This is a genomic window from Lacticaseibacillus sharpeae JCM 1186 = DSM 20505 (assembly GCF_001436225.1).
In the GTDB taxonomy this organism is placed as follows: Bacteria; Bacillota; Bacilli; order Lactobacillales; family Lactobacillaceae; genus Lacticaseibacillus; species Lacticaseibacillus sharpeae.
In genome coordinates this window covers 1-47,654 of sequence record NZ_AYYO01000001.1, presented here as the reverse complement: position 1 = coordinate 47,654, position 47,654 = coordinate 1, and the positions used below count along the sequence as shown (strand labels likewise).

Genomic DNA, 47,654 nt, shown 5'->3' with positions numbered 1-47,654 from the left:
TGATTGATTGAATTGCCGTCCTTTAAAATGATCAGTCATCTGAAAACCTCCAGTTTAAATTCATGATACATGATGCACTCTCCCTAAGTAAACTTTGCACCAGAACCACAAATTAGTTTCCCGAGTAGTCACGGATTCTATAAACCTGCGACCTACTCAAGCCAGCGGTTCTGGCTATCTGGGCGATGGGAGTCTCCTCCTCCAGCAGCTTAAGGACTTGCTGGTAAATGAACCTCTTCTTACGATCAGGTGAATCAGGTGCATACAAACGCGGCTTGCCTTTATAGGCACCGCGTTTTTTTGCGAGTTCAATACCCGCCCGTTGCCGTGCCTTAATCTCCTTGCGCTCATTTTGCGCGATATACGACAGGATGGTGACGAATAAATCCGACATCATCTTATCGAGATCCTCGTTACCCGTTTTTGAGGACAGAAACGGGGCGTCGAGCACGTCGAGCTTTACACCTTCGCTACGTAATTGGCGGATCAAGTTACCCGCATCGTCGTAATCACGACTTAGCCGATCAAGCGAATCCACTACCAGGACGTCGCCCTGGCGAACATAATCTAGGGCCTTCAGTAGTTCTGGGCGATGTTCGACGTCTTTCCCCGAAACCTTCTCTTGAAATATCTTCTCAGCCCCTGCCTTCTGTAGATGCTCCAGCTGCCGAGCAAGGTTCTGATCAATGCTGCTGACACGTGCGTAACCGACTCTCATCATAAATCCTCCATTTCAAAACGTGTTTCTTCTATAGAAAGGCGCTTCTCCGTGTGCCCCGGAGAAAGATATTCGGTCACTTCATCATCTCCGTGATCGAACTGCGCCTCATAATGCTCAATGGGACACTTAAACGGTACACTTGTTTTGCCTATCATACCACGCTTTTCGATGTGTATAAATAGGGTACACCCAAATTGAACACTTAGCACTGAATCAACCCAACTCTCAGTGCTATACCCCGAGGGAGTTCCTCATCGCTATGTGAATAGCAAGGCCGTTACCTGTTTAAGTCGGAAAATCGTTTTTTGATAACCTTTTTGCTATCGACTTTTGATAACATTTGTGTTATCATCTATTTAAAGTTAGGTATTCAGAAAGCGAGCAAGGGCATGTACAGGATTGATTTATACGAGGACAAGGATGGCTACAGCGACGTCGATGAGTACATTCAAGAACTCACCCACAGCACCAATAAGCAAGACATTGCTATTCTAAAAAAGATCCGTTATCAACTAACTATGCTTGAAAGCCTTGGACCTGCTCTACGTGAGCCTCCCGTTAAAGAGCTTAAAGGCTACAAGTACAAGTTGTTTGAGTTACGCCCTCAACCTGAACGAATATTCTTTGCATTTTGGGATACTGACAGATACGTTCTTCTGTCGCACTACACAAAGAAGCAGAACAAAACTGATTCCAAACAAATTGATCGCGCGCTAAAGCGCCTTGAAGATTGGCTTAAACGAAAGGGGAAACTATAATGCGTAGCTGGACCGATTTAAAAAAAGAAATGGATGCCGTTTTACCCGCAGACGAACTGGAAGCAGTCGATGCGCTTGCTGCATTACACGTTGAACGTATTCGTCAAGGACTGTCTCAGAGAGAACTAGCTGAGCGAATTGGTATGAAGCAGCCTCAACTAGCTAAATTAGAACGCCTAGACTCCACCCCCTCGTTAAACACCCTTAATCGTTATGCTGCAGGTCTTGGCCTAAAGTTAAAGCTGCTGGTAACTGCATAAATTCAGCAATTTCATTAAAAAGTAAAATGCAAGAGCAACCCGCTGGGTTGCTCTTTTTTGCATGTCTTGCATTTTATGTTGCATGCTTGGCGCCGGGCGTTGTATACTTTGCCTGCAGAGGAAAGGACTGATCAGATTGAACGATTTTGACAAGGCAAAAGCGTTGATTGATACCGAACAGCCAGCAGATATTGCTAAGTACACCGGAATTGCAATTCGCACCGTATATAACTTGCGCGACGAAAAAACCGCCTACGATAAACGAGCTTACAGCGTAATCGCCTCTCTGGCACACATGTACGACGACCTACACCGTGAGGAGCAGATCCAGGAGCGCATGGATCTATTGCAGCGCGTGACTCCAGACATGCCAGACCAAGTCGCAACCAAGTTTGCTACGGGTGCCTGGGAGGAGGATCACGTGGAGTATATTTCCGCACACGTCGCCGAGCAATTTCTCAGTGACGATCAGAGCACCGATCAGCTGGTTATGCTACGAGGAAAAAGTCGCCTGCAGTACCACAAGCGCGAAACTGCAACGCTTGATGGACAGACCTACAACCGCATTGGAGACGCCCCTGTTGGTACGGACGCCATCTGGGCGCAACGCGACGATGAAGAGACACTCGAATTCGTTCGCTTCACCGACTTTAACGGTGTACCTGGCCCCTTATCGACGTCGATTGCCGCTGGCCAAGAACGTGATCAGCAAACCTTCTATCACCTCCGCAGCCTCGCTAACCAGGCACTGGTCGCTAATGGCGAACCCGAATGCCAGTATCCGTGGGAGCACATCGATGACGTGCAACGTCGACTCCACGATGCCCCCACCCCTACGGAGATCACACAACTAACCAATGCGGTCAATATCCTACGAGAGTGGACCGCAGCTCTAATCATCCTGGGCAACACTCCCACTGCAGAGTCGGAGCAATTTCAGCATGACTGGTTTACGGACAACTGAGGAGGATTAGCATGGCATTAACGGTTGATGATCTAATTGGACTCTTGGAACGCTACAAAGCCACACATGCTGGGGGAGCAGATGACCAGGTATTCTTGCAGGATCCAAACCCTTTTGCAGTGACGAACCGCACTTCTTTTAGTTCCGATGTGAGATGGAGCACCTCACTTGAAACTGGAGCCCGCAGCCTAATTCTCTCAACCGACACGCCCGAACCATCAGTTCCGTCAGCAAACAACGTGGGTGAGGTCGACGGGCTGCATGAGGACGGCTGGCCAACAAATAAAGACTGCTACTCCTTACATGAAGTAACGGTCCCCCTGCTTGTTGGCAAAACCCTCGACAACACAACATTCATTGAACGCGAATTGCCCGCTGGTACCCACTTCCTAGTCAGGACGTTCCTGGATGCGCAGCAAAACGATCATGTTGCAGCCGACGATGAGTCATACCTCGTCATAAGGGTTCAGCACGAATTGGAAGAATATCAAGTTGGGGTCACTGATTTTCGCAATCACGTGATATTAATACAAGAATCAAAATAGTTTTACTCCGGAGCACACCAGGGATCCCTGATGTGCTTTTTTGCTGCAGCAGATCTGGTTTTACGTTGGCCTGCAGGGCGTGGGCTGTCGTGCAAAAACCACGCCCGATAGCCCACTTCGCGCTGGGGCGGCGGGCCCTCGGCCGACCCGCTCGCCCGGTTATGGCGCTGCACTCAATCTAATTTGTAGATACGGATAGTCCTCAGACAAAGTTCTTGTGCCCCTGCAGGGCACGTGCTTGCAGCACATTGCGTCCGTTCCGGCCGCGCGCCGCAAGCGGTGCAAGTACCCCCTACCGCCCAGGATTAGCCCTCTCGATTCCAGCATTAGACCAGCAACAAGGGCACTAAGGGCTAAAGCCCCAAGTGCCCCTAACCCAGATAGCAAGGACCGCAAAAAACTTTTGAAACCCCGCGCTGATCGCGCGCAAAACTTTTTTGGCTAGCTGCGCTTCCTTGCTATCTGGGCCTGCTGCTGGTGCTAAGCCTCCGTCGAAAGGGCAAAACCAAGCCTGGGCGGTAGGGGGCCGACCTCGACAACTTATCACAAAAAAGGAGCAGAAGATATGACAACGACACAACCAGCAACTATCAAGGCCGTTGACCCAGCGCTGTTCAACGCGTTTGGCGTCTACGTTTACAACCACCAGAGGAACATTCTCGGCAACCGCCGACCAGACACGCTACAAAACTTCATGCACTACCTAATTTCATTAAACCGCGACGCGGTGCGCAACATGTACCCGAACGACCCGACCAAGTGGCTCATGCTCGACGGGTTCGACTTTAGTATCACCCGCGCCTTTGCACTGGAGGTAACACGTCACGCCCCACATTTCAACCGTTTCAACGCCGTGGCAACGCTTGATTTTATCCGGCGCCACAGCGGCCCCGTGGGCAAACGCGACAACGTTATCCTAGACGACATCGGCGAGAACCTACTCGGCAATAACTACATCAACGACTACGTACTTACCAGTATCAGCAAGGTAGCCTAGGAGGATAGAAAATGAAAATAGACGAACTTGTAGACGCAGTATCACTCTACCCAATTTTCACGATTTCTAGTGAGATTGGTGACCCTTCTTGGTCATTAAGCACCGTTGACGAAGCATTTTCCGGCGGTGGCTTAGCAATCATGAGCGGAGCCTCCACACGCAACGAGGCCGTGAACACCGACAACGTAGACGGCGAAATTGACGACAACGCCGTGTATGCCTTTGATTGGGAAGAGAAGACAGTTTACGCAAAGCTTGGGTGTAACATGGAGGATTGCCTTCAAATGCTGGAAGACATTTTCATTGACTGCGCCTACGTGAACGACCCCGATTGGGAACACCGCTTAGTTCCTGCTGAACTGCTCCCAGCATACCAAGTGCTAGCCAAAAAAGGCACAGAATACACTAGAAGATTTTCAATCAGTCGGGGGTGACCACATTGGCAAAAGATACCTTTGAAACTCAAGTTGAGAGCTATCGCGAGCGCATCGCAACAATGCAACGGGAAAACTACCGCGCCTTTGTTTTCGCACTGGTTGCCTGCGAAGACGGGTCAATCAGCGAAGAAGATTACGATTGCTGGTACAACAGCGACTTCCCACTGCTAGATGAAGGGCTACTAAACCCAGAGGAGAACTAACCATGAAGACTATGTACGATGAAGTATCACACCAGTCCTGCGACACGCTTGCCCAGACCATGAGCGATTTCACGTATCGCTTCAATGAGACCAAAGTGCCAAAGAAGCACTACAAGGCATTGCTTGGCAGGCAGATTGAGGAAGTTGTTTCTGACAGCGTGGCCTTGTCTATGGTCAATGCGTACTACAAGACGTTGGCAGAGTTCAACAAGGGCAACCGCCAGTGGTTTGTGAGCGCAATGCTCTACGTCGAACTTGGAGTAAAGCCCGACAAGGCAAGCCAGCAAACCATTGATGCCGTCAGTAAACTCACCAATGCGGTCATCAACGGGACAGCCATGCTGAACCCCGCATTGCTGGACGCATACACCGACCTACTCAAAGACTAACCCGTGAAGCGCCACAGTCCTACACCATGGACTGTGGCGCTTTTTGTGTGGAGTGATTTTGGCGCGCGAGAGTAGTCGGCTTACCGGCGAGCCGGACACCGAGGCACGGCGGGGGGCCTGGCCCCCCCTTGCCGTGCCGGGCAGCTGTGGATCACGAAGCAAGTATCCATCAGGTGGCAGCCTTGGTGGCAATGGGTCGGGAAAAATCACCCTCCCTCATCGCCAGCTCGCATCGACGCACAGTAGTCTGTGGCCGGCCCGACCACGCGCTAAGAACCACAGCGCAAGTGCTTGTGGCATGTCGCCACAGCCCGTAACGGGCTAAGTGCCTCCTACCGCCCTGGCTTAGCCCTCTCGATTCCAGCATTAGACCATCACCAGGGGCACTAAGGGCTAAAGCCCCAAGTGCCCCTAGTCCCAGATAGCAAGGACCGCAAAAAACTTTTGAAACCCCGCGCGGATCGCGCGCAAAACTTTTTTGGCTAGCTTCGCTTCCTTGCCATCTGGGACTGCTGCTGGTGCTAAGCCTCCGTCGAAAGGGCAAAACCAAGCCCGGGCGGTAGGAGGTTCCCTCGGGGGCCACAGGATAATTACACAATCAGGAGGACACAAATTATGTTCACAGAAGCCACCACAAACGTCACCGTTGCTACTACAGATGGAAAACTCATCACGCTACATCAGGGCGATCAATTCGCCTACGTCGGACTGGAACGCTTCTCCAATTCTGACCCTGTTCACCAGGAGCTTTACCTACCTCAGGCCGGAAACTTCTACGAAAACCGCATCGACGTCCTGAAGAACATCGACACCGGCGACATCATCAAGTTAGCAACACCGGTCGTAGATGCATTCATGGTAGCGGCGGCTGAAACGCCCGAATACCGAAATTACCAGAATGAGGTTGCTGCTCTAGCACTCGCAAACAATTAGGAGGAAACCATCATGACTCAATCAATTCACCCATTCTTCATCAGCAAAGCCGCTGCAATTCTGGCAGCTGCTAAAGCGCCTAACCCTAACCCCGATCCCTTAGCGGCCTGGGCCCAGAACGCCGAACGAAAGGCGGTTGCTATCGTCGCCGCTTCCGGCGAAGTCGTGGGCACCGGCAGCTACAACAACGGCACGGTTGTCACCTACGCGTACGTAGACGAAGAGACCCGCAGCCGCTACGGACTAACCTACGGTGTCCTGGACATGGCCGTAGCGGAGCTAAGTAACAAGTTAGGTATGCCGCTGATTACTGTTAAGCGTTCCCAATTTGGAGGTGCACGATGATGCAACGAGATTACCACTTCACGCTACTACACAAGACGGAGGAAACTCCAGAAGCGTTTCAGGGTAAGGTTGAACGCAACCTTGAACGCCGCGGCTTCCACTTCACCGCAAACGAGGTGTACACCATGCTGGCCGCAACTCGGGCCCGACACGACCACACTTACCAATCTCCAGCAAATGACCTCGGCTATACAGTCGCCATTTACCGCGCACCAAGCGTGACCGAAACCGTCGCATACGAATTCTACGCCAGCCGCTTCGACGTGCGGCACATTTAGGAGGCAACATCATGAAACTCAGCAGTCTAATCTACAACCACTACAATGAACTGAAAATCAGCAGCTACTTCGATGGCAACACCGCACTAATCCTGCGAGATCCAGAAGGAGACGAAGAGGTAATCAGCGTAAATATACCGAGTGCAATGCACTACCCTAGCGATCAGACAACCTTCTGGGCCGACGTCAACAACTGCGACCAAGCCATCGACGCACTGACCGCACTAGGAGTCATCCGGCTCGGCATGGCTTCGGCAACCAGTGGTTTTGTCACCTAACCTGAATATGAAATTGTGGAGGACTAAAAACATGACTCAAGTAACCATCAATGACGAGACACAACAGATTTTCACCGTGAAGCTCGTACGGGTGCAACCGGGCATCTACGGAGGTGGCATCGAACTTCAGGACACACAAGACGCCGCAGAACTGCTGAGCGGCTACATCCACGACGACGCCAGCGAAACGCTGGTGGCCCTATTCATGGATACACAGAACCGAGTAATCGCATATCGCCGTATGTTTTCCGGAACCATAAACGCCGTGGAATTCTCCCCTCGCGAAATTATGCAAACCGCACTGCTCTGCAATGCGGCCCGGATTCTGGTTGGCCACAATCACCCCGGTGGAACTACTAAACCGTCACCGGAGGATTTGCACTCAACAGACGTACTCATCGAGGCGGGCCAGGTGCTCGGCATCGAAGTAGTAGACCACATCATCATCAGTTCTACAGGCAAGTTCGCCAGCATACTAGACCAGCGGCTCATTGAAGCGGGCTACACGGGGGTAGCATCATGAAGATAATTACTGCACTGTCTATGCTGGTAACAGGTTGCCTGCTCATGGTGGGCGTCGTCTTTGCACCGCGGTTCACCGGCATGATTCTACTCAGCATCATCACGTTTCTTGGAGTCAAGGGCACTTACCAGCTTTGGTTTGAGTGCCACCCATCCGGGCACGTGGCCCGCAAACATTGAACTCAAAAAGGGGGAGTACGCCGCAACGGACGTACTCCCCCTTACGCATCAGCTGCGACCTAGCCCCATCGACATGGAGCGGTGCGCTCGGGCCACCTTAACCGCTGGCTTAGGTGCAGCGGCTTGTGCCTGCTGTTCTGTCGCTTGCGGTCGGGCAACACTAAGATCCAGCGAGTTAGCTTCTCCCAGTTTTACCGTCATGCTTGCCGACTCATCGCCTGCCGGCATCGCACTCAGTAGCTTGTTGAAGTCGCCTTGTTGAGTCACCAAGTCATTCTTTTCAATCGAGATATGCGTCCAAGGCTGGCCATCTGGATTGTATTGAGTTAGCTGTACCAGGTTCGCTTTGCGTGCCGATTTTGTCAGTGTCGCTACGGTGCGCTCCTTCCCAGTCTTCTCACTAACTGCCAACACTTCAAACTCTTTCCCGGTCTTCAGTACACTATTCCAAAATGCCTTCGCTGTCTTCAACTCCGCCCTACCTTCGTCGGATCCAAACGGCGCGGTCAATCGCGGCACTGCAACTTCCTGCGTAGCTGCCTGCTGCCGGTCCTGCACGTCGATTGCCTTCACGCCGTAGTGGCGCATCATGTAAACCAACTGCTGCGGGTCGTTCGACTCAAAGAATAGCTCGCCGTTTGGTTCATTGACGGGCCGAAGTGCAAAGCTCCGCTTCTCGGCCCCGGGCACCTGTGCAAGCTCCAGTTCCTTGTCATTGTAGCGATACTTGTAAGACTGCAACTGCTTCAGTAGTGGCATACTCGTTTCCGTCTTCAGGCGTTCGTTCCAGTCTTTGACGAAGAACCGCACGGGACGATACTCACGCATCTGGTACTGCTTGTCGTAATACTCCAGTTTGTGCGCCACATCCTGCAGCGTATCGAGTGACGCGCCGTCGGTCACCGTCCGCACGTACTCTACCCAGTCGGTCTTAACTCCGGTCGTGGCCCGCGCGATTGCGTCGGCCGACTGCCACAGTCCCTGCTCGTAATCGAACGGTTCATCTAGCACAGCGGTCAACTTAGCCGCAAATCCTAGGCCATTACCGTGCCGGTGCTGCGCGTCAAAGTTCGTCTCCACCTTCTCGGCTGCCGCAAGTTTGGTCCACGTAATTCCCGCTTCTTCAGCAACCGCAGCGAGCTTCTTTTGCACGCCCTGACTAATAGCATTGTCATCAGGGACGTTAGCTTTAAAGTGCACCGCTTGACCATCAGCACTTACATAACTCGCCAGCTCCATTTTATCCACCAGCGAGCGGCCGGCGTGATCATTATCAACGCCCAGATAAACTGCATCCGGGGAGACTCCCTTGGACTGCAGCATGTAGTCAGTCATCTCATAGACCGACTTCTCCTTGAGTCCATCAACCGCCGCAAACATCGCATTCTCCATATCAGGGTGCGTTGACCAGTAGCTCAGTGCGTCGATTGGCGCTTCAAAAATGTAAAGTCGGTTCGGTTGCCCAATCGAAAAGTTAAAGCCAAAGTTCTGCTCTGAATCCTTTGCAATGTGCTTAAAAGTACCGCGCTTGCCATAACGCTTATAGTCAATCGTAGTGCCCTGAATTGAAGCACCCACAGTTTTGCCCGACTTGGCCCACTGAAAAACAACGTCCCCATACTGGTTCTGTTGGATGTAACCTTTCTTGTGCAGCGCATCGATCAGGGTGCCGTTCAGTCCCCGGGCCCCGACCAGGTACTGGCGAGCTTGGGAAAAATCGTCAGCAACCTTAATTCGATTTTCGTAAGGAAGACGTTCCTTTTCTTCGTAGACTGCTTGCGATACATTTTCGTCCAGGATAAAGCGAACTGCCTTTGTAAAACTGTCCGCGTCACTGAAGTTTTTCACTAATTCAATCGGCCCGCCACCCAGACCGCGACCATTCCAAATCCACAGATTAACTTTTGGGTTGACCACGAGGGCGTCATGTTCGGCCCACCGATACATTCCACCGTCCTCTACCATCTGCATACCTAGCTTGTCAGCAAGCTCAAGTAGTGACGCGTTGCGCGCCGTGAAGATTTCATCATCCGTCAACCGGCGGTGTCCTTGCTGCTTCTTGTGCTCACGGTTAGCTGCGACTTGCCGGGTAAGGTCTTCATCAATCGAGAGATTTTTTGGATCATAAACAGCGACCTCAATCGCCTTATCCGTTACGGTGCCGGACCAAATACGCCCGGCGCGGTTCAATGCGTGTGTCACGTATTCCGCAGACTTGGAATCACCTCCCGCGGATTGCTGCAACTCCTTGACGATTTCGGTATCCGACGTTGCACCCTTCATCAGGTTCTTAGCAATCGTGTTAGCGTCAGTGCCCAGGTCATCACCATGTAATTCGTTGGCCTCAAGTAACGCTGTGGACCCATCCGCACGTTCTTGGATGAGCACACTTTGCACGATGTTGGTCAGTTCCTGCTCAGTGAAATTCACCTGATTGCCGTAAAGTGCGCCCGTCAATTTCGATGTATCGACCTGATAGACGTGCCCCCCTTTACGCATGGCCTTCATTGCCGCGTCCCGACTAGTTGTCAGGTAAACTGCAGCACCTAACTTGGCATCCTCACTACTGCCCTCGCGTGCCGAAAATTTACCGTCCGCTTTTGCTGTATAGTACAGCGGCCGATCACTCGGCCATTGATTATCTGCCATTATTCTCACCTCAGTTTGGCATCAAAAAAGGAGCCGAGATTAACCGCGCTCCAGTCCTTGTTGCTGATTTTGTTTTGTCTCAGTATTCGCTTCGAGTGCCTCTTGTTCCTGCTCAGCCTCTCGTTCCATTCGCTTATGCTGCTGTTTTGCGAGCCGCATGTTCTTCATGTCGGTTGCGAGCAAGCGTTTAAGCCCGCCCATGCGTCCCAGTGTTTGGTGCAGCGGGGACCCGCCTTCAGCAAGTCGCTCGTCAAATTTGCCCGGCGTTTTGTCGTGATACTTCGCCTTTAGTTCCGCATCAAAGTTCCGCATGTCACCCAGAACGCTGTTCCCCATGCGTGCCTGCAACTCGTGGAATTTGTTATCGGCATAGTCTTCGTAACGCCCTAACTCCTTCCCCTCTTGCCCAGTACCGTAAACATCGCGACGTACTTCTACTTCTTCAGCGACTGCCTTGCGAAATTCGGCAAGCTCAACTGGCTTGTATTTCTCCATATATATAGAAGTAAGCCGGTCAATCTCAGGGCGAAATTCCTTCATTGCATTGTCGTTATATCGCCAAAGCTGTTTGTTGCGGGGGAGCTTTTTGTAAATCTCTTGGTACAGCAAATTCATTTGTACGGTCGGAGCAGCGCGCCAAAGTTTTGTGTCGGGCGGCATCCGATCACGAATCAACGTACTAATTTTTGCGAGTTCCTGGTCACGCTCCAGAATTTGATTTGCAAATTTTGACTTGAATGCGGAGAACGTCGAGGGCTTAAAGCTCCCCCGGCGGGCCCAATACTTTTCGTGTGTGTCGGGATCATTGAACGGCTGGAGCGGGCGACTCGGTACCGGTTCAACCGTTGCAATGTGCACATGAATGTTATCAGTATTGCGATGGATGGCTGCGGTCCACAGCGCGGAGCTACTCATACCCTCCCGCTTGAGCATCTCCTCCATCGCTATCCGGGTCGCCGCGCGAATTTTTTCTTCGTCCAAAACGTCCGTCTTTGAGTTGTACAGACCGTACTTTTCGAGGAACGGGTTGTCGAAACTAACCACCGTCTGCCACATATTGCTGCCGGCTTTTTGCGCTTTTCCAAATTCGAGCGCAACCTTGTGCCGCTCATCCTTACCCAAGTGGTCAGAGAACGAAGCGAAAAGGCCGGTCGATTTTTCCGGATTACCCATGTACTCGTTGTACCCATCGCGTTCAACGAAGTTCCATTTGTTGAAGTATTTGACCCGAGTCGCGTCGTCCCGATCAATGTACTTTACGTAGTCGCCAAACTTTTTGTTCGACGCTTGCTTAAAATGAGTGACCGAAACGATACCCGGGGAACCCGCTGCGTGTTCCATTAATCATCACTAACCTTCCGATGACGGCGCATTTCGTTCGTTGCCTTTACAACTTGCGCCGTGTGGATTTGAGCATCCACAATCTTACGTGACTCAGTCAGTGACGGATTTTCGAAGTTCTGGCTGAGCGGCAAAGCATCCAATCCATAATTTGTGAGTAACCCATTGGCGAGCTGAACGAGCACCTGCACGTTCTTATCGACCTGGCCCAGGCGCACATTCATCTTTCTTGCTGACGCCAATTCCCCACTGTTGTTGTGTTCACCAATCAAGTAATCGACTACTTCAGTCGCGTTACCAAGACCAAGTTCAGCACCGATGTCATCCAGTGCGGCCCACTTTTCTTCCGACAAATAAATTCGCTTGCGTAGTTTTTCCATTCTATTTTCCTCCTAGAACTTGATTAAGCTCGTCGATGACGGCTGTGTTCTGTTCGATTACTTCCACATTTTTCTGTGCCAACTCCGCGAAATTCTGAAGTTCAGGACTCACGTACAGGTTCACACAGTGCTGGTGAATGAGCTCAGTAATATATGCTGAACGTGTCTTGCTTTTCGCGGCCGCACGCTCATCAATGATGGCGATGTCCGCACTTGGCACTGTCTTGAGTTCTACACGCTGCGTCTTTTGCATCTAATCACTCTCCTTACTATTTCAAAGCGGCGTTATTTAGATCACTTTTGGTGCCGCCATTTTTTGCCGATGTGATACGGCATTTTTTTACATGAGCGAAAATCCAAAAAAACACTCAAATAATGGAAAGGGCATAAGGGAAACCTGCCGTCCAAATGGACGGAAACCGCAGTGCGGTTGGGTTTCTGTAGCCGCCTCTTCGAGGCGGTTTGGGACACTTTTGGGACACTATTTTTTCGTCGTGTCCCACAGTGGGACGTGCAAAAACCTTGATGTAGCAATTCGGTGTCCCATCGCGGGACACTTTTGGATTTTTGGTGTCCCACGGTGGGGCCACTTTGTCCCGACATGGGACACCCCTTTTCTGACCTCACTGGTCACCGAATTTTCGCTTGATAATCGCTTTGGATTTTTTGGGCGTTCTTTAATGATCTTTTGGCGTCCGCAATTTGCTCGTTTAGATCATCAATCGTGGACTTAGTTGTGTCCGCATTCTCTTTCGCATCGTCACGCTGTGACCCCGCCAAGAGCTTCGTAGTTTTCTTTTGGCGACGGTAGGTCGCCTCAGTTTGGTCGAGCTTAGCCTCCAGTTTTGCCAACTTAGACTTCCGCTTAGCAACTTTTTTGGACTGCACTAGGACAAGTGACCGGTAATATTCGTTGATGTACTCGGCGTCATTCAGCCGAGTATTCGAGGTCTTCTTAGTGACCATCAGCGATCTCGACGAGAACGAACTGTACTGACCAAATACCTCATTGTGATACCCCATCTTCAGCCAAACGGTTTCCCCAGTCATCAGTTTGGGGATCCGGATAACAAAAAAGTCATCCGTAACTTGAATGACTTGTGACTTAATCTTCGACTTTGTTGTACCCTTCAAGGACACTGCAGCTTCAATTTGCTTGTCCGGTTCAGATGACTGGACGTCATCCTTGGTCATGTATACGTAGAGCACGGTGGACTTTTGATTAGGGTAATTGACGCTGCTTACGTACTCGAAAGTGCGGTTGCCCTGTTCAAAAGTGCCACCGCTTGTGAGCTGCTTTTGCGCATTCGATTGCGGCCAAATAAAAAAGAGCAGTAGCAACACTACCGCTCCTAGTCCACAAACCAGTGCACTAATTTTGTATTTCCGCGACACCTTGTTTCTTCGATCAAGGTGCAGGTCGTTACCAACTAGCGCCATAGTTCATCTCACCTCTTCTTATTGATCCGCTGTTTTACCAGGTACGTACTTCTCTTCTTCACCGGTGTACTGTCGGAAGGTGTTTACCTTCGTCCCCTTCATTTCGCAAAGGTAAGCGACATCGTGGACTTCATGTTCCGTATCCATAGCCAGCGTGAACGTGAACCGCACCATCACTTTACGATTAGTTCCGGTACCTGGAAGGACATAGCCCTCCATCAATCGCCACTGGGTGGTGTATGGACTGAAGGTGTTGTTCTCTTTTTCCTCATCCGACATGTTTGTCGGAATGATTCGCTCGGTCTGACCAAGCGTGGCCACCTTCAAATAATCAGACCGCTTTTTGTCCAAATCCTTGTAGTAGGTGTAGGACAACTTAGCGAACTGTTTGGCGTTCTTCAGCATGATTGCGTCGTGCTGCTTCTGCTGAAGCGCAACAAGCGCGTCCCCACTCACTGTGCTGGTCTTGCTCGTAGTGGACGTTGAGTTGCTCTCGTCCTTGAGCTTGATCACTCGCGTCTTGGTGACTGGTTCGCTTGCGCTACTCTCCTGCAGGTACATGTAGCCAAGTCCTCCAGCCGCGATAGTAGCTGCTGCAGCCCACGCAATCGCGACCTTTGTTCCAACTTCTACTCTCAATTTTGTTCAACCTCCGCTCCATCTTCGTGCTTAACCCAGGGCACACTTTTAGCGACAGCGGGTAACGCCGTCTCCAAATTGTTTTGTCCCAAGGCGTCAAGTTCATACATCGCCATGCGCGACTTCGGGTACATGACGTTGATATTGTTCATCATTTGACTCACTTCCGCCTGCAGTTCTTCCGGCCCAATATCGTCCGACCACTGCAAGACAATCGTGTGATGTTCCATCATACAAGTCTCCTTTACCGTGGGCTACCATAGCCCAAAATTTCCCGCGAGCTACGTGTGCGTACTTTCCGTGCGACCATGTTGCTCGTGTTTCCTTCTATTGTGTATACCTTGCTTGTGTCGGCAGATTCAACAATCCCGACGTGCATTGCCCCGCTTCTGGTTCCGGTCCAGTCGTAGTAGATGATGTCACCCGACTTCGGAGTGTATCCATCGGGAGCGTGCCATTCGTTGTGCTTCTTGAACCAGGCTACCCCGACAACTGTACTTGCGGTGTGGGGAATCTGATTGTCCATACCCGCTTGGTGCGCTACCCAAGACACAAAACAGGCGCACCACTCGACGTGCGAACTAAAACCCATGTATGACCAGAACTTGTCGCCCCCGGTGTTACCGAGCTGCGTGGCGGCAATGCTTGGCATCTTACCACTACCGCCGCCCCCGCCGCCGGCACTAACCGTGTTCAGAAAACCAAACGTAGTCAGGAACCCACGGACGGTAGGAATCCACCCAGCATTCATGTTGTTGGGATCATTGCTGGCGCCAACAGGTGCATACGCACTCCCGAGACGATCGAGTGTTGTCAGTCCGTTCTTGTAGATAAGATTGTGCAACGTCTTGCCCGTGGCATCGATGCCGGCCGACAGAGACGAGAACGGGAGGATTGTTGACCCGCGCATTTGTCCGGATGGGTTGTTCTTTTCCCGGATAGCGCGGCTCGTCCCCCAACCGGACTCGTTACCCATAATCGCTGCAATCAGTGCGGGACTAACCTGGTACTTCTTCGCCGTCGAAATCGTGTCACCGATCGAATCAGCTAACACGCCGCGACTGAAATACTTCTTCCAAGCCGCCTCAAACTTTGCTTGGTCGTAACCCTGACTGGTCATGTTCCACTCGCCAGCAACGACGATGAAGTTATCTGACGAACCACCATCGTCATTGCTGAGAACCGCGCCAAAGAACACGGCCATGAGTGAAATCAGAATTAACCCGCAAGTTAAACCAACACCAAGCCATGAAACTAGTAGTGATAGGATCCACCGCAGCAAGCGAGCAACGGCCTTGCCACCAGCCGCCATTCCTCGTGCTAGTAGTCCATTCTGCTGTTGACTATTCTGCTGCTGCTCGTCCATATCAGGCACCACCACCGAAGAGCTCTAGTTCGTAGTCGGTAACGTGGAAGTGCATGTGCAGCTTCTCTGCCCCAATCAGTAGTTCCGCTTCCCCTTTGTCGAAGTATGGAATCCGTTGGAACTCACCTTCAGTGAGAATCGTTCCGAACATTCGCCGGATGACGCTCGGCGCGTCCGGGGTTCCGATGGTGGAAATATCATGCCGCAACACAATCTTGTATTGGCAAAGCGTGTAGATCTGATTGATGGCGTTGATAGCGCGCACGGTCTCCTTGTCCTGCGCGTTGGATCCACTCGGAAACATGCGCTCCATCCGTTGCGTGGCCAAAGCCACCGAACCGAAGAACTTTCGGTCTTCAGACATGATGCGCACGAACCATTCGGCCACGTCCGCATTCTGAATATTGATAATCGTGTGACATTCGTCGGCCACCCACAGGAAGTGCCGCACCTCTTCAAGCGTAATCTTGTGCTCGTTGTAGAGCCGCATCTGTTCACGTCCCTGACGGATACATACCGTGTAGGTTGCGTTCATCGCATTGTAGATCTGGAGGTTTTGAATTGGCTCATCCAAGGTTTCAAGTGCGTGCAGGTCGTAGGAAACGAACTGTACGTCGTCGAGGTTGGGCAACGTCGTGTAGCCGTCGAACAAGTCACCATTCTGCTGCTGCAGACTCTCCAGTGCCATCGAAATCGTTTCGTACTCACGCCTATACTCAGCCCGTTCCTCTGAACCAATAATCTTCCGCAAGTATTCGATGATGTCGCTTAGCACCGGATACTCTTCAGCATCGAACTGAGTAGGATGCTCAAGGTACCCGTGCGCCCGATAGTATTCATCACACAACGCACTGAACCGTCCTGCCGTCCGCGCTGTTGCTTGCGGATCAAACAGCCGGTACTTAGTGCTCAAGTCCTTCAGGTGGTTCTTGTAGCTCCCAGCTTCATCGACGTCACCAGTCTTCTCGTTAAATACCGTTGCAAAGATCTGGAACATGTTGATGATTCCATTGGAGCCGTCAAGCTGAACAATTTGCCCATTGAACTTCCGCGCTAATCCGCTAAATTCACCAACACGGTCAAATACTCGCACCAGGTCGCCGCGCAATGCGCGTTCCAAGACGACCTTCTTCAGCGTCGTAGACTTACCAGAGCCCAGGTCACCGGTCAAAAACAGATTGTAGTACGTGCGCTGCTTATCAACATGGAAGAGGTCCCAGTATACCAGTCCACTGGTTTGAGTGTAGCCGAAGTAGGAACCGAAAGGATCGGTGAGCGACGTCTGATTGTGCGCGAATCCCAACCCAATAATCTGACCGGAAAGCGGAATGCCTTCCCGGTGACTCGATAGCTTGTCCTGTTCACTTGCTGGCAAGAACATGGACTTGTATTCATCGACGTTCTCTGCCAGAAAGACCGTAGCCTTAAACCCTTCATTACGAACACGAGTGAGCACTTCATTGACCTTGCGTTCCAGCTGATCCAGCGTAACCCCGTAGCAATATATCCGTAGATACAGAGGCTTGATGATTTCCCCATTCTTCCGAAGAGCCAGTGACAGTTCACGTAGCGGCATAATTTCTTCGTTGATTGCATCATAATTAGTCTGCGACTTGGCTTCATTTCGTTGCCGCGTCAGTTCATCGACGGCCTTGGTGATATTCTCTTGGTAGTTGGTGTTGTTCCGCTGCACCGTATCCACCACCACTGTCACGTCGGGAATTCGGGTGAACTTCATTAGCCAAAAGTCGGAAAACTGTGACGGAATATCGTACACGTGAACGCAGGTACTGTATAACGCACCGGTCTTCAGATACTGATCGTTCTTCGTGCTAATACCACCGTCTGGCTGTGTGTCCGCTACGAACCCCTCGTTTACCATTTCACGTTCATTCTGCTTCAACGTAAGTCACCTCCGGATTATTCATAAGATGGAGCATCATCTTCTTTTCTGCCACGGTGATTTCTTGTAGCCCGTACACATCAGCGGACTTACGGAACGTGTCTGCGTTCGATTCAAGCTCAGTTTCAGTATCGCCAAAGACCCAAATCCAACTACTCAGCTTTCGATAAGTCTTCTCCAGCTGCTTCAGGCGATTCAACTCTCGCTCCTGCATCTCCAACAACGTGGGCGACGAGGTCCGCTCAATCAATCGTTTAAAATACTGCTGCTGCTTCTGATTGTTCTCGGGGAAAGACTGAAAGATCTCCTTAATCGACCCCGTGTAGGCCAAATGCGTGGCCCATGCTCGGGCTTCCAGCGCATCGGCATCATCAGTCGTTAGTTCATCCAGGTCATACGTGCGTGGCTGGAAAATTTCGGCGTAGATTGTGAACCGCGAGTTCACCAGCTCGATATAACCATTCTCAGTAATTCCGCGGACTGGATAGATTGCTCTGGTTGAATTTCGACGTTCCCGCCACGATTGGTTCTTCTCTTTGCGCTCCTCTTGGCGCGCGGCTGCTGCATTTAATGCGGCCATCTAAGTCACTTCCTTTTGAATACGACAGCGTTCTTAGGTACATCGACTGCTCGGTAAACCCGTGAAGGTTTCCTCAGTATCTGCACTAAGGTCTGATAGTTCTTACGTTCCGGAACCCCGGATGGCTGTAACAGGAAATACGCAATAGCCACAACACCACCGGTTTCCAGTATTGCCATCAGCGTGGGGAATAGGAGGAAGGTCACAAAGCCAACACCAAACCCAATACCACCAATGATCATGACATCCTTCAGCGTGAACTTGTCGCTATACTGAGTCTTAACAATGATTCGTTTAGAGTATGTTACTTGCATTAGTCTTTCGGTCCTTTCCCAAGGCGCTTCTCACGCATTGCTGCCCCTGTTCCTCGGCCTAATTCAAAGCCACGGTTAGCCGCTTTAACGGTTGGAATTTCGGCAAACCGCTTCTTCAGCGCGCCACCAATAGTTGATGGTGTTGGGGCATCTACCCGCGCGTTAACCTTACCGGCACCTTGTGTTGGTGTTGCCTCAGCCAACCGTTCTGGTTCTGTCTGTGGGCCACTGCCTACAGCGCCCTGGCTATGCTCACCAGTATTCGGCGCAGGTTCAGTACCAGCATCGGGCTTGCTTGTTTCTCCGACCGTTAGTATCTGTACGCCGCCATTAATCGGCTTCACAGTCCCACTAGAAGGACCATCTTCAATACCCGGTGCCGTTGGCCCTGCCGACTCGGGAGCACCGTTGCCCAAGTCATTAAGTTCAGGGGCTGACGGTGTTCCAGCATCGGGCCCGTCTAGATCCGGTGCTGTTGGTTGTCCTGCAGCACCATCATCTAGTGCTGGTGTTGGCGGAACCCCATCGTCGAGATCTGGAGCATCCGGCCCACCAGTATCTGAACCAACTCCAGTCCCACCAGGATTGTCGCTAACATCAGGCTCTGCAGGCTTCTTTCCATCTGGCTTTTGACCATCATTCAGTGCTGGCTTGGTTCCCTTTCCTGTCGGGTCACCAGCACCACCCTTTGGATCTAGTTCAGGAGCTTTAGGGGCACCGCTAGCCAGTCCTTTGCCCAGACCCGCTAATGCGCCGACACCTGCGGCACCACCTTGTGCAGTCTTGCTGGCAAGGTTCTTCCCCGCGTGTGCGATGCTGGAGGACGAGTGGGTGAGACTGCTCCCCATCCGAGTAATTCCGCCTAGCGCCATCAGGCTCTGACTGATACTGCCAACACCGGCGTCAATCTCAAACAGCGCCACTACTGCATTCGGCCCATTTAGTACAAAAAAGGCACCCCCGATAAAGGCGAGTGTCGTAAGTAGAGGCCCGGGATTCTTTGCTGTCACAAACGTAATCCAGAACGTAAACATCTTGACGATAATGGTCTGAACCGCAATCACCACAAATGTGTCACGTAGCTTCTTGACAATCATGAGGTTACGCTTGCCGGAGTCGAGGTCTGCCATTGCAGTCAGCGACCCAAACACTCCCAGAAAGCCAATTTCGTTCTCCAGCATAATCACCTTCACGATGGAGAACAGAATTGCCATAGCCGTGGCCCCGACCCCAATAATCAGCAGAAACGGATGGAAGTCGTACCGGTAGTAGTACGAGTCTTTCCCAAACCACGTCTTCATGTTCTTAGTTGCGGCCTTCCCGTCCTTGTAGGTTAGCCGCTTAGTCAGAAACCCTGCACCCTTGTCCGACACCTGCGGACCCGAGAATATGTCACCGGTATCCACCGTCTCGTTAATATCAATCTTCTTAACGTCTGCGGCTTTAGTCACATCTACCGTTAACTTTGGCATGACGGGCTTATTATTCTTGGTCTTCCAACCTGCACTGTCTAGCTTGTACAAATCAGTTACGTTCCCCCGCACAAGCTGTACCGATGCCGGAATGTTATTAATAGTAGAAACAGCCGCGGCGGTGGAGATTTTCGTCAGCAAGGTCAAGCTGCCGGTCAGCCCCCCGACCATCATCATTGCGACGAGGAGGTTGCTGAACTTCTGCTTAACGTCACTTTTCGGCCGCCAAATCATCATCATGCCGACCCATGCTACTGCCACCGCCGTCACGGCAATCGCTGCTGGTTTATATTTGCTGATGAAATCCTGTACCGCCTGATACTGCCAGAAGTCCATCAGCGAGTAGACCTTAGTGTAAGCTGCCGTCAGCATGGTCATGAGGTTAATGCACTGCTGGACAATCCACCAGCCAATCGACCGGAACGTGTCCGAGAGGAATCCGTTGACGTGCAGATAGTCGCTGAAATTTTGGAGGTACTTAATAACGTCTGCGTTAGACACTACTTGTCACCTTCTTCCTTCTTGTATTCTTCAAAGCGTTTAATCACGAACTGGGTCCGACGGTAGAATTCTTGTCCCTGGTGCTCATTGATCCAGTTGACCAGCTGCTGCATGGATGTAATCTCGCAGTAGTAGCGCCACTCACTGCTGGTAGTATCCTGAATGATGGCTTCCAGCGCCTTAATCTGCGACTGCGTGAGGACCTCTTTAATTGGGTAGACAACAGTCGGGTCTCGGAAATCACCATCATCAAAACTAACCTCAGCGTCGCGCCGACCCCGGAGAAAATCACTAAATGCCGCTCGCTTCCGCTTGGCTGCCTCTTCAGGGCTTTCTTCATGACCACTTTCAGGTTCTGAAGGAGATGTAGCAGGCGCACTGGCCGCTGGTTCTGCCTCAGCTTCCTGCCCCCTATTGTCTTGCCCGGCAGCGCGCCGAGCGGCGGCGTCAAAGCGTGCATGCCGTTCAACGTGCTCAACCTCGGACGAAGTGAGATCCATCTGTTGCCCATCAACCAAGATTGTTGTGGTTGGATTTTCGCCTTCAACTTGTGGTGGCGTAACCCGCACTTCAATCTTCAGCTGTAGGTCTTCAAGGTCAATATTCGCGTGTGGCGACTTCTTGCCGTTTGCGAGTTCCTCGAACGTCTGCGGGTGATAGAAACGATTGCTCAAATATTCGTAGGTGAACGGCATCTCAGTACCATCTTCCAGCGTCGCATGTATTGGCCACGGAACGATTTTGGTTCCGTCCAGCGAGTGCCGCTGTTTGTTACGAATGACGACCCATTCGCCTTCCATCATTCGACTCAGTTCATCCGGCGTCATCAAATCACGGCTATCTTGCGATTCACCAAACGACTTATCGACGTCCATCGGGGCCCCGTGCCGTGACGGTGCAATGATCGTCTTCTTGCCCAGCAACGCGGAGAAGTAGTTGGCGTCGTCTTTGTCATCAGCGAACACGTCATACTTGTAACCACATGCCGAGAGCAGTGCTTTAGCGACGTCCTTGCCGTACTTGTCTTCTAGCTGTGCGATTGACTGAAAAATCAAATAGACAAGAATCCCTCGGCCAACACCAACGTTCATGTACCGAGACAGCCCATCAATCGCCGCGATATTGGCAATTTCTTCACCAATCAGCTTCACGCGCCGTGGCAGCTTTGAATTGGCGGACAGTGTTGCTTCCTTAGACAGCACATACATTGCCTGCGAAATCAGCGTGGCCACCAGCGTCCCATACGAGTCGTCGTAGTCGGGGTACACAATGAACAGCGCAATCGGTGTGTCACCAAATGCCAAATCCTTGAAGTCGATGTCGTTTTGCGCGGTCATCTTCCCGACGTCGCTCAACAGGTAGTCCTTCAGCTTCCCCATGGTCCCGGTGTAGATCCCGCTCCGGGTAATCCCCTGCGAGAAGTTGATTGTCCCGTACTGCAGCTTCGCGGGTTCTGTGGGGCTCATGCTGGCAAAGAATCGGTCCAGCGCCGTGTCCCCATTCTCATCCGGGTTCGCACCAAGTTCGTTCAGCATTAGCGACAGAGTGTACATGGTCACCCGTTCAGGAGTGTCACGCTTCTTGCAGACCATGCAGACTGCCAAGATTAGAGCATTAACCAGGGCGATGGACGCCTCTTCCCACATCGGCTCCTTGGCGTTGGGATTATGGAACAAGGAGAACGAGAAGGTGTTGGCCAACTTGGCCGCGTTGTCATAATCGCCTTTCCAGTAGGCTTGCTTAACCAGCTCAAGTGGATTATAGGCAATGGAGTACTCAGTCGTAACCAGGTTGAGCACCTTTACATCGTACCCGTGCGCCTCGAATTCGGCCTTGGTGTTGCGTACCATATCCCCCTTAACGTCGGGAATGATGATAGAGTCCTTGACGGAGGCCCGCATGATGTAATCTAACACGCGATATGTGAAGATTTGAGTCTTACCAGATTGGGTCCCGGCATCGATGGCTGCGTTCTTGTTCTCCGTATCAACCAGATCCACGCCCCACTTGAAGTCGTCATCGTCGGGGAAACTTCGATAATCGCCCTGAAGAGACTCCACGCCTGACGCCTTCTTGACGACTCGCAACGCCCGTTCTGCGGTGCTTTGGGCAATTCGTGGCATCCGTATCGTGCGTGACTGAGTTTCCCGAATCTTGGTAAACGGCACCACATGCGGGTTGTATTTGTGCATCGCTGTCTTCGTCAGGTGAATTTGCGGAATCCCCGATGGTCCCTCATAATCCTGCCCATTGACGGGAATCGCAACACTGTCTTGCACTAGCTCCTCAATCTTCGCAAACCGAGCCGTCCCTTTAGCGCCATGGTTCAAGCTCTCGAACGCGCGCCGCATGTTGTACGCCTTCCAGAATACCTTCCAGCCAATAAAGGCGAGAATCGCGAAGTAGGGAATCAGTAGGATTGGGTATCTAAGCGACGGGAAAATGAAATTACGGAGGCGAAACAGCCCCACTAGCGACACCTTGAAGAAGCCGTCAACCGCTTTAGTTTGAATGTCTGCTGCATCAGTGCCGTCACCCGGATTAATCATCTGATTTAGGTAGCTGCTCTGCAGAAGGTCTGGCACGTGTGACAGCAAGTTCAGTAGCATCACAAACAGGATGAACACCGACCCCCACAAAACAATCAGAAACTTTTTGTTGGCCAAAAACTCACGTTTTGGCTTGTACTCTTCATCCATCTGAATTTTCACCTCCTAAAGCGATGGTTCTTTGCATCGAATTTCGTCGTGTGCTGGTTGACTAGTCGTCCTGCCATCCGGGCGACAAACCACAGCACCGCCCCAACCAATCCCAAACCGATTAGCTTAGGCACCGCGGCCACCGCATCCGTACCAAAAACTTGCAGACCAACGATTACTAGCGTCACATAGATCCACCAGTTGAATGTGTCCTCGCTCGGAAACATCGACTCAACGGCCAGTACGCCTACCACGACTCCCGCCGCCAAGAGCACAAGCTCGCCTAACTGCAACAAATCATTGGGGAGCAATAGTCCTTTCGGCAGCCTCTGATAAAGTGAGTAGCCCAGGTACGCGGCCGCGAATAGCTGCAGTACCTGCAGTAGCCTTTGCCAGCGACTAACATGCTGCTGGTAGTTGGCGGGCATATCGCAAACAATGGTGGCTGTCTTGATTAACCCACCAGTGCACTGCACGTCCGTCACGTGGTACTCGTTGCTCGCACTGGTAATCAGGCGAATCTTCGCATTGACCCGTGCATCCAGGTTGCGCGCGGATAGACTGCTTACTGTTAGTATTGCTTTCAATCACGCCCGCCCCATTCCTCTTGCGGAATTTACCGCAGCTGCGCGGCCCGCACTCTTAACTGTGTTCTTGGCTGCCGTTTGGGTCTGCGTTTGCCCCCTACTGACGCTCAGGTTGTCATCTATTTTAGAGAGCAAACCTTTGGAGACGCCCTGGACGTCATTGAGCAGTTCCACTTGAAAATCGTCATTGCCTTTACTATCCAGGTCAATACCCTTAGTCCAGTCATGGATGTACGGCATGGCTCGCTCGGTCGTGTCGATACCGACACCCTTTGCCACAACATAGCTAGTGAGCTCAGCCTGCAGCTCCTTCAGCCCGCGCACATCCTTGTCGCTGATTTTCTGGTTAGACCAGAATTTCGACGTGCCCATGCCCTCGGCGCTGTGCAACTTGGCGTGGGCTAACTCATGGATCAAAGTTGCCGTGTACTCGGCGTCATTAACCCGGTCACTCATGACAATGGCAAACGGCTTGTTCTGTGGGCCATACAAGGTAACCCCTTTGGCTGCGCCCAGGCTATCAGGATACTCACTTTCCTTGAGCAGCTTAATCCCCATGTTCTGGATCTCCTGCTGCAGCGTCTTCTTAACGACTTTCACCTCTTCAGGATTATCCGCGTGCATGTCAAACGGGCGGTTCGGGTAGAGCTTCGGGTAGTCCTTTGGTTCAGCCTTGGTTTGAGTAATATCAAATACATAGCCCCGACCGTAGAATGGCACCTCATCTACCGCCTTGTTCGCAATGGCTGCCGCTCGTTCAGCCTGAGAAAGCCGCGAAAACGGAGTCCGCTGTCCATTCGGTTCCTTGCGGTACTTAATTGGTGTATACACACGAATCATTTCGCCGTGCTGGCCGGACGCCACCGGGAATCCCTTAGCCTTCCAGCTCGCAAAGGATCCGACAAACAACGCCCCCTCATACTGTGACTTGATCATCGCCATGTTGGTCGGTGAGTAATGGTACATTTTGCTCATAAAGTCCAACATCTCAATACGCTGTTCGGGAGTCCGTTGATCCATCCGAATTAGCGGCATGGCCTTCTTAGTCACTTCATCAAGTTCCTTAGCGGCCTTCTCGGCACGCTGCTTCTTCTCTTCTGCGCTATACGACTTTTTGTAGGTGGCCATTATCCCAATCCTCCTTGCGAATCATCAGCGTATCGAACTCGCTGGCTTCAGTTTCCTCATCAATTTGCTTGAGCAAACCCTGTACGGTGAGGGCAACGCCCCAATCCACCGTCTGCTGCACATTTTCACCGGTGCTGACGATAACGCCTTTGACGACGTTCTGCTCGCACTGCGAAATCACAACTAGTTCATCCATCAGTAACCTCCTTGATCTTCAAAGTCACCAAGTGAGCGGTAGGCATTCTTAGCCGTCTGCTCAAAGTTTGGGTCATTCATCTGGCCGCCGGGTACAGCTCCTTCAGCTGGTGGCTCCGGCGGTAAATCAGCGTCGTCATAGTTTCCAACGCCGCCGACTTCTGGCTGCGAGTTCGCGGCCTGCCCCGTACCCATACCAAAGCTCGGGTGCCCCGATAGGTTTACGAAACTCTCAACACGCACCTGATAGTGATTCATCGTATTGCCGTCAAAGGACGTCATTGTGTAACTGTCAAACTTCCCCTTGATCAGCACCTCATCGCCAGTGCTGACCTGCTGAGCAAAAGCCGTCGCGACGTCACCAAAAAAGCTCAGCGGCACTACCGCCTGCTGAACCTTCTCCTTGCCCTGACTTCGGTAGCTTTGTCGCCACTCCATAATCGTCGAGAGCGTTGTGTAGCCATTGCGCTGCTTTAACTGCACGGCATGGATGATAGTGCCTTGGATCTCAACCTGGTTGATTGTGTTCATGTATGCACTCCTTACAAAAAAAACCCGAAACGTATGAACGCTCCGGGCCTAGCCTAATTATTCTACAGTTACGGTGACCGTCTTGGTGACCGTCTGCTTGAACTTGTCAGTGGCCGTAAACTTGACTTCGTAACTGCCTGGTTGAGTCGTATCGACGTCCCCGGTCGTGGTAACCGTAGCGTCACCGTGCTTAGAGGTTGCCGTCGCATGGCTATGCAGAGCAGCGTCAGCTCCCACCGCAACCGTGAAATCATCAACGGTCAGTTCTGGCTTCTCAGGTGTTACCGTGATTGTCCGCGTAGCACTGGTCGTGTGACCCCACTTATCGGTGTGGCTGTAGGTCAGAGCCTGCTTGCCCAACTTTGCCGGATTAATGGTGCCATCTACACTGAACGCGGTATTGGTTTCGTCGTACTTATCAGCGACGCTCACACCCTCATTTGCATCAAAAGACGTGCCTGCTTCAATCGTAGTGTCAGAAACCCCAGAGAACTCAGCGTCCTTGATGGCTACCGTAACTTTTCGGTGTAAAGTGCTGGTCGTGCCATTGGTATCCGTGACCGTGTAGGTTAGTTCGTAAGTACCCGCTTTGCTGGTATCTACGCTGCCAGTAACCTTGACCTTGTCGGTCAGGTTACCGTCCTGTTTGTCATTGGACTTAATACCCGCCATTGGATCAAAATCTGAACCAATATCAATCTGGTTGCTAGAACTATTCCCCAGCGTTGGCGCGGTGTTGATGACGGTAATCGTCCGGCTAGCCATGACCTCACGTCCCTGCGAATCAAAGACTGAGTAAGTCAGGTTGTAGGTTCCTGGCTTGTCCGTGTCGAGCTTGCCGTCGACAACGACGCCACCGTTCAGGTCCCCGTCTTCCGCGTCATACGCATTAACACCATCAAATGGGTCAAATGCGGACCCGGCAACGACGGTCTTATTCCCTGGCACTTGCAAGATTGGTCGCATGTTGGTGTTACCACTAATTGGTGGCGTGACCGGTGTATCCGTACCAGAGCCGGTGTTACCACCATCATCTGGTGTACCAGTGGTGCCCCCGTTAGAACCAGTGTTGCCGTCGCCGTCTGGCGTTGCATTTGTGTTCGTGTCAACGATGCTCGTATCAGTAGTGGGTGTATCTTCCTTAACAGCCTGATCCGCTAATGCAACGAGTTTGTTGGTCTTGCCACTAGTAAGCAGCGCGTCAGCCGCCGCGAGCTGATTGTCCAGGTCTCCACCAAGAACTGCCAATCCATTATCAGTATCTCCATCGCCGCCGAGTGCGGTCTGGATAATATCGTCGATGGTCTGGCCGGACTGACTGCTGCTGCCAAGAGCCTCATTTAACACATCATTAGTCGCGTCGTCTTTGGTCTTATCAGCTTTCTTTTCAACAAATCCGGACGACTTATCCGACTTCCGTACGCTTTTCGACTTGATGTTCATTTTGAGACTAGACTTGTCGTGATGCGGTTGGCTGTCTTTCGAGCAGCTATACAAGCCAACGCCTGTCCCTAACACCGTGACTGCAATAAACAAGTATGCGAACTTGCGCTTGTTGCTGCGCTTTGGTTCCGGTGTTTCTTCGTTATTCACGTGATTACCTCCTAAATGATTTGAGTTGCTGTTCAAAGGTCGCGACATTCTGCTTAGCCTCGGCACGTTCAGCCGCGGTGCGCTTCGAATCGCTCGCTTGCTTCTTATATTCGACAATGGCTGCCTGGTACTTCTTTCCTACTTCAATAGCTTTGCTGATGGTTGGATCCTTCAGCTGCGTATTGAGCGCGGTAGCTTTATCAAACTGAGCATCACTCACGTACCCCAAGGCAATGAGCTTGCTAAACTGTTGACTGCCAAGCTGCTCGTTGAGTAGCTTCGCCTGATCATACTGACGCTCCTGGTAGTACGCCACCGCAAGTTTGGCCTTTCGGGTGTTCGTCATGCTGGCCTTCTGACTAGCCGTGACGACCCGCGCGTACTGCTTATAAATAAACGCCAGATCAAAACGGCCATCTGCAGTAGGATACTTGGCCACAAACCGCTTCAGGTCGGATACCTCATTCTTCTTCACTAGCTTGTTCTCAATCGCGGCGCGCTTATCCGGGTAAAGATTTCCCGCCTGCAGATACTTCCCTTTCTCAATGAGCGTGGCATAGGTCGGTGGCGCGGGAGCTGGTCTTGTCTTGGCATAAACCACAATACCGATCAAGGCCGCAGCAACAACTAGCGTCGCTAATACAGTACCAATAGCTTTTACGGGAACGTGCGGCAGGACAATGTGGGGTAAATGGAATCGTGGCAAGTGCCAGCTACGTCTTGGCTTATGCTCTTTTTTCTTAGCCACCGGCGTATGTGCCGCCTGCAGCACCACTTCCTGCGGTTCCACGTACTCATCTGGTTCTGCTGGAACAGGATCACCTTTGGGCGCATTCTCAGCTTCAATCGCATCACGGATTTGCTTCTGCAACGCAGCCTTTTCCTCTTCTGTTGCAGCATCTTTCAAAACCGTGTCGAATGAATGCTGCACAATCAGTTGCAAATTACTGAGGTACGTGTAGTCGTGGCCAAACTCCAGCACTTCGGAATAAACCAACGCGCCACTGTCTTCACACAGATTAATTAGCGCCTCGTCCTGCCAGCCCTGTTGCCGGGCCACTCGCTCCGCTTCAACTACCTGCGCCTGGGCATCATGCAATGAGAAATGCTTCTTGGGCAACATGCGCTTCAACCGCCGCTTTGCATCGAACTCGACGTACATCAGTAATCGCCCCCAAGCTAGAAATGAATTTTAGTCCAAACGTATGACGTGAGCGCCTTTGCGCCAATCAGTAGGATTGCGCCAATTACCGCGTGCTCCATACCCTTTTTCGCGCCTTCAACATCATCACGACCGCCCTTCATCAGCTGAAAGGCTCTGACACCGAAAAACACACCAAACGCGGGCAGCCCAATCGCCAGCATCCACGTCATTGCCTGATTAAATGCATTAACAATACCGTCCATTATTCCGTTTCCTCCTTAACTTCACTGCTTCGTGCGAGTAGAGCTTTAACAATCAGTTCGGTGTTCGCTTCAATCTCTGCTTGCACCTGCTGATCCAGCCAATCCTCGTACGTCACGCCCTTCAGCTTGAGCACCGCTGTCAGTAGTTCGCGACTCTCATCCTGCCGCGTCCTGGGCTTTTTCTTTACTGCCATCCTTGTTCCTCCTTCAGCAACGCAAAAAGGCCGGCATTCGCCGACCCTCTATGTAGTTGCTATTAATATTGATTGTGACGCTGCGTACCGCCGCTCTTATTCCGCCCAGCGATCAACCGTGATAGACAATCCGCGCTTGGACACTGGATGGACCTCTGTGACCACACCTAGTTTGGTCCGTGGCGGGTAGAGTTTCCAGCCCTTACGCGCTAGCACGTATAGCGACACACCCGCTAACTGGCTCGGCTTGCGTTCCAGGTTTTCACGGCGAATGAGCACCGTGATTGAGTTATCGTCACTATGCAGCACGCGCATAAACGGGCGGGGCACAACTTCACTTGGCTTGGTTGTTAAATTAAGTCCGGTCATCCTTATCACCTCCTTTCACCCAGCTTTCTGGGTATCCTTGTACCTTGTATGCTTGTATGTGTAAATCCCCCCGAGTCGTCACCTGGCACCGGTGCACCTCTAGTAGTAGCTGATGCTTACGATCCTCGCTCACTACCCTAATCATGCGTCCAGGAACAAAGTTGCTGGCAACCAGATACTGCTTACCCACGTACTTCGCGCGAACTAGCAGGCTTATTTCTTCAACCGAAACGCCGTTATGTCCCGCAGTATGTGAGGGCAACTGTTTTTGCACCAGAACACTCTCAGGGATTTCGATACCGTGTAGGTTCGCCATCCTAATTACCTCCATATATTTCAATCCCTGTCACGGGAGCGGTTGATATACCTCCAATCGGTTGACCCCGGTTCACCGCACCGAAAGTCCATATATTGTGGCTAAACGCCAACGCCGCCTGCAGGAATCGAACCCGCATAATCCTTTGCGGCTACTGCTTATGAATCAGCTTGGCCAAATATCTAGTCATGCCATCAGCATCAAAGTGATACTCATAGCCGAACGTATCAGCCAACGCTTTAATATCGTATTTCAATCTTGGATCGTTCATTCGTGCGTTCTTGTTAAGCTCAGCGTATTGCCGCGCGGCAAAGAAAACCGGATAGTGATACGGGAGCTTCTTCCCGTCATGCTCTGCCACCCGATTACGGGCAACGAAGATCTGTGCAATGTACAGCAGGCGCTTCGCGTAGAGCTTATGTTGCCGTTTAGCTAGGCTTCTGAGTTCCAACATCCGGAACTCATCTTGATCGACCTCTTCCAGCTCAACGTCGTCATTTTCAGTCATAGACTCATTTCGTGGCTCCGGCGGCACCACCGGCTTAATTAGTTTCCGACACCCACAGTATGGACAGATCCGGTACTTGCCCTCTTCTAGTTCTTGGTATTCCCACTGCTCCACTACCGCCATGCATCGCCTGCAGGTATCCGCCTTTGGCTCGTCATACTCCTTCAGTCCGTCTAGGTTCCAGGCGTGGGCGGTATCCGGAAGACCGTGCAATAGGTAGTTACCTACATGGTCAATAATGATTGACGTTTTGCCGGGCCGGTATCGCATCCCGCGCATTGACTGCTGCACGAACAGCGTCAGCGACTGCGTGGGTCGTAGAAGGATCACTGTATTGCAATCAGGCACGTCGAATCCTTCGCTCACGAGATCCACATTGCACAACACGCGATACTTGTGCTCGCGGAACCCACTCATAATCCTGTCTCGTTCAGCTTGTGGCGTCTTTGCATCGACGTGGATTGCTGGAATCCCGGCATCACTGAACATCTTGGCGTACCGCTGCGAATACTCGACATTATGCGCATACATAATGGCTTGCTGACCGTCGGCCTTGTTGCGGTACGTATCCACGACACTACCGAACACGGTCCGTGTCTGGGCTAGAGCCATACTAATTGACTGGTTCGTGTACTCACCACGTTCATTTTTGAGCTTGCCGCGATCAATCAGCGGTAGTGAGTAATACTTGAAGGGAGCCAAGAAATGGTTATGCACGAGCCACTCAACGGTTGGGCCCTCGATGATGGCGTCATACACATCACTAAAGCCTTCACCATTAAGCCGTACTGGCGTGGCAGTGAACCCAATTCGCGGAACATCACTAAAATAGTCGTACACATTCATGTACGACTTAGCCTTACCATGATGAGCTTCATCTGTGATTAACAACGCGGGGGCCTGAATCTTCGTCAGTCGATGGCTAACCTTCAGCACTGACATGACCGTTACTAACTCAGGAGGAATACCTTCAGCATCCATGCTGCCTCGAATCTGATCCAACAGTTCGCGTTTGTGCACCATGAACAGCACATGTTGCCCCCGTTCAGCGTACTCATGCACTAGGTGCGCAATCATTACGGACTTCCCCGAACCGGCAGCCGAGACAATCAGCAAACGCCGCTTCCCTTCATCAAAAGATTTTCTGACTTGTACCAGGATCTGTTCCTGGTACGGATATAATTTGTAGGACACGGCTACACCTCCTCGTCCCTACTGCTTGTGCCCGGGCATGAACCCCGCTCGAATCAATAAAGCCTCCTGCTGAATCAACCGGCGAATGAGTTCTGATGTTCGCTCACCCGTTGCTGCCTTGATTTCATTCAACTGCTGCTGTGCTGTATTAGTCATCGTTATTTTCACCTGGTGGTTCTCTGGACTAATAATCTTAACCAACCTCTCCCAAAAAGTGGGGTAACTTTCTCGCTGAAGTAAGGACAAGTTACCCCACTTTTCATATTAACAATCGGCTTGTTAGTTGCTGCTGAGTGCCCGCAATAGTACGCGGAACGTAAAGACGCGAATTTGATTTTCAAGTTGGTAGAATCTCCACACGCTGGTTAGTCAGCGAACAACAATGGAGGTGATTGAACCATGAAAGCACTCAAGAAAATCACTGCAAGCTTTGTGATTGTAGTCGGATTGAAGTTTTCTCTCTGGCTTGATAATTTCAAGTAAGATTAACTGTTCTACTAAGGTCATCGTCTTCGGACAACGGCCTTTTTCATTTATCAGTTTATGCTGAGCGTACCGCTGTGGTACGTGGTCTGCGTCTTAGTCGTCAGCGTCATATCCACGCCCGCCCGACGTCCTGCCGCAGTCGGCTGCACCTTGATCAGTGACCCTTGGACCACGTAGCGGAACGGTGGGTGGTTAATGTGACGTGGGCAAGTGAACACATGAATCTGCTTGGCACTACCTACCGCTGAATCCGAAAGAATGCTGTCATCATTGCCGCGCACCGTGTACGCCTTGTCCGCACGATACGTGTACGTGGCTTGCTTGGTGTAAATGATGATGTTGCCAGGCTTGCCCGTACCCCCCTGGTAGTCGTTGGGGCGATACGGGGCGCTGGCGTTCCGCACATAACCGTTAGCGGTCGTGAGCTTGAACATAGGACTCAGCCAAACCGTTGGCACGTAGGAGGAGTGGCCCGCCAAGACGTAGTTGTTGTCTCCTGGGGCCGTTGATGGCTTTTCATCAACCAGTTCTGTGTAAACACCATAGTTGAGATCTGCGCGTGACTTGTAGATTGGCAACTCAAGCCCAACCGACGGCATCGACAGCACAGCACCCACGGGACGCTTCTTGCCGCCGTGATGGTACTGCTTAACGGCAGCGGCGGCTTCCTGCTTTGCCCCACCGCCATTCCAAAGTTCCTGGGCCGGTTGCAAAAAAATAAGTCCCACACCAATCAGGAGTAGGACAACTGCTGCCAACCATTTTAGCCTGCGTTTCATAGCGCTGCCTCCTTACTTGGCCTTGCTAGCCTTCATCACTCGGCTTGTCATAGAAGGATTTAACGATTCCCGTATTCCTCATTAGGCGCTCAAAACTGACGTCACATATTTCGCCTGCCGCAATTCGTTTCACCTTTGCCTCGAAGAGTTCCTTGTCAGCTTCCTTTAATTCTTGATCTACCCATTCCAGTTGCCCATCTAAAATCTGTTTTTTGTTTTCCCAAGTAGCCAACTCTGCTCTGAATTTTTCAACTTCATTTGATTCCATCATTTCACCTCATTAAAAAAGCAGCCTGATGGCTGCATTCTAATTGCTATCTACTTTCCAAAATGCCGACTAAACCAGGATTTCTTGCTTTCTTCAAGTTCCGTCATTAACTGCTGTATCTTGGTTGCCTGCTTATTGTTACTCTGTTCAAGCCTAGTATTGCTCTGCTCGAGTTGTCTCTTACTTTGTTCTAAACTATGTTTTGTTTCCTCCACACTGTTTTTGCTGGACTCAAGCTTGCTACACTTATCAGCCAGCCTTTCCACAGTATTGTTCAGTTCGCCATTACGCCTCTCAAGTTGATCATAATGATCAATGTGCTGTCTGTACGCCTTCCAACGTTCCTTCTCAACCGCAGTTGCTTGACGTTGCTTCTCCAACTGCGATGAACGTAAGCGTAGCGCTTCTTCCTCTGCAGAGCACTCTCTTTTCAGATTTGCAATTTTACCCGTAAGTTCTCGAATCTGGTCTTCATAGTTTTTCAAGGTCGTATACTTCTCCAAATTTTCTGGTAACGTGTAGATTTCATTGACAAACCTTCCTTGTAGCCTATAATTCCGGTGTTCGTAAGTGTCTTGAATCTCTCGGGCTATAGCACTAAATTGCTGATCCGTGTCGATTATGTCTGGAAGTTGAATATATTTTGGTATTTGCGCTTTCGCCAGAAAAACCGGAATTCCAACTTCGGCTAACTCTTTCCTTTTTATAGGAGTGGGCTTGCTGGTTACTATTAATTAAATTCCAAGTCTACAATTATAAAGATACGCGTTAGAGTATGGCTGTGTTTCCCCGATTTCAACCAGGAATTTAAGAACATAGAATGACGATCCTGCACTGACAGAAATTAGTTTTCGCATGTTAGATGGAAAAATGTAGACTGGTGGCTCATCATATTCTTCAATCTGGAATTTGCTGATATGCTCAAAAGCTCTGATAAACAGTTTAAGCTCGTCACTCCACTCAACAGAATTGGCTAATCCTTTTAGTGGACTATCCTCATTCGGATAAAAACTAAAGTACGGTAATCCCCGATCGTTTTTGGTCTTTCGCCCAGTAAACGGACGCACCCTTAATCCAGTTTCAATGTCGAAAAGGGTTCCTTTTTCCTTAGGTTTCGTAAATATCTCCGCGCTATCCACTAACTTCAGTGCTTGAAAAGCGTCAACAGTTTCCCCACCGTTTGGGTCATCATTAGCACTCTGCGTTAATTTCGCATAAAACTTTTTTACCAACGCCTACACCTCCTACGTTGTTATCATTTTAGGGCCGACCGCCATATATATCACCCTTTTATAAAGAAAATTATTTGCGATAAATGCTGCCCCGGGGAGTCGAACCACCGACGTCGATTTTGGAATCGACAGAAACGTTTACGTGGTGATGTTGCTTACCGACTGCAACGACGACCCGCTTTGCCCTACCACCATTTCAAAGCTCCTGAATTGGTTGCAAAAAAGTAATCCTCACGCCAATCAGGGGTAAGACAATCACTAGAGTTATTCACATTTCGCATTTCAACTCTCTAATCTCCGCTCGCATGTTTCTGGCATGATTGAATCACAGTGTCGAGAAGACGTTCACGTGTCACCGTTTTCTGCCCGTCGGGTGTCATGAAACCAATTTTGGCACTGGTATAATACAAATTGTTGAAACGGCTGACAGAAACATCACGCGCAAACGAGAAATTTGTCAACTATTTTCCCATAACACAAATCACTAAAGAGGTCCTATTGTATGAACAATCTAAGCAATTCAGCTTTCGTAGCTTACGTTTCATTACTCGCAAACATTGCTACTATCATCACCTTTTTCACCATTTTTAAAAAGTCACAACCAGCCACTGACAATTCTGTGCACATCGACAACAGCCGCACAAATATCTACGCAACACGGTCAAGCACTACTACTCAAAAAAGCGATGCTAACACTACCGACCAAGATACTATGCTGCAGGTATTTGCCGTTCTGGTTGGGCTAGCTATTTTCATTTTCTATCCATTAATTGCGTTTGTACCTTTGATTACAAGTCTCCTTTATCTTGTCATGTCCCTATACTTGCTATACAAGGTTAATCACGGCTTCAGTATTGCCCACGAAGGGTTCTTTGTAACCATCAACACGCTTCGGATTATAAGCTTTATTGTGATTTTTTGGACCATATCCACACCGGCTGCATTACTGTCAAACATTGTTGATGCCGGTGGACGTGTGCGTTTTACAAATCTATCCACGTTGTTATCCGGTGTTTTTCCACTTGTTGAATCACTTTGGACTTCACTTGCACGAACTCCAGAAACCTTTGTACCTTTTATTTTGCTGCTGATAATTTTAATGTACGTTGTTTTTCAAATTATTGATGGGTTCAAGGCACTTAAATATTTATTCCGCAAGAGGATTACATTCTTCCTGGCTCCGCAAACAGCTGTATCCTTCTGGAAGCAGTTTTTCGGTACGATTGCAATCATGGCGTTATCCATGTGCTACAAATTTCCAGAACCGTTAATTCATGTTTTTAAATTAATGATCGGTTTTCTTAGCTCCTGGTTTAAGTAACGCGAAATTGAAAGGCATTATTTTTTAAGATCAGGAATTAGCGAATCGTAAACGAACTTTCCTGTCATAACCAAACCACCTATACCAAGTCCAATAACACCCGCGCTTAAATCTAGCGCAGTGGTAATTACAAGCGCAGATGTCAACCCCCACAATATTGGTTTTAAAAGTACAAACTCTTTGCAAATATCATTAAACTTCATAATCATGTTCCTTTCATATTTAGGATAAATACCGCCCCGGGGAGTCGAACCGCCGACGTCGATTTTGGAATCGACGGAACCGTCTGCAGCAACCAAAAAAGACCTCTCGCATCAATTTGCGGGAGGTCTTCTCATTCTTGAACCAGATTTACATTGTACCATTTAGTTCGTCTTCTTCTTCCGGAAGAAGAACAGTGAGCCAGCCAGTGCAACGATTGCAGCCCCGATGACGCCGAGGATCCCGTTGTACTGGTGGTCGGTCTGAGTGAGCTTCTTAGGCGTAGGCTTTGGAAGCGTGTTACTCTTAGGCTGAATCACCATCTTGTCCGGAATCTTACCCTCTTCGTCAGCGAGCGGTGCGATCACCACGGCGTTGTCGGCCTTAGTGGTGTACTCGGGCACCGCCGTGTTGACGAACAAGAACGCCCGGTACTGGTGGGCCGGAACGGTGACGGTCGTCTGGAAGACCCCGTCGGTCCCGTCCACATTAGCGGTCGTCCCTGAATCAACGAGCTTCAGGCTACTGGTGTCGTAGTTTTCACTCTTGAGCTTCTCGTAGACAGCGCTATGAACGCTTACTGCATCCAGGTTACTCCCTACTTGCTTCATGGCCGCCTGCAGCTGGTCTGTAATTTCGTAGACCCGCCACGTTGAACCGTTGACGCCCTGGACGGACGTGTTGGCCATCGTGCTTGCAGTCGAGGACTGTTTACTAATGACCTGGTGAATCTCCAGTGTCTGGGTGCGCGCCTCTTCAGTGCTTGTCGGCTGAGCTTCCACGTTCTGAGTTTCACCCTTGACCACTTCATCAACAGTCTCATCATCGGGCGCGGTTGCGGTAGTGTCACCGGCTGTGTCCTTGTCGGACGTCGATGACGCCTGCTGGGCTGTCGGCTGCGCGTCGTCAGTCGCCGCGCTCACCTGCAGCACCGGCCCGGATACTAAAAGTGCCGTACTTAGCATAGTGACTAAGCCGGCATTCAAACGTGTTTTAATCACGCTTTTCCTCCTTCCGCTTGGAATGGATCCACGTCAGTAGCACTACCAATGCAGCAGCAAGTACGCTGCCAAGCAGTGCGGCGTGGTCAAAAATCCAAGCAAACCATGGTTTAGCAACAGCAAATCGACCATCATAAGCAACACGCTTAGCGTGGACGTGCATCCGGTGAGTCAGCTGTGGGTAGGGGTAACAAGTATAGAGCGTCAAGAGATCCTTACCCGGCTCGATCTGTAAGTCAGTATCGTCGCGGGGGCTCCGTGTCGTCTTGCTTGTCACCTTGTACTCCAGCGTCTTACCAGATGCCAGTCGCAGATAAATTGGGTCGCCCCGCCGCAGCTGCGGCACGTTGTCGAATAGCGGTTCGTACTTGCCGGTATGCCCGGCGAGTACCGTGTGCGATGGCACCCCGCCAACGGGCGACTTGGTGCTCATCAGCCCCGCGCCAATATCCAGCGCAGCATTCGTGTCCGTGCTGAAGACCGGCAACGTTACCTTGATTTTCGGAATAACCACCGCAGCGATCACCTTGAGCTGCTGATTTTGCAGGTCGATGTTGGACTTGCTCCCCTTCAGCTCCTGGTTACTACCAGTGGCGGTCATGTCGAGCTTCGCCAAAGCCGTTTCTTGCTGTTTGTAGGTCGAGTACGTCTTGTACCCGGCCCGGCCAAGATACAGGGCGGCGGCCGCTGCTACTACCAGACAAATACCAATCAGAATTCGTACAATCCACGTTCTCGCGCGGTGCTTAGATGTCGTATCTGCCATAGCTAGTCAGCTGCGTTCTTGCGCTTCTTGATGACAACGTAAGTCCCGGCACCTGCCGCTACAACCACAAAGGTCACTGCAGCAACTGCCAGTGCGGTCCGTTCGTTGGACCCGGTAACAGGCAAGATGGTCTTAGCATCATCGCGCGCGGTGTAAACCGTGTTGGTGTAGGTCCCCTTCTCAACGCGGAACTTGAGGTCCTTGGTGTTGAGCTGGTAGTCCTTTGGTGCCTTGATTTCGTGCAGTACGTAATCGCCAGTGTGGAGACCCTTAATTTCAAAGCTACCGTCTTCGCCAGAAGTCAGCACGCCTTCCTTGACGTCGCTGAGCTTATCGACCCACTGCGCTTCAGCCGTGGAGTCATCGTCGGCCCCGTCAGCAAACCCGTTGAAATACTTACCATCACTGTTTTGCACGACGTACTGCGCGCCCTGGAGCTTGGTGTCGGCAACGCCGGTACCAAACAGTCCGGTAGACTTCTTCACGAATTTAGCCCCGTAGGTGTATACGGGCACCTTGTGGATGATGTGACGGACGTGCTGCTTACCAATGTTGGTTGGGTGGTTCTGGTATGCCAAGTCAAAGGTGTTGTAGAGCGCCTTGTCGATCACAGCGTCATTGTCCACGACCATCTTGTAGGTCAAGGTAATCTCCTGACCCTGGTACTTGGCCACGGTGTCGGAAACCTTGCCATCTTCACGGATGAATTGAATATCGTAGCCGCGGCCGTTGTCCTTGTCGGTCAACGTGTAGTCGGTGCCTTCCTTCAGTACGGTACCGTCTGGTTCGACCGCCTGGAAGTCACTTTCGGACCGGACCCAGGTCAGACCTTCGTCTGCCGTATCAGAGCCCTGGAACACCCCGTAAGGTTCGGTGATGTAGGATTCGCCGCCGATTTCACTACCTTTGCCGCCCTTGATGTCGTTTGGCGTGTGAATGGTGGTCTTGAAGCTGGCGAGCGTCCCTTCAGTAAAACTGGAGTTGAAGTTGGTGTCACTAGCTTCCAAAGTCTTGTGCATGTCAGGAGCGTGGTAGTTCATCATGTCGGCGTGCAGCGTGGTTGGATCCACACCGGCATCAGTAATCGTGAAGTTGAGCTTGTTGGCGCTGTCGTTCCGCGCGTCGGCCCCCATCAGGTAAGTGCCTTCCTGGTCAGCGTCGATGTCGGCCACGTCGCCGGAAGCAACTTCGACGAAGTAGTAGCTGCCGACGGTAAGACCGGAGACGGTCAGTTTCCCGTTAGCATCCGTGGTGACCTGGGTGCCAGTTGGGGTACCAGAACCTGGCTTACCGCTGTACAGCTGGAAAGCAACACCCGGCAGGAAGGTGGTCTTGCCGTCGCCGGATGGAGAATCACCGTGCTTGATGAGGCTGAAGGTCAACTTCTGCACGATGTTCTTAGGGTAGAGCTGGGAATCCGTCTGGAACTTGTTCCCGGCCTTGTTGGTCAGTGGCAATGCCGCAACGATTGGCGCGGAGATCTGGGTAACCAGGCCCTTCGCGTGCGTCGTTTCCACGAACGCCCAAACATGGTGTTCGGACGTGTCATCACTAGCGGCCAAGTTCTGGAAGGTCGTGGTGTTAGTGGTCGTCATGAACTGCTCTGGCATGACCTTGGTTGCACCCTTGATGTACTCGTTATCCGCGAGCTTGCCAGCAGCCTGTGATGCCTGAATTGAGGCCCCGATTGCTTTGATGCCATCCGTGGTAACGTCCTTCGCTACCGCCGTAATGTCATAAGCAGTGTAACCAACCTTCCCATACAAAGCGGGATTGTAGTTCTCAGTGTCGTTATTCCAGTCCTGCGTTTCGCCGTCAGCTGTGATCGAGCCCTGCTTGCCGTTTTTGGTAGCCGATGCAGAGATGTTGTTGCTCTTGGCGTCGGCAGGGGTCTGTTCGGTCATTCCCTTGTGCAGCGTGACGTTGACGGTTGCGGGTGCAACGCGGGTGAAGTCACCGTCTGGTGACAGTTCCTGTTCGGCCGCCGCGTGGACCGGGGTGCCGGTGATCAAGCTGGTTGTCGTCATCACAGAAGACCCAGAAACGATAATCAGCGCGCCTACAACGATTGCTTTCTTCGTGAATTGAGTGAAGCGTGGTACTACTCGAAATTTCTCCATTTTGTATCCCCTTATTCCTTTTCTTCGTTGCGGCCGCCCATGTACAGAGCGGCTGCGAGTGCTACAAGTGCCATCGCAACCAGTGCAACAACCTTCGCGGTGCTTGCTTCGTTGGATCCAGTTACAGGCAGTGGTGTCTTAGGCGTGTTAACGACCTTGGTAGGTACGTCGCGGCCTTGGTCGCCGGCGGTGATTGCTGGAGCCTTGGTCATCAGCTGGTGATCGGTGTCAGTGCTGATTTCCTTGAAGAAGTAGTTACGGTCGGTCTTGCTTTCAGGCTTCAAGATGTTGACCCATTCGGCGTTACCATCTGCATCAGTCGTAGCAACGTAGTCCTTGGCAGCATCGTAACCGGCCTGAACTGGGAAGAGCACGGTCTTGCCGTCAGCAGCGAGGCGGAGATACTTACCAGCAATCAAGTCAGCCTTGCTTGCAGCAATGACGAACTTAACGCCGGAGAGGTTTTTACCGTTTGTATCAACCTTGTGCAGCTTGATTTCATCAACTTCGTAGAAGTCAAACGTTTGGCCACCGTCATCGATGTCCTGGTGAGCTGCGACTTGCTTGCCGTCACGAGACAGAGTTTCAAATGCTACGACAGTCTTGCCAGAGAGCAAGGAAGCGTCGAACGTGAATGGCACGTCGATGGTACCGTTGGCCTTGGTTGCCGTGAACGTGATTTCCTTCGTGACTTCTTTGCCGTTGTCATCGAGGAGCGCCTTACGGGTGGACTTGTCCATCAGCACACCGCTAACCGTGTACTTCTTACCAATTACGGCATTTTCGTAAGCAACCGTGTCAGTGATGGTGACATTCTTCTTAGGCATTTCCTTCTTGGTGCCTTCGTCCGTGGTAACTGTGGTGTGCACGGTTTCTGGCGTCAGGTTGTTGTTAGCCTTGAGGGTAATGGTTTTACCAGCGTCAGTCGCCTTGACGGTAAACTTGTGCACGGTCTTATCAATCGTGTATCCAGCAACTGTCGCGGTTTCCTGGTAGGTCCAGTTACCTGTTAGAGTCTTGATGTCTTTCTTGAAACTGAAATTACCTTTTGAATCGGTAGTGTAGTCACCGTAAGACTTGCCGCCTTTAGTCAGGTGGAACTTAACACCCGCTAACGCCTTACTAGTACCAGTTACGGGGTCAGTACCTGTCTTAGCCAACTTGATTGTGGCGTACTGAATTTGCTGTTTGAAAGCGACCTTGAAGGACACCTTCTGAGTAGGGTCAGTCCACCAGTGCCCGTAACCTAACACTTGCAATCCACTACTTGCTGGTTTAGCGAGTAATGGTTGATAATTCTTTACCGTTCCTGCCAGTGACCCAGAACTAAGCGATGCAGAAGAAGAAAGAGCGGCTTCAAAATGGAACTTTTGCCCCCCTTTTACCGTCACTCTTTTGTTCGTAGCAGTCGCTTTGGTAGTTTCATTCACAAACTTCATACCGGAAGGGACTTTAAAGCTGATACTGTTGGCTGTCGATGCGTTAAAAGTTGCAGTCGTCGACTTTTGAACACTACCGCTCAACTTAGTAGTCAGAGTAACTGTGGTTCGCTTGCCGTTAATCGAAATATTGTCATCTGGTGCATCCTTTGCATTACCGTGCTTAATTAGAGTGAGTGCACCTTTGTGGGATCCATTCGCACGTACGGTTGTGCCAGAGTAGAAGTGACTCAAAGCTAAGCTGGTCTCGACAATCCCTTGAGTCTTGTTACTGAAGATGTTCTTTGGGCCGCCCCAGCCGTAGTAAAGTACTGCCTGAATGGATGGGTTGTCGTAAGGGCTCAGCGCACCATACTTGGCCCCCGTTCCAGGAGTTGTTTTACTGTGTTGCATACAGAAGGCTTGAACCCCGTTTACAGTGAAATTACCAACCGTGGTACCCAAATACGATGCTTGCCCATTATTAACAATCTTTGGCGCAGCAGCTTGCGTAGCATTCGGCTTTGTTGCTGCCGTTACTCCCGCGAGCACTGCCGCCGCGATCAGACCCCATTTCGCCATTTTCCGAAACGGAGCTGAATGTAAAATCTTCATACGTTTCTCCTTCTTTCAAACGTGAGTTACGTCGCGCTTCCGGTCATGTGTCCCCCCGCCCCGTGGGGTGTAATATGTTCCTGAACGGTTCAACCAGATTTGTTTTCGCATTTACTTGCCTCCAAATAAAAAGGCACGTAGCTACCAGTGATTCTGGTTGGCTACGTGCCTGAGTATTTTTAGATGATTTGTTTCTGTTGTGTGCTATAATTAAGGCATAAAAAGAGGACGTGCTAGCACACGTCCCTACAGCCGCTTTAAGAGCGGTGGCCAATTAGATTAAGAACAGCTCAACGCCGCATCTGACTTGCCAAAGTATTCAGCGGCGTTTTTGCTTGTCCTCATTCCCGAAATTTCTTCCAGGCTTGCTTGACTGCGGTGGCTACTTCTAGTAATCCAACTACTACGGACAACGTCCGCGTAGCAGATTTCAGAATCCGCCGAGCACAGTACAAGCAAACAAGTACGAACGCTGTTACCAGCGCTACGACATGCAAAGGTACACTCCTTTCGTTTAGATTTAGGCTGCTTCTGGTTTACACCATAGCGACCACCCTCTTCACTTAGAAAGTACCACCGCTCATATTCACTTCTGCTCCACTAGTATAGCAGAAATTCTCTTAGCTATTCTCGCGTTTCGTCGTTGTGTGCTATAATTGAGACATAAAAAGAGGACGTGCTCGAACACGTCCTCCCTGCAATCCGCTTTAAGAGCGGTGGCTCGTTACGTTAAACTACTTCTAGCTGTCCCGAAACTCGCCAAAGTTTCTAACGGGGCGGCTTTTTACTTGTCGTTTTTGTTGAGCGCAGCGATCAACAGACCGAACGTCAACATCAGCGACAATGCCTGATAAACAGTCATCGACTAAAGTTCCTTTACAGTATTTGTTCCATGTTCCCATAGAACCACCACCTTACGGGTATTCCTTAGCCACCGCCCTTAAAACTTATGCACCAATTATTATACCAAAAAAGGCGTAGCTTTTAACGGCTACGCCTTGGTTATTTAGTTACCAGATGGATCCCAGGTACCACCTTCCCATGTGTGTCCATTACCCACATCGCCATGTTCAGTGGCGTCGGAAGCCGTTGCTGCTGCGCTTGCTACTGCTAGTTGTCTTGGTTGTAGCGGGCCGTGAAGGAGCCATTGAGTGCGTCGTGCTACTCGTGGTGCTACTCGTGGTGCGACTTGTCGCCCCAGTGCTGCTGCGCCGAGTTGACGTTATACCCGTTGATCCGGTACCACGAGATGTCGTGCTGCGTGTAGACGTCGTACCCGTCGAGCGAGTAGTCCGTGCGGTACTCCCAGTAGAGGTTGAATGCGTCGTGCTACTCGTGGATCCAGTTGAGCTGTTCGTACCCTGGTTGCTTGCTGCGACCGTGCCGGTTGAGCTACCGCTGGTGGTCTGCTTACTGCTATCGGTTGACGTTGCCGCAACCTTTGGCACCTGCTTCAGGTACGCGTCCTGGAACGCCTTGACGCTAACCGTCTTGACTGCCTTGTTGGCCGCGTCAATTTTCTTGGCGTCAGTCTTTGTAGCCTTCGCGGCATTGACCGCCTTGATAGCAGCCTCTTCAGAAGAAATGGTCTTGAGACTGGCATCAAGTGACTTTACGAACTTTGGTGCATCCCGCTTCAGGTCAGCGACCGCCTTCTGGAGATCAGCGTCGTTGTACTTAGCATCGATCACCTGCTTGTCGCCCAGCGCGGTATTAATTTCAGTGTTCACCGCCAGCATGGCCTTCGCGGTTGCGATACGCTTCTTGGCTACCTTCAGGGTGTGCTTCTTAGCCTTGCTGAGGTCCCCGCGGAGCTTGTACGTCTTGGCGTACTGTTTCGTGGCCGTCGCGATTTTGGCATTGCTAAGCTTAACTGCAGGCATCTCGTACTTGGTAGACGCATAGAGTTCGCTGACGTCTTTTGTAAGCGCCGTCAGCGACTTTTTAGCATCATCTTGTGTAGTTGGCTTGGCTGCCGTCTTCGACCCGCACGCGACCAGCAGGAAGCTGCTAGCGATAGTCAGTGTCCCGGCAATAATCTTCTTTGCAATCATATTTTCTTCCCCATTTCTCAATCCTCACGGCTACCCAGTGCCGCGAATCCCAACAACAGCGCCACGGCTGCTAAATACCACAGCAAGCGACCACTGAACATCTTCACCATACAGTAAGCACTACCCATCAGCAACAGCACTCTATCCGAAACTAGCAATGCTTTGCGGATAGCATAGAAACTCTTTCCGTTAGTCATTACTGGTCACCTCCAGTGCCAGAATGTCTCGCTCCTGGGCTGTGTTGATGGCCCGCACGAGTTCTTGAACTTGCTGATCAAAGGTCGCCTAGTCAGAAATTCGGTGGATCATCAACGTCAAAACGTCGCTCACCGTTTCTTGAGTTGCGTCGCGCGCCGGTATGCCGAGCGCCTGCTGATACGTGGCGTTTGCCACCTCAAGGGAAGTGGCTGCAATCACCGCGAAACGCGGTTGTGTTACTCGCCAAAACTTCATCGATCCACCTTCTTTCTAATTTGGCTAACGTGTCGATCGAGGATTGAACTCGCATATCTAGGATGTAGCGCCGCATGTCACCACGCAGCGAGTTAGTCGTCTTTTCATCCTTGCTCTACCGATTGAGCTACCGACACAGGAATTGATCCGGATTATTTTGGGGTAATTCGGATCAACGGGAGACTTTAAGATATATCCGGCGGTCATGGATCCGCCGATGGCTCTCGCGGGAGTCGAACCCGCTCTGCTGCTGGGACCAGCTGTCTTACCGCAAGACCCGAGAACCACCTGATTTCTGGGAGAAAATCAGGGAGTAAAAATTATGAAGAAGAAGATTTTTCGACAGTGTATTGCGCACTGCCAACGGCGTTAGTGGGAGTCGAACCCACCAACGTCAGAGCGGAAGGCGTCCAACCTTCCGTTTCAAGTGATTGCCTTAACTCGTATAATTGATTGCGATAGTCATCATCAATCAACCCAAAAGCCTCACTCATCGAGCTTTTTGGGTTTGCTATAATAGTTTCTTTTCCACCCCCGCATAACCTGCTCCTCCACAGAGACTAGGTAAATACTCAGTACCGCAGTACAACTGACAAATATAGCCCAACTGGGAGAGTTGACAAATGCCAAGTCACAAACCAACAGTGACAGTTGTATAAACGTTAGCCAGCAAAGAGTTATCACCTTCTGTTTCATAATCTGACTGTAGCTTTTCTCCATAGCACTCCTTATTGAGGTACCAATATGCACAATGTAACGTTACGTTTAAACCACTTTCTACGCAGACACACCACCTTGTCGAAGACTCTAGCAATCGCTATAGAATTTACCATATGCCTATTAGTTTTCATCCTACTGGTGCGGGCCTATACTATTACCAAATGGCCAAAGGAAGCATTACTAGTCGCCTTTTTCAATGGATTCAACGAATCCGAAGTAGCATACTTCTTCAGCGAATTAGCCGTAATGTTTGTTACGGTTATTGGTGTTTTACTGTACTTGTTACTAAAGAGAATCAAACTGAAGAACGGTCTACCACTGTGGATTCCATTTCTAAAATCATAACCGTACTCTGACTCAACGGGTATGGTCATTTACCTTGCAATCTTTTTTGGAGCATGTTTTACAGTTGCACTTACCGTTGATCAAGCGACCACAATACTGATCCCCGTAACCATATTTCTCAGCATTACCAACATCCTTCAGCTATTCATCAAGCCAAATGCCTTTGAAAACTCTCGCCAACGGCATCAATCTCAAAGCCGACACACCCGTCGCAGCAATAATCGCCCACGTCGCAAGCAGTTCCACCACCACAACTAGGGAATTCGTGGTGAGCCCCCGCAGCATTTGTGACCAACAGATTATTAGAGCAACCACATTTGTACAAACATTTAGATACACCAGATACTTGGCCCATCGATACCTTCTAACTGTCCGCATTTTTACATCTCTCAAACACTGTAGGTAGTCACTATGCGTCCACCCACTGCACTCTGCATCACCCTAAGATCCTCGCAACCGGGTCGCAACGTAATCATGACCCGCTGCTCCGCAGTCGTTAGTTCGCGGCCCGCCGCTTGGCGATGGGCCTTATACATATCAATCGTCACCGGATTACTACGCTCGCGACAAAAATCTCGCAGATCCGTGACCAATTCTCGGTAGGTGGCCGGATGGCCCGTATTCCTTACTGGCGCTTTCTTTTTCATCTCGTCACCTACTGATGTTCTTCACGGTCGCGTGCTTCCTGCTCTTTAATCAGCTCAGCAGCGCTCGGCAACGGCTCATCTGATATTTCAAAGGTATGTCCCGTTGTGATGCCCTCAATCTCCAAGCCCAGGTACTCAGACTGCTCAAACCAATCCGTGGAACCTAGTACGTGCACGCTCCAGCCTTCTAGTTCGTACTGCTCCCGGGTTTGGTACTTGACCTGATCTTCATCAGCACCAAATACATAGCGTTGTTCACCATCTTTTTCATACCAACCGGTGGCAAACGTCGAAGCAGTACGCTTCTGGTCCCCATCAAACCCACCAGGCAAGTCATATCCATTGTCAATCACGATTACTACCTCACATTCGTAAACTCTGCACGTTTAAGTCTAACAATTCGCCGCCACCGACGATCCTTCACTATACGCCGGAATGCCATTGAATCAGCCTTATAGCCTTGCCGATCACTCTTTCTCATTCCCGCTTACCTCCTACAACAACATCCGTCTGGAAAATATGCCTACGCCAAGCAATCTCGGCGTAACCAGAGCTTTAATGCCCATCACTTTTTCAAATCTTAGTTCTGCACACAAGGTGCAAGGTATCTTTCACTTGGCTTTAGTGCCTGCCAAGCTGACTGTAGGGTCTATGACCCATCACGCGGAAGTTTTTGGCTTTATCCTTCCGACCAACCCTCCGGGACTTTCTTACTCTCGCCAATGACGCTCGACCTTCTTTCATGCCGACTAACGCAACGGCTACCGAGACGCATCTCGGCGCGGCTACGACAACGCCTTGCCCTCATCTTGCGACCGACGAGGACTAGACCGGTGCCCTGCAAACTCTAATCCGGAGCTTATTAACTGATGCTATCAGTCGCCGGCGGATACCAAACGCGCAGAGCTCCAGTGAGCGCGCTACCGACTAGATCTATTGCCTGGAAGTGTACTCCAGACACCACGCGGAACCACCCGCACCCGCTACTCCTTGCAGCGAACCAGCAACACTGGCGGAAATTGACAAATAACAAACTTGAACTCGGTTTATTCAAGCGTGCATGGCGCACGCAGATTTTTCAGACGTTTCTAAATCCTAGCCAAGCAACCGTGTCGCCTTTCGCGCTCGACAAGCAATTACTTTGTGACGTGAATCAAACACCTTCCGGATTCGGGGATAGATGACTGCTACCTGCAGCTTCGTGCCGCGACTACGATCAACCAAATATCCATTCCCGTGATTAATCAACAACTTACGATCAAACGTGACCACCGAATGTGCTAACGCGACAACATCCTCTTCGTCAAAAATGTGCCGTTCCAATACTGCCACCTCCTAGGTTCCACCAACCAACCCGACGCTACTGACCTACCCAAACAAAAAGACCGAGGAGATACACTTTGAGACGGACTCACGTGTATCTCCCCGGCCAGAAAGTACAATCTGGGTAGGTCACCGTTCGCTCTAAATTCCTGCAATTTGTCACTTGCTAAGTCATGGACTTATAGCAACAGAATGCGTAAAATATAGAACGGGTCGAATGGCCCGGACGGAGGAGCTGCTACGTGGTGTGCGTATATCACATCTCGCAGTGGCTGCAGCCAGTACGCCAATACTGACTGCAGCCCCTCTGTTTTTTTGTACACCCAGGAAATTCAACCTAGATGGCACCTGAGAGCGATCCTGCATAAGCTGAACCGTATTCCCCGATGACTTAATTTTGCCACGGGCAACGTTCGATTACAAGAAGAAATCGAACACTTGTTCCCGTTTCTTTTCGTACCCTAAATCCTGATTACTCTGGATCATGCTGTGAAAGCGTTAACTATCACCTGGCTACACTTGCATAGTACGCTATGAATATTCTGATGTCTATATAAATTTCAAGGAATATCAAAATATTTTTCACAATTTGAACAAAAAGTATTGACTTAACAGAAGACAACAACTCGCAGTTTCTATATACTGCCATAAAAACAAGCAACCGAATTCACACCTCACGTAACAGTATCGTAATGTGCTAAAAGATCAGGGAACATGCTACGTTCGCGAGCGAACGTGGGGAGACCCGGCACCTCCCGGCTGAGCATCGACGTGGGGAGACCCGGCACC

55 protein-coding genes are annotated in these 47,654 nt (G+C 50.9%); 15 read left to right on the top strand and 40 right to left on the bottom strand.

The window, feature by feature from the left end; all coding sequences use genetic code 11:
- Positions 1-112: 112 nt before the first annotated feature.
- Positions 113-721: a recombinase family protein gene (locus FC18_RS00280; protein ID WP_156300933.1), complete on the bottom strand. Its 609-nt coding sequence runs from the start codon at positions 719-721 to the stop codon at positions 113-115.
- A 389-nt stretch (positions 722-1,110) separates the two neighbouring features.
- On the opposite strand from FC18_RS00280, the gene FC18_RS00275 reads away from it, so the two are divergent.
- From FC18_RS00275 to FC18_RS00210, 14 genes are all read left to right on the top strand, one after another.
- Positions 1,111-1,479, top strand: a complete 369-nt coding sequence (locus FC18_RS00275) for a type II toxin-antitoxin system RelE/ParE family toxin (RefSeq protein ID WP_054679424.1) — start codon at positions 1,111-1,113, stop codon at positions 1,477-1,479.
- The gene (locus tag FC18_RS00270; protein WP_054679414.1) at positions 1,479-1,739 is read left to right on the top strand and encodes a helix-turn-helix domain-containing protein; all 261 of its coding nucleotides are present in this window, start codon (positions 1,479-1,481) and stop codon (positions 1,737-1,739) included. Before FC18_RS00275 ends, FC18_RS00270 begins: the two co-directional genes overlap by 1 nt.
- Before the next feature lie 337 nt (positions 1,740-2,076).
- Entirely contained in the window at positions 2,077-2,703 is a 627-nt protein-coding gene (locus FC18_RS00265; protein ID WP_156660845.1) for a hypothetical protein, read from the top strand.
- Positions 2,704-2,714: 11 nt separating this feature from the next.
- Positions 2,715-3,248, top strand: coding sequence for a hypothetical protein (locus FC18_RS00260; RefSeq protein ID WP_054679408.1), 534 nt, complete (start codon positions 2,715-2,717; stop codon positions 3,246-3,248).
- A 565-nt stretch (positions 3,249-3,813) separates the two neighbouring features.
- On the top strand, positions 3,814-4,245 hold the full coding sequence (locus tag FC18_RS00255) for a hypothetical protein (RefSeq protein ID WP_056975265.1): 432 nt from the start codon (positions 3,814-3,816) through the stop codon (positions 4,243-4,245).
- Positions 4,246-4,256: 11 nt separating this feature from the next.
- On the top strand, positions 4,257-4,679 hold the full coding sequence (locus FC18_RS00250; protein WP_054679400.1) for a hypothetical protein: 423 nt from the start codon (positions 4,257-4,259) through the stop codon (positions 4,677-4,679).
- 5 nt (positions 4,680-4,684) lie between these two features.
- The gene (locus FC18_RS00245) at positions 4,685-4,885 is read left to right on the top strand and encodes a hypothetical protein (protein ID WP_054679397.1); all 201 of its coding nucleotides are present in this window, start codon (positions 4,685-4,687) and stop codon (positions 4,883-4,885) included.
- Between the two features lie 2 nt (positions 4,886-4,887).
- Complete coding sequence (locus tag FC18_RS00240) at positions 4,888-5,274, top strand: hypothetical protein (protein ID WP_054679394.1); 387 nt, start codon at positions 4,888-4,890, stop codon at positions 5,272-5,274.
- Positions 5,275-5,889: 615 nt separating this feature from the next.
- The gene (locus tag FC18_RS00235) at positions 5,890-6,207 is read left to right on the top strand and encodes a hypothetical protein (RefSeq protein WP_054679391.1); all 318 of its coding nucleotides are present in this window, start codon (positions 5,890-5,892) and stop codon (positions 6,205-6,207) included.
- 12 nt (positions 6,208-6,219) lie between these two features.
- Positions 6,220-6,552 carry a hypothetical protein gene (locus FC18_RS00230; protein WP_054679389.1) on the top strand — a complete coding sequence of 111 codons (333 nt, stop codon included), beginning with the start codon at positions 6,220-6,222 and terminating at the stop codon, positions 6,550-6,552.
- On the top strand, positions 6,549-6,830 hold the full coding sequence (locus FC18_RS00225) for a hypothetical protein (protein ID WP_054679386.1): 282 nt from the start codon (positions 6,549-6,551) through the stop codon (positions 6,828-6,830). The genes FC18_RS00230 and FC18_RS00225 overlap by 4 nt, the downstream gene beginning before the upstream one ends.
- Before the next feature lie 11 nt (positions 6,831-6,841).
- Positions 6,842-7,108: a hypothetical protein gene (locus tag FC18_RS00220; RefSeq protein ID WP_054679383.1), complete on the top strand. Its 267-nt coding sequence runs from the start codon at positions 6,842-6,844 to the stop codon at positions 7,106-7,108.
- 31 nt (positions 7,109-7,139) lie between these two features.
- Complete coding sequence (locus FC18_RS00215; protein WP_054679380.1) at positions 7,140-7,631, top strand: JAB domain-containing protein; 492 nt, start codon at positions 7,140-7,142, stop codon at positions 7,629-7,631.
- On the top strand, positions 7,628-7,810 hold the full coding sequence (locus tag FC18_RS00210; protein WP_054679377.1) for a hypothetical protein: 183 nt from the start codon (positions 7,628-7,630) through the stop codon (positions 7,808-7,810). The genes FC18_RS00215 and FC18_RS00210 overlap by 4 nt, the downstream gene beginning before the upstream one ends.
- A 48-nt stretch (positions 7,811-7,858) precedes the next feature.
- Here the strand turns inward: FC18_RS00210 and FC18_RS00205 are convergent, their stop codons facing one another.
- The 28 genes from FC18_RS00205 to FC18_RS00070 all read right to left on the bottom strand — a co-directional run bounded on the left by FC18_RS00205 (position 7,859) and on the right by FC18_RS00070 (position 33,881).
- Positions 7,859-10,459: a DUF3991 domain-containing protein gene (locus FC18_RS00205; RefSeq protein WP_056975264.1), complete on the bottom strand. Its 2,601-nt coding sequence runs from the start codon at positions 10,457-10,459 to the stop codon at positions 7,859-7,861.
- A 39-nt stretch (positions 10,460-10,498) separates the two neighbouring features.
- Positions 10,499-11,800, bottom strand: coding sequence for a MobP2 family relaxase (mobP2, locus tag FC18_RS00200; RefSeq protein ID WP_054679368.1), 1,302 nt, complete (start codon positions 11,798-11,800; stop codon positions 10,499-10,501).
- A complete protein-coding gene (locus tag FC18_RS00195; RefSeq protein WP_054679365.1) occupies positions 11,800-12,180 on the bottom strand; it encodes a hypothetical protein in 381 nt (126 codons plus the stop codon). Before FC18_RS00195 ends, mobP2 begins: the two co-directional genes overlap by 1 nt.
- A 1-nt stretch (position 12,181) precedes the next feature.
- Entirely contained in the window at positions 12,182-12,433 is a 252-nt protein-coding gene (locus tag FC18_RS00190) for a hypothetical protein (RefSeq protein WP_054679361.1), read from the bottom strand.
- Positions 12,434-12,810: 377 nt separating this feature from the next.
- Positions 12,811-13,620: a hypothetical protein gene (locus tag FC18_RS00185; RefSeq protein ID WP_054679358.1), complete on the bottom strand. Its 810-nt coding sequence runs from the start codon at positions 13,618-13,620 to the stop codon at positions 12,811-12,813.
- Positions 13,621-13,638: 18 nt separating this feature from the next.
- Positions 13,639-14,259 carry a hypothetical protein gene (locus FC18_RS00180; protein WP_156300930.1) on the bottom strand — a complete coding sequence of 207 codons (621 nt, stop codon included), beginning with the start codon at positions 14,257-14,259 and terminating at the stop codon, positions 13,639-13,641.
- Positions 14,256-14,492: a hypothetical protein gene (locus FC18_RS00175; RefSeq protein ID WP_054679352.1), complete on the bottom strand. Its 237-nt coding sequence runs from the start codon at positions 14,490-14,492 to the stop codon at positions 14,256-14,258. The genes FC18_RS00180 and FC18_RS00175 overlap by 4 nt, the downstream gene beginning before the upstream one ends.
- An 11-nt stretch (positions 14,493-14,503) precedes the next feature.
- Positions 14,504-15,625: a CHAP domain-containing protein gene (locus FC18_RS12225; RefSeq protein ID WP_054679348.1), complete on the bottom strand. Its 1,122-nt coding sequence runs from the start codon at positions 15,623-15,625 to the stop codon at positions 14,504-14,506.
- Between the two features lies 1 nt (position 15,626).
- Entirely contained in the window at positions 15,627-17,528 is a 1,902-nt protein-coding gene (locus tag FC18_RS00165; protein ID WP_225353730.1) for a VirB4 family type IV secretion system protein, read from the bottom strand.
- Positions 17,515-18,108 (bottom strand): hypothetical protein, encoded by a 594-nt coding sequence (locus FC18_RS00160; RefSeq protein WP_156300929.1) that lies wholly within the window; start codon positions 18,106-18,108, stop codon positions 17,515-17,517. Before FC18_RS00160 ends, FC18_RS00165 begins: the two co-directional genes overlap by 14 nt.
- Before the next feature lie 313 nt (positions 18,109-18,421).
- Positions 18,422-20,395: a pLS20_p028 family conjugation system transmembrane protein gene (locus tag FC18_RS00150; protein ID WP_054679341.1), complete on the bottom strand. Its 1,974-nt coding sequence runs from the start codon at positions 20,393-20,395 to the stop codon at positions 18,422-18,424.
- A complete protein-coding gene (locus FC18_RS00145) occupies positions 20,395-23,094 on the bottom strand; it encodes a VirD4-like conjugal transfer protein, CD1115 family (protein WP_056975263.1) in 2,700 nt (899 codons plus the stop codon). Before FC18_RS00145 ends, FC18_RS00150 begins: the two co-directional genes overlap by 1 nt.
- 8 nt (positions 23,095-23,102) lie before the next feature.
- On the bottom strand, positions 23,103-23,681 hold the full coding sequence (locus FC18_RS00140) for a hypothetical protein (RefSeq protein ID WP_056975262.1): 579 nt from the start codon (positions 23,679-23,681) through the stop codon (positions 23,103-23,105).
- Positions 23,682-24,809, bottom strand: coding sequence for an ArdC-like ssDNA-binding domain-containing protein (locus tag FC18_RS00135; RefSeq protein ID WP_054679324.1), 1,128 nt, complete (start codon positions 24,807-24,809; stop codon positions 23,682-23,684).
- The gene (locus FC18_RS00130) at positions 24,784-25,005 is read right to left on the bottom strand and encodes a hypothetical protein (RefSeq protein ID WP_054679321.1); all 222 of its coding nucleotides are present in this window, start codon (positions 25,003-25,005) and stop codon (positions 24,784-24,786) included. The genes FC18_RS00135 and FC18_RS00130 overlap by 26 nt, the downstream gene beginning before the upstream one ends.
- Positions 25,005-25,535 (bottom strand): single-stranded DNA-binding protein, encoded by a 531-nt coding sequence (locus FC18_RS00125; protein WP_054679318.1) that lies wholly within the window; start codon positions 25,533-25,535, stop codon positions 25,005-25,007. The genes FC18_RS00130 and FC18_RS00125 overlap by 1 nt, the downstream gene beginning before the upstream one ends.
- A 57-nt stretch (positions 25,536-25,592) precedes the next feature.
- Entirely contained in the window at positions 25,593-27,128 is a 1,536-nt protein-coding gene (locus FC18_RS00120) for an immunoglobulin-like domain-containing protein (RefSeq protein WP_054679314.1), read from the bottom strand.
- A gap of 4 nt (positions 27,129-27,132) precedes the next feature.
- Positions 27,133-28,290 carry a hypothetical protein gene (locus FC18_RS00115; protein ID WP_056975261.1) on the bottom strand — a complete coding sequence of 386 codons (1,158 nt, stop codon included), beginning with the start codon at positions 28,288-28,290 and terminating at the stop codon, positions 27,133-27,135.
- A 17-nt stretch (positions 28,291-28,307) separates the two neighbouring features.
- Positions 28,308-28,535, bottom strand: coding sequence for a pilin (locus FC18_RS00110; protein ID WP_054679307.1), 228 nt, complete (start codon positions 28,533-28,535; stop codon positions 28,308-28,310).
- The gene (locus tag FC18_RS00105) at positions 28,535-28,729 is read right to left on the bottom strand and encodes a hypothetical protein (protein ID WP_054679303.1); all 195 of its coding nucleotides are present in this window, start codon (positions 28,727-28,729) and stop codon (positions 28,535-28,537) included. Before FC18_RS00105 ends, FC18_RS00110 begins: the two co-directional genes overlap by 1 nt.
- Positions 28,730-28,825: 96 nt before the next feature.
- Entirely contained in the window at positions 28,826-29,098 is a 273-nt protein-coding gene (locus FC18_RS00100) for a hypothetical protein (RefSeq protein WP_054679299.1), read from the bottom strand.
- Complete coding sequence (locus FC18_RS00095) at positions 29,085-29,414, bottom strand: hypothetical protein (protein WP_054679297.1); 330 nt, start codon at positions 29,412-29,414, stop codon at positions 29,085-29,087. Before FC18_RS00095 ends, FC18_RS00100 begins: the two co-directional genes overlap by 14 nt.
- Positions 29,415-29,565: 151 nt before the next feature.
- Entirely contained in the window at positions 29,566-31,116 is a 1,551-nt protein-coding gene (locus FC18_RS00090; protein ID WP_054679294.1) for a DEAD/DEAH box helicase, read from the bottom strand.
- Positions 31,117-31,134: 18 nt separating this feature from the next.
- Positions 31,135-31,272, bottom strand: coding sequence for a hypothetical protein (locus tag FC18_RS12200; protein WP_169790594.1), 138 nt, complete (start codon positions 31,270-31,272; stop codon positions 31,135-31,137).
- 380 nt (positions 31,273-31,652) lie between these two features.
- Complete coding sequence (locus FC18_RS00085; RefSeq protein ID WP_054679290.1) at positions 31,653-32,381, bottom strand: sortase domain-containing protein; 729 nt, start codon at positions 32,379-32,381, stop codon at positions 31,653-31,655.
- Positions 32,382-32,406: 25 nt separating this feature from the next.
- Positions 32,407-32,652 carry a hypothetical protein gene (locus FC18_RS00080; protein ID WP_156300927.1) on the bottom strand — a complete coding sequence of 82 codons (246 nt, stop codon included), beginning with the start codon at positions 32,650-32,652 and terminating at the stop codon, positions 32,407-32,409.
- Between the two features lie 47 nt (positions 32,653-32,699).
- Entirely contained in the window at positions 32,700-33,134 is a 435-nt protein-coding gene (locus FC18_RS00075) for a hypothetical protein (RefSeq protein WP_156300926.1), read from the bottom strand.
- A gap of 249 nt (positions 33,135-33,383) precedes the next feature.
- Entirely contained in the window at positions 33,384-33,881 is a 498-nt protein-coding gene (locus tag FC18_RS00070; RefSeq protein WP_054679282.1) for a hypothetical protein, read from the bottom strand.
- A 502-nt stretch (positions 33,882-34,383) separates the two neighbouring features.
- Here FC18_RS00070 and FC18_RS00065 point away from each other — a divergent pair.
- Positions 34,384-35,202, top strand: a complete 819-nt coding sequence (locus FC18_RS00065) for a hypothetical protein (RefSeq protein WP_054679279.1) — start codon at positions 34,384-34,386, stop codon at positions 35,200-35,202.
- A 17-nt stretch (positions 35,203-35,219) separates the two neighbouring features.
- Here FC18_RS00065 and FC18_RS00060 read toward each other — a convergent pair whose 3' ends face one another.
- From FC18_RS00060 to FC18_RS12430, 11 genes are all read right to left on the bottom strand, one after another.
- Entirely contained in the window at positions 35,220-35,501 is a 282-nt protein-coding gene (locus FC18_RS00060) for a hypothetical protein (RefSeq protein WP_054679277.1), read from the bottom strand.
- 66 nt (positions 35,502-35,567) lie between these two features.
- The gene (locus FC18_RS00055) at positions 35,568-36,404 is read right to left on the bottom strand and encodes an LPXTG cell wall anchor domain-containing protein (protein WP_054679274.1); all 837 of its coding nucleotides are present in this window, start codon (positions 36,402-36,404) and stop codon (positions 35,568-35,570) included.
- Positions 36,397-37,170 (bottom strand): class C sortase, encoded by a 774-nt coding sequence (locus FC18_RS00050; protein ID WP_054679272.1) that lies wholly within the window; start codon positions 37,168-37,170, stop codon positions 36,397-36,399. Before FC18_RS00050 ends, FC18_RS00055 begins: the two co-directional genes overlap by 8 nt.
- A 2-nt stretch (positions 37,171-37,172) precedes the next feature.
- Positions 37,173-39,290, bottom strand: coding sequence for a SpaA isopeptide-forming pilin-related protein (locus FC18_RS00045; RefSeq protein ID WP_054679267.1), 2,118 nt, complete (start codon positions 39,288-39,290; stop codon positions 37,173-37,175).
- 11 nt (positions 39,291-39,301) lie between these two features.
- Positions 39,302-41,323 carry a VaFE repeat-containing surface-anchored protein gene (locus tag FC18_RS00040; protein WP_054679264.1) on the bottom strand — a complete coding sequence of 674 codons (2,022 nt, stop codon included), beginning with the start codon at positions 41,321-41,323 and terminating at the stop codon, positions 39,302-39,304.
- Positions 41,324-42,107: 784 nt separating this feature from the next.
- Complete coding sequence (locus tag FC18_RS12435) at positions 42,108-42,185, bottom strand: putative holin-like toxin (protein ID WP_225353731.1); 78 nt, start codon at positions 42,183-42,185, stop codon at positions 42,108-42,110.
- Positions 42,186-42,393: 208 nt separating this feature from the next.
- Entirely contained in the window at positions 42,394-43,377 is a 984-nt protein-coding gene (locus FC18_RS00035) for a hypothetical protein (protein ID WP_056975260.1), read from the bottom strand.
- A gap of 17 nt (positions 43,378-43,394) precedes the next feature.
- Entirely contained in the window at positions 43,395-43,574 is a 180-nt protein-coding gene (locus FC18_RS00030) for a hypothetical protein (protein ID WP_054679258.1), read from the bottom strand.
- An 88-nt stretch (positions 43,575-43,662) separates the two neighbouring features.
- Complete coding sequence (locus FC18_RS11990; RefSeq protein WP_156300924.1) at positions 43,663-43,830, bottom strand: hypothetical protein; 168 nt, start codon at positions 43,828-43,830, stop codon at positions 43,663-43,665.
- 1,720 nt (positions 43,831-45,550) lie between these two features.
- Positions 45,551-45,895 (bottom strand): hypothetical protein, encoded by a 345-nt coding sequence (locus FC18_RS00010; protein ID WP_054679246.1) that lies wholly within the window; start codon positions 45,893-45,895, stop codon positions 45,551-45,553.
- A gap of 742 nt (positions 45,896-46,637) precedes the next feature.
- Positions 46,638-46,874, bottom strand: coding sequence for a hypothetical protein (locus tag FC18_RS12430; protein WP_225353783.1), 237 nt, complete (start codon positions 46,872-46,874; stop codon positions 46,638-46,640).
- Between the last annotated feature and the right edge of the window lie 780 nt (positions 46,875-47,654).

Coding starts and splice junctions, on each gene's coding strand:
- FC18_RS00030 (WP_054679258.1), bottom strand. CDS start 43,574: ATGACTAACGGAAAGAGTTTCTATGCTATCCGCAAAGCATTGCTAGTT.
- FC18_RS11990 (WP_156300924.1), bottom strand. CDS start 43,830: ATGAAGTTTTGGCGAGTAACACAACCGCGTTTCGCGGTGATTGCAGCC.
- FC18_RS00275 (WP_054679424.1), top strand. CDS start 1,111: ATGTACAGGATTGATTTATACGAGGACAAGGATGGCTACAGCGACGTC.
- FC18_RS00190 (WP_054679361.1), bottom strand. CDS start 12,433: ATGCAAAAGACGCAGCGTGTAGAACTCAAGACAGTGCCAAGTGCGGAC.
- FC18_RS00265 (WP_156660845.1), top strand. CDS start 2,077: ATGGATCTATTGCAGCGCGTGACTCCAGACATGCCAGACCAAGTCGCA.
- FC18_RS12225 (WP_054679348.1), bottom strand. CDS start 15,625: ATGGACGAGCAGCAGCAGAATAGTCAACAGCAGAATGGACTACTAGCA.
- FC18_RS00065 (WP_054679279.1), top strand. CDS start 34,384: ATGAACAATCTAAGCAATTCAGCTTTCGTAGCTTACGTTTCATTACTC.
- FC18_RS00220 (WP_054679383.1), top strand. CDS start 6,842: ATGAAACTCAGCAGTCTAATCTACAACCACTACAATGAACTGAAAATC.
- FC18_RS00230 (WP_054679389.1), top strand. CDS start 6,220: ATGACTCAATCAATTCACCCATTCTTCATCAGCAAAGCCGCTGCAATT.
- FC18_RS00185 (WP_054679358.1), bottom strand. CDS start 13,620: ATGGCGCTAGTTGGTAACGACCTGCACCTTGATCGAAGAAACAAGGTG.
- FC18_RS00125 (WP_054679318.1), bottom strand. CDS start 25,535: ATGAACACAATCAACCAGGTTGAGATCCAAGGCACTATCATCCATGCC.
- FC18_RS00135 (WP_054679324.1), bottom strand. CDS start 24,809: ATGGCCACCTACAAAAAGTCGTATAGCGCAGAAGAGAAGAAGCAGCGT.
- FC18_RS00145 (WP_056975263.1), bottom strand. CDS start 23,094: ATGGATGAAGAGTACAAGCCAAAACGTGAGTTTTTGGCCAACAAAAAG.
- FC18_RS00040 (WP_054679264.1), bottom strand. CDS start 41,323: ATGAAGATTTTACATTCAGCTCCGTTTCGGAAAATGGCGAAATGGGGT.
- FC18_RS00035 (WP_056975260.1), bottom strand. CDS start 43,377: ATGATTGCAAAGAAGATTATTGCCGGGACACTGACTATCGCTAGCAGC.
- FC18_RS00255 (WP_056975265.1), top strand. CDS start 3,814: ATGACAACGACACAACCAGCAACTATCAAGGCCGTTGACCCAGCGCTG.
- FC18_RS00095 (WP_054679297.1), bottom strand. CDS start 29,414: ATGGCGAACCTACACGGTATCGAAATCCCTGAGAGTGTTCTGGTGCAA.
- FC18_RS00085 (WP_054679290.1), bottom strand. CDS start 32,381: ATGAAACGCAGGCTAAAATGGTTGGCAGCAGTTGTCCTACTCCTGATT.
- FC18_RS00280 (WP_156300933.1), bottom strand. CDS start 721: ATGATGAGAGTCGGTTACGCACGTGTCAGCAGCATTGATCAGAACCTT.
- FC18_RS12435 (WP_225353731.1), bottom strand. CDS start 42,185: ATGACTGTTTATCAGGCATTGTCGCTGATGTTGACGTTCGGTCTGTTG.
- FC18_RS00215 (WP_054679380.1), top strand. CDS start 7,140: ATGACTCAAGTAACCATCAATGACGAGACACAACAGATTTTCACCGTG.
- FC18_RS00205 (WP_056975264.1), bottom strand. CDS start 10,459: ATGGCAGATAATCAATGGCCGAGTGATCGGCCGCTGTACTATACAGCA.
- FC18_RS00175 (WP_054679352.1), bottom strand. CDS start 14,492: ATGATGGAACATCACACGATTGTCTTGCAGTGGTCGGACGATATTGGG.
- FC18_RS00260 (WP_054679408.1), top strand. CDS start 2,715: ATGGCATTAACGGTTGATGATCTAATTGGACTCTTGGAACGCTACAAA.
- FC18_RS00250 (WP_054679400.1), top strand. CDS start 4,257: ATGAAAATAGACGAACTTGTAGACGCAGTATCACTCTACCCAATTTTC.
- FC18_RS00235 (WP_054679391.1), top strand. CDS start 5,890: ATGTTCACAGAAGCCACCACAAACGTCACCGTTGCTACTACAGATGGA.
- FC18_RS00045 (WP_054679267.1), bottom strand. CDS start 39,290: ATGGAGAAATTTCGAGTAGTACCACGCTTCACTCAATTCACGAAGAAA.
- FC18_RS00195 (WP_054679365.1), bottom strand. CDS start 12,180: ATGGAAAAACTACGCAAGCGAATTTATTTGTCGGAAGAAAAGTGGGCC.
- FC18_RS00130 (WP_054679321.1), bottom strand. CDS start 25,005: ATGGATGAACTAGTTGTGATTTCGCAGTGCGAGCAGAACGTCGTCAAA.
- FC18_RS12200 (WP_169790594.1), bottom strand. CDS start 31,272: ATGACTAATACAGCACAGCAGCAGTTGAATGAAATCAAGGCAGCAACG.
- FC18_RS00270 (WP_054679414.1), top strand. CDS start 1,479: ATGCGTAGCTGGACCGATTTAAAAAAAGAAATGGATGCCGTTTTACCC.
- FC18_RS00225 (WP_054679386.1), top strand. CDS start 6,549: ATGATGCAACGAGATTACCACTTCACGCTACTACACAAGACGGAGGAA.
- FC18_RS00110 (WP_054679307.1), bottom strand. CDS start 28,535: ATGGACGGTATTGTTAATGCATTTAATCAGGCAATGACGTGGATGCTG.
- mobP2 (WP_054679368.1), bottom strand. CDS start 11,800: ATGGAACACGCAGCGGGTTCCCCGGGTATCGTTTCGGTCACTCATTTT.
- FC18_RS00240 (WP_054679394.1), top strand. CDS start 4,888: ATGAAGACTATGTACGATGAAGTATCACACCAGTCCTGCGACACGCTT.
- FC18_RS00115 (WP_056975261.1), bottom strand. CDS start 28,290: ATGTACGTCGAGTTCGATGCAAAGCGGCGGTTGAAGCGCATGTTGCCC.
- FC18_RS00080 (WP_156300927.1), bottom strand. CDS start 32,652: ATGATGGAATCAAATGAAGTTGAAAAATTCAGAGCAGAGTTGGCTACT.
- FC18_RS00105 (WP_054679303.1), bottom strand. CDS start 28,729: ATGGCAGTAAAGAAAAAGCCCAGGACGCGGCAGGATGAGAGTCGCGAA.
- FC18_RS00100 (WP_054679299.1), bottom strand. CDS start 29,098: ATGACCGGACTTAATTTAACAACCAAGCCAAGTGAAGTTGTGCCCCGC.
- FC18_RS00160 (WP_156300929.1), bottom strand. CDS start 18,108: ATGGCCGCATTAAATGCAGCAGCCGCGCGCCAAGAGGAGCGCAAAGAG.
- FC18_RS00210 (WP_054679377.1), top strand. CDS start 7,628: ATGAAGATAATTACTGCACTGTCTATGCTGGTAACAGGTTGCCTGCTC.
- FC18_RS00050 (WP_054679272.1), bottom strand. CDS start 37,170: ATGGCAGATACGACATCTAAGCACCGCGCGAGAACGTGGATTGTACGA.